The sequence below is a fragment of the Stenotrophomonas lacuserhaii genome (assembly GCF_039674585.1).
Lineage (GTDB): Bacteria > Pseudomonadota > Gammaproteobacteria > Xanthomonadales > Xanthomonadaceae > Stenotrophomonas > Stenotrophomonas pennii_A.
Genome location: NZ_JBDJNU010000026.1, coordinates 1 through 55,740 on the forward strand (window position 1 = coordinate 1; position 55,740 = coordinate 55,740).

Sequence of the window (55,740 nt, forward strand, 5' to 3'; positions counted from 1 at the left end):
CACCGGAACCTGTCATGGGTCGGGCGGGGAGGCTATGCGGGGCCTTGAGCGGCAGGAGCCGCGAAGAGCTACATGGACGTACTTGCGCGTGCCCCGCATAGCCTCCCCGCCCGATCCACCCGCAGCTCCAGCTCTCAAGCCAGCCGCGAGGGGGTCTCACCCGTTCGACTACCCGCAGACACGATGTAACCGATTACGGCCCAACGGCAGAAGCTGCAGGGCTGCTTGTTGGCGGTGGGCTTGGTAGCGCCGACCCGTGGTCGGCGGATTCTGCGGGGAATGGGATCTGATGGTTTCCGCCGACCATGGGTCGGCGCTACCGCTTTTGTTCTTTTATAACGCGGCTGGCGGCCCCCGGGACCTGTCAGAGGGGCCGGGCGGTGGGGCTGGGCGGGGGCGTTGAGCGCCATGGATGGCGCGAAACGAGGCCCGCAGGAGCGGCTCTTGCCGTCCCCCGACCAGCCCCACCGCCCGGCCCCAACCACACGTAGCCAGCTGTAAGCAGCCCGCCGCGAGGGGGTTTCACCCGTTCGACCGCTGACAAACAAGATGTAACCGATTACGGCCCAACGGCAGATAATTTCATTCGTTATCATGTCCGGCTGATACGAAACGGAGCCATCGCCCATGCGCCGCAAGATCGTCGCCGGAAACTGGAAACTGCACGGAACCCGTGAGTTCGCCACCACCCTGGTCACCGACATCGCCAACGGGGCGCCGGAACAGGGGGTCGAACTGGTGATCCTGCCGCCGCTGCCGTACCTCGGCGAGCTCGCCGATGATTTCGCCGATACCGCCGTTTCCTTCGGCGCCCAGGACGTCAGCAGCAACGAGAAGGGCGCCTACACCGGCGAAGTCTCGGCCAGCATGCTGCACGAAGTGGGCGCCCGCTACGGGCTGGTCGGCCATTCCGAGCGCCGCCAGTACCACCACGAAAGCAGTGAGCTGGTGGCGCGCAAGTTCGCCGCCGCGCTGCACGCCGGCCTGGTGCCGGTGCTGTGCGTAGGCGAAACCCTGGAGCAGCGCGAGGCCGGACAGACCGAGGCGGTGATCGCCAGCCAGCTGGCGCCGGTGCTGGCGCTGGTGGGCGGGCAGGGCTTCGAGAACGCCGTGGTGGCCTACGAGCCGGTCTGGGCGATTGGTACCGGGCGTACCGCCAGCAAGGAGCAGGCGCAGCAGGTGCATGCCTTCATCCGTGGCGAAGTGGCCAAGGTGGATGCTAGAATCGCCGATTCCCTGACCATCCTTTACGGTGGCAGCGTGAAGCCCGACAATGCCGCCGAGCTGTTCGCACAGCCCGACGTCGATGGCGGGCTGGTGGGCGGCGCCTCGTTGGTGGCCGCCGATTATCTGGCCATCGCCCAGGCGGCGGCTGCAACCTGATTAGAAGTAGTCCGAGGACGGATTCCAGATGCTGATGTTGATCCTCAATGTCGTTTACGTGCTGGTCGCAGTGGCCATGATCGCGCTGATCCTGATGCAGCGTGGTTCCGGTGCCGCCGCGGGTTCGGGCTTTGGTGCCGGCGCCTCGGGCACGGTGTTCGGCGCGCGTGGTGCGTCCAATTTCATGTCCAAGTCCACCAAGTGGCTGGCCGTGGTGTTCTTCGGCATCAGCCTGTTCATGGCCTGGTACGCCGGCCACGGCAGCCGCCCGGCCGCCCAGCAGGACCTCGGCCTGATGGCCGCGCCGGCGGCCAGCGTCCCGGTTGCTCCGGCCGGTGAACGTCCGGCCAGCGTGCCGGCCGCCGATCCGGTGCCGGTGCAGCAGCCTGCCCAGCAGCCGGTTCCGGCCGCGACTGTGCCGGCTCAGGCGGAATCTTCGAATTCTGGTGAAGAAAAGCAGCCGGAAGGCTCCCAGAAAGACTGAAGACGGTTACAATACGCCGCGCACTGGATAGATAGTCCAGCGTGATCGTAAGCCCAGGTGGCGGAATTGGTAGACGCACTACCTTGAGGTGGTAGCGACTTAGGTCGTAGGGGTTCGAGTCCCCTCTTGGGCACCATTTAGTAAGTAAGCGGGTACGTCCGGCGCGCCCTGCGCCGGGGAGCGTCATCCCGTCCACTCCCCCATGCCAAAGCGCCTGCAGGCGCGGCGGCAGAGGCAAGAGAGAATCGCTGTGCTGGCCGAATATTTGCCGTCTCTGCTGTTTCTGATCGTCGCTACCGGTATCGGCATTACGCTGATGCTGATCGGACGATTCCTCGGCCCACGCCGTCCCGATCTGCAGAAGCTCTCGCCGTACGAATGCGGCTTCGAGGCTTTTGAAGACGCGCGCATGAAGTTCGACGTGCGCTATTACCTGATCGCGATCCAGTTCATCGTCTTCGATCTGGAAATCATCTTCATCGTGCCCTGGACCCAGGTCTTCATGGAGCTCGGCGCGCGTTCGCTGGTCACCATGGGCCTGTTCGTCGGCATGCTGTTCCTCGGCTTCATTTACGTGTGGAAGAAGGGAGCGCTGGAATGGGAGTGATCCAAACTCTCGACGGCCTGATGAACAACCCCACCCCGGAAGGGCGGGTTGACGACATCCTGCGACCGGCCGGCGATAATCCGCTGCTGGAAAAGGGCTATGTCACCACCAGCGTCGATGCCCTGTTGAACTGGGCACGTACCGGTTCGATGTGGCCGATGACCTTCGGCCTGGCCTGCTGTGCAGTGGAAATGATGCACGCCGGCGCCGCGCGCCTGGACCTGGACCGTTACGGCGTGGTGTTCCGCCCGTCGCCGCGCCAGTCCGACGTGATGATCGTGGCCGGTACGCTGGTCAACAAGATGGCCCCGGCGCTGCGCAAGGTCTACGACCAGATGCCGGACCCGAAGTGGGTCATCTCGATGGGCAGCTGCGCCAACGGTGGCGGCTACTACCATTACTCCTATTCGGTTGTTCGCGGTTGCGATCGCGTGGTGCCGGTGGACATCTATGTCCCGGGCTGCCCGCCAACCGCCGAAGCGCTGGTGTACGGGATCCTGCAGCTGCAGAAGAAGATCTGGCGTACGCAGACCATCGCCCGCTGACCCTTCCACCCTACAAGAGCGCGCCAAGCCCCCATGGCAGAGCAAGCATCCTTCATCGACCGACTTTCCGCCCGCTTCACCGGCGGCAAGGTCATCGTGGTCGAACCCCGCGGCGAAGTGACGCTGGAAGTGCCTGCCTCGGATTGGCACGCCACCGCGCTCGCGCTGCGTGACGAATTTGGTTTCGAGCAGTCCGTGGACCTGTGCGGCGTCGATTACCTCGGTTACGGTTCCGACGAATGGGACACCGCTGACGTGTCCTCGCAGGGCTTCAGCCGCGGTGTCGAAGGCAAGGGCGCCGGCCGCTTCGCCTGGGGTGAATTCCCCAGCGAGGAAGATGCCGGTGGCGCGCAGCCGCAGCACATGCCGGTCCAGCGCTTTGCCGTGGTCGCGCAGCTGCGTTCGTACCAGCACAACCTGATGCTGCACCTGCGCTGTTTCGCACCGAACGAGGGCCTGCCGGTCGTGCGTTCGCTGACCGACGTATGGCCGGGCCTGAACTGGTTCGAACGCGAAGCGTTCGATCTGTTCGGCGTGATCTTCGAAGGCCATCCGGACCTGCGCCGCATCCTGACCGACTACGGATTCGTCGGCCATCCGTTCCGCAAGGACTTCCCGCTGATCGGCAACGTCGAAGTGCGTTACGACGAAGAGAAGAAGCGCGTGGTCTATGAGCCGGTCACCTCGGTGGAGCCGCGCGTCGGCGTGCCGCGCGTGATCCGTGACGACGCCCGCCTGCAGACCGCAGCCGGCGAGCGTTCGCAGGAGGCAATGAAGTGAGTGCACAGGTGATCAAGCCGGTCGAACAGGCGCACGCCGCCTTCGCCAGCAACGCTGCCGAGAACCGGCAGGAAATCCGCAATTACACGATGAATTTCGGCCCGCAGCATCCGGCCGCGCACGGTGTGCTGCGCCTGATCCTGGAAATGGACGGCGAAACCATCATGCGTGCCGACCCGCACGTCGGCCTGCTGCACCGTGGCACCGAAAAGCTGGCCGAGTCCAAGCCGTTCAACCAGTCCATCGGTTACATGGACCGCCTGGACTACGTGTCGATGATGTGCAACGAGCACGCTTACGTGCGTGCCATCGAGACCCTGATGGGGATCGAAGCGCCGGAGCGTGCGCAGTACATCCGCACCATGTTCGACGAAATCACCCGCATCCTGAACCACCTGATGTGGCTGGGTTCCAACGCGCTCGACCTGGGTGCGATGGCGGTGATGCTGTACGCCTTCCGTGAGCGCGAAGAGCTGATGGACTGCTACGAAGCCGTGTCCGGCGCCCGCATGCACGCGGCGTACTACCGTCCGGGTGGCGTCTACCGCGACCTGCCGGACCACATGCCGAAGTACAAGGAATCGCGCTGGCACAAGGGCAACGCCCTGAAGCAGCTGAACGCATCGCGCGAAGGCTCGCTGCTCGATTTCATCGAAAACTTCACCAACGAATTCCCGGGTCGCGTCGACGAGTACGAAACCCTGCTCACCGACAACCGCATCTGGAAGCAGCGTACCGTCGGCATCGGCGTGGTCACCCCGGAACTGGCCCACCAGTGGGGCATGACCGGCGTGATGCTGCGGGGTTCGGGCGTTGCCTGGGACCTGCGCAAGAAGCGTCCGTACGCCAAGTACGATGCCGTCGATTTCGACATCCCGCTGGGCAAGGAAGGCGACTGCTACGACCGCTACCTGTGCCGCGTGGCCGAAATGCGCGAGTCCAACCGCATCATCAAGCAGTGCGTGGCGTGGCTGAAGGCCAACCCGGGTCCGGTGATCGTCAACAACTTCAAGGTTGCTCCGCCGAGCCGTGAAGCGATGAAGGACGACATGGAAGCGCTGATCCACCACTTCAAGTTGTTCAGTGAAGGCTACTGCGTGCCGGCCGGTGAAACCTATGCCGCCGTCGAAGCGCCGAAGGGTGAGTTTGGCTGCTACCTGATGTCCGACGGCGCCAACAAGCCGTTCCGCGTGCACCTGCGTGCGCCGGGCTTCGCCCACCTGTCCTCGATCGATTCGATCGTGCGCGGCCACATGCTGGCCGACGTGGTGGCGATGATCGGCACCTACGACCTGGTGTTCGGCGAGGTCGACCGGTGAATCCGGCTGACCTGACCCTCTTTCCTGCAGGCAGCCGGCGCAAGCCGGCGCCGCAGCATATGGAATTCCAAGACATGCATTTCGCTGAGGTCGGCCGATGAAGGCGACAGGTAATTTCGAGGCGGCGCGCGACGTCGATCCGATGGTGGTGCTGAGCGACAAGACCCGTGCTCACATCGATCACTGGCTGTCCAAGTTCCCGCCGGACCGCAAGCGCTCGGCCGTGCTGCAGGGCCTGCACGCTGCGCAGGAACAGAACGCCGGTTGGTTGACCGACGAGCTGATCGCCGGCGTGGCCAAGTACCTGGACCTGCCGCCGGTGTGGGCCTACGAGGTCGCCAGCTTCTACTCGATGTTCGAGCTGGAGAAGGTCGGCCGCCACAACGTGGCGTTCTGCACCAACATCAGCTGCTGGTTGAACGGGGCCGAAGACCTGGTCGCGCATGCCGAGAAGAAGCTCGGTTGCCGCACCGGCCAGTCCACGGCGGACGGTCGTATCTATCTCAAGCGCGAAGAAGAGTGCCTGGCCGGTTGTGCCGGTGCACCGATGATGGTCATCAACGGCCATTACCACGAGCGCCTGACCGTCGAGAAAGTCGACGAGCTGCTGGACGGGTTGGAGTAAGCCATGGCACATCATCACGCACCCAGTGGTCCGGTCGGTCCCGCACCGTTGCCGCACCAGGTGGTCTACACCACCCTGCATTACGACACTCCGTGGTCGTACGAAAGCTACCTCAAGACCGGTGGCTATGCCGCCCTGCGCAAGATCCTCGAAGAGAAGATCCCGCCGGAGCAGGTCATCGAGATGGTCAAGCAGTCCAACCTGCGCGGCCGTGGCGGCGCCGGTTTCCCGACCGGCCTGAAGTGGTCCTTCATGCCCAAGGGCACGATGCAGAAGTACATCCTGTGCAATTCGGATGAGTCCGAGCCGGGTACCTGCAAGGACCGCGACATCCTGCGCTACAACCCGCATTCGGTGGTGGAAGGCATGGCGATCGCCTGCTACGCCACCGGCAGCACCGTGGGCTACAACTACCTGCGTGGCGAGTTCCACCACGAGCCGTTCGAGAACTTCGAGCAGGCCCTGGCCGACGCGTACGCGAACGGCTGGCTGGGCAAGGACATCCTCGGCAGCGGCGTGGACATCGACATCTACGGTGCGCTGGGCGCCGGCGCCTACATCTGCGGCGAAGAAACCGCGCTGATGGAATCGCTGGAAGGCAAGAAGGGCCAGCCGCGCTACAAGCCGCCGTTCCCGGCGAACTTCGGCCTGTACGGCAAGCCCAGCACCATCAACAACACCGAGACCTATGCCTCGGTGCCGGCGATCATCCGCAATGGACCGGAATGGTTCCAGGGCCTGTCGCTGACCAAGAACGGCGGGCCGAAGATCTTCTCGGTGTCCGGCTGCGTGCAGAAGGGCGGCAACTTCGAAGTGCCGCTGGGCACCACCTTCGACGAACTGCTGGAAATGGCCGGCGGCCTGAAGCCGGGCCGCACGCTGAAGGGCGCGGTCCCGGGCGGCGTGTCGATGCCGGTGCTGAAAGCCGACGAGCTGAAGGGCCTGCAGATGGACTACGACACCCTGCGTGCCCTCGGCACCGGGTTGGGGTCGGGTGCCATCGTGGTGCTGGATGACAGCGTGTGCTGCGTCAAGTTCGCCTGCCGCATCAGCCAGTTCTTCCACAAGGAATCCTGTGGCCAGTGCACCCCGTGCCGTGAAGGTACCGGCTGGATGCACCGGGTGCTGGAGCGCATCGTCGCCGGCAAGGCCACGATGGAAGACCTGCACCAGCTGAAGGCCGTGGCCGGCCAGATCGAAGGCCACACCATCTGTGCGTTCGGTGAAGCGGCGGCATGGCCCATCCAGGGGTTCCTGCGCCAGTTCTGGGACGAATTCGAGTACTACATCGTCAACGGTCATTCGATGGTTGACGGCAAGAAGGTGGAGGCTGCTGCCGCATGAGCGCGCAACCCGTAACGCCCAACGTGCCACCGGACCACGTGACCGTCGAAATCGACGGCCAGTCGCTGGTGGTGCCCAAGGGTTCGATGATCATCCAGGCCGCCGACAAGGCCGGCATCCCGATCCCGCGCTTCTGCTACCACGAGAAGCTGCCGATCGCCGCCAACTGCCGGATGTGCCTGGTGGACGTGGAGAAGTCGCCGAAGCCGGCGCCTGCCTGCGCCACGCCGGTGATGGATGGCATGAAGGTCGCCACCCGCAGCGAAAAAGCGCTGAAGTTCCAGCGCTCGGTGATGGAGTTCCTGCTCATCAACCATCCGCTGGACTGCCCGGTCTGCGACCAGGGCGGTGAGTGCGAACTGCAGGACGTGTCGCTGGGCTATGGCCGTTCGGTCAGCCGCTTCAACGAGCGCAAGCGCGTGGTGGTGGACGAGGACATGGGGCCGCTGGTGGCCACCGAAATGACCCGTTGCATCCAGTGCACCCGCTGCGTCCGCTTCACCGCCGACGTGGCCGGCACCTATGAACTGGGCGGCATGTACCGCGGTGAGAACCTGCAGATCGGTACCTACGACGGCAAGCCGTTGACCACCGAACTGTCGGGCAACGTGGTGGATGTGTGCCCGGTGGGCGCGCTGACCAACAAGGTGTTCCAGTTCCGTGCGCGTCCGTGGGAACTGACCGCGCGCGAATCGCTGGGCTACCACGATGCGATGGGCTCGAACCTGTTCCTGCACGTGCGTCGCGGCGAAGTGCTGCGCACCGTGCCGCGCGACAACGAGCTGGTCAACGAATGCTGGCTGTCCGATCGTGACCGCTACTCGCACCAGGGCCTGTACAGCGAAGACCGTGCGGTCAAGCCGCTGCGCAAGGTCAACGGCGAGTGGAAGGAAGTGAGCTGGGCCGAAGGCCTGGGTGCCGCCGCCGACATCCTGAAGGCCAACCAGGGCGACGCCCTCGGCGTGCTGGTACACCCGTCGACCTCGAACGAGGAGGGCGCGCTGCTGGCCCGCCTGGCATCGGGCCTGGGTACGACCCACATCGACCACCGCATCAACAACCGCGACTTCTCCGACGCGGCGACCGCCGAAGTGTTCGGGCTCCCGCTGGCCGAAATCGAAGGCGCCGACCAGATCGTGGTGCTGGGCAGCAACATCCGCCATGAACTTCCGCTGCTGCATGCCCGCCTGCGCAAGGCGCAGACCAGCAACGGCGCGAAGATCCACGTGGTCAACCCGGTCGACTTCGACTTCGCCTTCAGCATCGCCAGCAAGCAGATCGTCGCTCCGTCGGCCTTCGCCGGCGCGCTGGAAAACGCAGACCTGCGTTCGGCGGTGCAGGGCGGTCGCAACACCGTGCTGATCGTCGGTGGCATCGCCGAAAACCACCCGCAGGCCGCCGCGATCCGCGCCGCTGCGCGTGATTTCGCTGCCGCAACCGGTGCCAGGCTGTGCCGTATCCCGCAGGGCGCCAATGCCATCGGCCTGACCCGCGCCGGCGTGCTGCCGGCCGGCAAGGATGTGGCGGGCATGCTGGCACAGCCGCGCCAGGCCTACGTGGTCTACGGCCTGGAGCCGGGCCTGGATTTCGCCGACGCCCCCGCCGCCCGCAAGGCGCTGGCCGGTGCCCAGGTGGTGGCCTTCAGCCAGTTCGCCTGCGCCTCGACCCGCGATGTCGCCGACGTGATCCTGCCGATCGGCGCACTGCCGGAAATCGACGCCACGCTGACCAATCTCGATGGTCGCTCGCAGTCGGCACGCGCCGGCGGCAAGCTGCCGGGTGAGGCCCGCGAGGGCTGGCGCGTGCTGCGCGCCCTGGGTGGCGAAATGGCACTGGCCGGTTTCGAGTTCATCGACCTGGCCGGCCTGCGCGCCAGCCTGGCACCGGTGAGCGTGACCGTCGCCGCTTCGTCGGCCGCTCCCGTGGCCAGCGAAGGCCTGGAAGTGGCTTCGACCGCGGCGATCTATCGCACCGACGCGGTGGTCCGTCGTGCACCGGCGCTGCAGTCGCATCCGCTCAACACCGCCCCGCGCATCGTGCTCAATGCCACCGATGCCGCCCGCCTGCAGCTGCAGGAAGGCCAGATGGCCAAGGTCGGCACCGATGCCGGCCGCGCCACGCTGCCGGTGGTGGTCGACGCCCGCGTTGCCGCGGGTTCGGTCTGGATTGAATCGGGCCACGGTGCAACCGCACCGCTGGGCGCCGCACGCGTAACGGTGGTGGCTGCATGAACGAATTGCTGTTGAACGCAGTGGACCCGCTGCACCAGTGGCTGCTTGGCCTTGGTGAGATCGGCGCCCTGCTGTGGATCATCCTGAAGATCCTGGTGATCACCATGCCGGTGATCATTTCGGTGGCTTTCTACGTGGTCTGGGAACGCAAGCTGATCGGCTGGATGCACGTCCGCCACGGCCCGATGTACGTGGGCATGGGCATCTTCCAGGCCTTCGCCGACGTCTTCAAGCTGCTGTTCAAGGAAGTGCTGCAGCCGGCCAACGCGCACAAGGTGCTGTTCCTGCTGGCGCCGTTGATCACCCTGGCACCGGCCTTCGCGGCCTGGTCGGTGGTGCCCTTCGATGCGCAGCTGGTGCTGTCCAACGCCAACGCCGGCCTGCTGTACCTGCTGGCGATGACCTCGCTGGGCGTGTACGGCATCATCCTGGCCGGTTGGGCATCCAACTCCAAGTACGCGTTCCTGGGCGCGATGCGCGCCTCGGCGCAGATGATCAGCTACGAAATCGCCATGGGCTTCGCCCTGGTCGGCGTGATGATCGCCTCGGGCAGCCTCAACCTGACCGGCATCGTGATGGCGCAGGCCGGCAACTCCGGCTTCCTGGACTGGTTCCTGCTGCCGCTGTTCCCGCTGTTCGTCGTGTACTGGGTGTCCGGCGTGGCCGAAACCAACCGCGCGCCGTTCGACGTGGTGGAAGGCGAATCGGAAATCGTCGCCGGCCACATGGTGGAATACTCCGGCGGTGCCTTCGCGCTGTTCTTCCTCGCCGAATACGCGAACATGATCCTGATCAGCTTCCTGATCGCGATCTTCTTCCTCGGTGGCTGGTTGAGCCCGATCCAGGGCTGGGTGAACCCGGGCGCGATCTCGCCGTTCATCGACTGGATCTGGACCGGTGGCTGGCCGTGGCTGTTCATCAAGGTGTTCTTCTTCGCCAGCGCCTACATCTGGTTCCGTGCCAGCTTCCCGCGCTTCCGCTATGACCAGATCATGCGGCTGGGCTGGAAGGTCTTCATCCCGCTGACCATTTTCTGGATCGCGGTCACCGCCTTGATGGTGTTCTTCGGCGTGATTCAAAAGGGTGTCTAACGTAATGAACAGGATTACCCATTACTTCAAGAGCCTGCTGCTGCTGGAGCTGTTGGCCGGTCTGTGGCTGACGCTGAAGTACAGCTTCAAGCCGAAGTACACCATGATGTACCCGATGGAGAAGTTCCCGCAGTCCCCGCGCTTCCGCGGCCTGCACGCCCTGCGCCGTTATCCCAACGGTGAAGAGCGCTGCATCGCCTGCAAGCTGTGCGAAGCGGTCTGCCCGGCACTGGCCATCACCATCGATTCGGCCAAGCGCGAGGACGGCACCCGCCGCACCACGCGTTACGACATCGATCTGTTCAAGTGCATCTTCTGTGGCTTCTGCGAAGAAAGCTGCCCGGTGGACTCGATCGTGGAGACCCACATCCTCGAGTACCACTTCGAGAATCGTGGCGAAAACATCGTTACCAAGCCGCAGCTGCTGGCCCTGGGTGATCGGCTTGAAACCGAAATCGCCGAGCGCCGTGCCGCCGACGCCGCTTACCGCTGAGGTCGAGACATGGATTGGGTAAATATCGCTTTCTGGGTTTTCGCCATCGCAGCCGGTGTTTCGGCCGCGGCGGTGATCAGTGCGCGCAGCCCGGTCAACGCCGTGCTCTGCCTGGTGCTGACCTTCTTCTCCGTGGCCTGCATCTGGATCCTGGTCGGCGCTGAGTTCCTCGGCGTGGCCCTGGTGCTGGTGTATGTCGGCGCGGTGATGGTGCTGTTCCTGTTCGTGGTGATGATGCTGGACATCGACACCGACAACCTGCGCGAAGGCTGGGTACGTTACCTGCCGGTCGGGCTGGTGGTCGCGGTGGTGATGCTGGTGCAGATCGTCACCCTGATCGGCGTGCGGGGCAGGGCGGTCAACCCGTTCCCGGCCGACAACGCCGCCGCGCTGGCCGCAGACACGTCCAACATCATCTGGCTGGCCCGCAGCCTGTTCACCGAGTACCTGCTGCCGTTCGAGTTCGCCGCGGTCATCCTGACCGTCGCAGTGGTCGCCGCCGTGATGCTGACCCTGCGTCACCGCACCGGCATCAAGACGCAGAACCCCGGCGAGCAGACCATGGTCAAGTCGCGTGACCGTCTCACCGTGGTCAAGATGGACGTCGACCAGCCGTTCGTGCACAGCAACACCAAGGCCGCCGTCGATATGCCGGCAGCAGGCGAGGAGACCAAGCCATGATCACGTTGGGCCATATCCTGGCGCTGGGTGCGGTGCTGTTCTGCATCAGCCTGGCCGGCATCTTCCTCAACCGGAAGAACGTCATCGTCCTGCTGATGTCCATCGAACTGATGCTGCTGTCGGTGAACATCAATTTCGTCGGGTTCTCGCGCGAACTGGGTGACACGGCCGGCCAGCTGTTCGTGTTCTTCATCCTGACCGTCGCAGCTGCCGAGGCCGCCATCGGCCTGGCAATCCTGGTGACCCTGTTCCGTACACGTCGAACGATCAATGTCGGCGAAGTCGATTCGTTGAAGGGCTGATTAACAGATGGAAATCACACTCGCCAAGAGTCTGTTGATCGCAGTGGTGCTTGCACCGCTGTTCGGCAGCATCATCGCCGGCCTGTTCGGTCGCCAGGTCGGGCGCCTCGGCGCGCAGACCATCACCATCCTCGGCGTGGCGGTCAGCTGCGCCCTGTCGATGTACGTGTTCTACCAGCTGCTGTGGGGCGGCGCGCAGCCGTTCAACGAGAACCTCTATACCTTCTTCGAAGTGGGCCAGTACTCGGCGCACGTCGGTTTCATGGTCGACAAGCTCACCGCCATGATGATGGTGGTGGTGACTTTCGTGTCGCTGCTGGTGCACATCTACACCATCGGCTACATGGAAGAAGACCCGGGTTACCAGCGCTTCTTCAGCTACATCTCGTTGTTCACCTTCTCCATGCTGACGCTGGTGATGAGCAACAACTTCCTGCAGCTGTTCTTCGGCTGGGAAGCGGTGGGCCTGGTGTCCTACCTGCTGATCGGTTTCTGGTTCAAGCGCCCGACCGCGATCTTCGCCAACATGAAGGCCTTCCTGGTCAACCGTGTCGGTGACTTCGGCTTCCTGCTCGGCATCGGCGGCGTGTTGTGGGTATTCGGCACCCTCGACTACGCCACCGTGTTCGCCAAGATCATGGATCCGGAACTGGCCAACGGTGCCATCCAGGTGTGGTCCGGTTCGATCAGCCTGTTCGGCCTGCACACCATCCAGGTACTGGAACAGCCGGTCGTCTGGGCCAGCGCCACGGTGATCTGCATCTGCCTGTTCATCGGCGCGATGGGCAAGTCGGCGCAGGTGCCGCTGCACGTCTGGCTGCCGGACTCGATGGAAGGCCCGACCCCGATCTCGGCCCTGATCCACGCCGCGACGATGGTCACCGCCGGCATCTTCATGGTGACCCGCATGTCGCCGCTGTTCGAGCTGTCGCCGACCGCGCTGAACTTCGTGCTGTTCATCGGTGCCACCACGGCGTTCTTCACCGGCCTGATCGGTATCGTGCAGAACGACATCAAGCGCGTCGTCGCGTACTCCACGCTGTCCCAGCTGGGCTACATGACCGTGGCGCTGGGCGTCTCGGCGTACTCGGCTGCGGTGTTCCACCTGATGACCCACGCCTTCTTCAAGGCGCTGCTGTTCCTCGGTGCGGGTTCGGTGATCATCGCCATGCACCACGAGCAGGACATGCGCAGGATGGGCGGCCTGCGCAAGTACATGCCGATCACCTTCATCACCATGTGGATCGGTACGCTGGCCCTGGTCGGCACCCCGTTCTTCTCCGGCTTCTACTCGAAGGACACCATCATCGAGGCGGCCGAGATCCACGCGCACATGTCCAGCAGCTGGGTGGCGACCTATGCCTACTGGGCGGTGCTGGGCGGCGTGCTGGTGACCAGCTTCTACAGCTTCCGCCTGCTGTTCCTGACCTTCCATGGCAAGGAACGCTTCCGCGACGTGGCCCACGACGACCACGGCCATGGCCACGATGCGCATGACGACCATGCCCATGCCGCCGATGCGCATGCCGTCGACGGACATGCAGCTGATGCGCATGCCGACCACGGCCACGACGACCATGGTCATGGCCATGGCCCGCACGAGCCGCATGAAACCCCGTGGGTGGTCACGCTGCCGCTGATCCTGCTGGCGATCCCGTCGATCATCATCGGCTTCTTCAGCATCGGTCCGATGCTGCATGGCACCGACTGGGCGGGCCACCACGCCCATGAAGGCATCAAGGGCCAGGCCACCAACTTCTTCACCGGCATCGTGGACTTCTACGACCCGGCCAAGAACACCGTGGGCTTCCTCGGCGAGCACTTCCATGGCCCGGTGGCGTTCGCGCTGCATGGCATGACCGCCTGGCCGTTCTTCCTGACCGTGGCAGGCTTCCTGCTTGCCGTGATCTTCTACCTGTGGAAGCCGGACCTGTCGGGCCGGGCGCGCAGGACCTTCGCGCCGATCGTGTCGGTGCTGGAAAACAAGTACGGCATGGACACGCTGTGGATCGACGGCTTTGCCGGCGGCAGCGTCAAGCTGGGCAGGGTGGCGCGCTGGCTCGACACGAACATCGTCGACGGCACCGTCAACCTGGTCGCACGTGGGGCGGACGTGGCAGCCAATGTGCTGCGTCGTACCCAATCCGGTTTCCTCTATCACTACGCCTTCGCGATGATCATCGGCCTGATTGCCCTCCTGGGCCTGCTGATGCATTACCTGCGTTGATGACCTGTACGGAATAAGAAAACGTGTCGAACTGGCCCCTACTTAGTGTCCTCATCTGGCTGCCGATCATCGGTGGCGCCCTGGTCCTTGCCATCCGTGATGCGCAGACCGCCCGCTGGGCGTCGCTGGGTGTCGCGCTGCTGACCTTCGCCCTGAGCATCCCGCTGCTCACCGGTTACGACCCGGGCATCGACGCGCTGCAGTTCGTCGAAACCCGCGCCTGGATCCCGGCCTACGACATCGGCTACAACCTGGGCGTGGACGGCATCGCCATCGCGCTGATCGCACTGACCACGCTGGTCAGCGTGCTCGCGCTGATCGGCGCCTGGAGTGCCATCGACAAGCGCGTGAACCAGTACGTGGCGGCCTTCCTGATCCTGGAAGGCGTCACCGTCGGCATCTTCGCTGCCACCGACGCGATGCTGTTCTACGTGTTCTTCGAAGCGATGCTGATCCCGATGTTCCTGATCATCGGTGTGTGGGGCGGCCCGCGCCGCATCTACGCCGCGCTGAAGTTCTTCCTGTACACCTTCCTCGGCTCGGTGCTGATGCTGGTGGCCCTGGTCTACCTGTACCTGAAGGGCGGCAGCTTCCAGTTGGCCGACCTGTACGCGCTGCAGCTGACCGCCACCGAGCAGACCTGGATCTTCTTCGCCTTCCTGATCGCCTTCGCGGTCAAGGTGCCGATGTTCCCGGTGCACACCTGGCTGCCAGACGCCCACGTGGAAGCCCCGACCGCCGGTTCGGTGATCCTGGCCGCCATCGCGCTGAAGATCGGTGGCTACGGCTTCCTGCGCTTCAACCTGCCGATCGTCCCGGACGCCTCGATGGAATGGGCCTGGCTGGTGATCGCGCTGTCGCTGATCGCGGTGATCTACGTCGGCCTGGTCGCCCTGGTGCAGGACGACATGAAGAAGCTGATCGCCTATTCGTCGATCGCGCACATGGGCTTCGTCACCCTGGGTACGTTCATCGCCCTGTGGCTGGTGCGTGAGGCCGGCAATGCCGACGCCGCCCGCCTGGGCCTGCAGGGTGCGATGGTGCAGATGATCTCGCACGGCTTTGTTTCCGGTGCGATGTTCTCCTGCGTCGGCGTGTTGTACGACCGCATGCACAGCCGCCGCATCGCCGATTACGGCGGCGTGGTCAACGTGATGCCGTGGTTCGCCACCTTCGCGATGCTGTTCTTCATGGCCAACGCCGGCCTGCCGGGTACCTCCGGTTTCGCAGGCGAGTTCATGGTCATCATGGCCGCCTTCCAGCGTAATCCGTGGATCGCACTGGGCGCTGCCACCACCCTGATCATCGGCGCCGCCTACACGCTGTGGCTGTACAAGCGCATCTTCTTCGGTGAGGTGGCCAACGCCCACGTCGCCGAACTGAAGGACATCAACGGCCGCGAGTGGCTGGTGCTGGGCGTGTTCGCCATTGGCGTACTGGCCCTGGGAATCTACCCCAAGCCGCTGACCGACCTGATGGAGCCGTCGATCGCCAAGCTGGCGATGCAGATTGCTTCCAGCAAATTGCTCTGATCGGCCTGCCGAGCGAACTGATTCCAGGATTTGATAATGACCACCTCGCCGTTGCTGCCACTGACCGCTGCTGACCTGCCCCCGCTCGCTCCCGAGCTGGTGCTGGTCGCGAGCGCCTTCGCCCTGATGATCCTCGATCTGTTCGTCAGCAAGCAGAACAAGCTGATCACCCACCTGTTCTCGCTCGCCGCACTGGCGGTTGTGCTGGTCATGCTGGCCACCGGCACGGGCGGGCAGGGGGAGGTCTTCCACGGCATGTTCGTGCGTGACACCGCTGCCGACGTGATGAAGGTGGTGATCGTGCTGTGCAGCGGGCTGAGCCTGGTGTACGGCTGGAGCTACCTGCGCGAACGCGACCTGTTCCAGGGCGAGATTCCGGTGCTGGTGCTGTTCGCCACCGCCGGCATGATGATCCTGGTCTCCGCCGGCAGCCTGCTGATGGTCTACCTGGGCCTGGAACTGCTGGCGCTGTGCTCCTACGCGCTGGTGGCCAGCAACCGTGACAACGGCCTGGCCTCGGAAGCGGCGATGAAGTACATCGTGCTCGGTTCGCTGGCCTCGGGCCTGCTGCTGTATGGCATGTCGCTGATCTACGGTGCCACCGGCTCGCTGCATCTGGACGTGATCAATGCGGCCATCCCGCATTCCGACGAGCGGATGCTGCTGCTGACCGGCGCGGTGTTCATGATCGCCGGCGTCGCCTTCAAGCTGGGTGCGGCGCCGTTCCACATGTGGCTGCCCGACGTCTACCAGGGTGCCCCGGCACCGGTCGCGCTGTTCATCAGCTCGGCGCCGAAGCTGGCTGCGTTCGGCATGGCCTACCGCCTGCTGGAAGTCGGCGTGGGTCCGCTGTCGGATGAGTGGAAGCTCCTGATTGGTGGCCTGGCCGCGCTGTCGCTGGTGATCGGCAACCTGATGGCGATCGCCCAGCACAACCTGAAGCGCATGCTGGCCTTCTCCACCGTGTCGCACATCGGCTTCCTGCTGATGGGCATCGCCGGTGGTGGTTCGCAGGGCTATGCCGCCGCGCTGTTCTATGCGGTGAGCTACGCGATCATGTCGACCGCCGGCTTCGGCGCGATCATCGCGATGTCGCGCAATGGCTTCGAAGCCGAGAACATCAACGACTACAAGGGCCTGAACGCCCGCAACCCGTGGATGGCGGCGCTGATCCTGTGCATCATGGCGTCGATGGCGGGTATTCCGCCGTTCCTGGGCTTCTGGACCAAGCTGGCCGTGCTGGGCGCGGCGGTCAACGGTGGCATGCTGTGGCTGGCGCTGCTGGGTGTGATCTGCGCGGTGATCGGTGCGTTCTACTACCTGCGCGTGATCAAGGTCATGTACTTCGATGAGCCGGTGGGCGAGCCGCTGCCGCGCAACAACGACCGCGTGCTGGGCGTGGTGCTGGGCGTGAACGCACTGGCGCTGCTGGCCCTGGGCCTGGCCTGGAACCCGATCATGGTGTGGTGCCAGCAGGCATTTGCACATATTTCCTGAAAAACGATACAAAGCTGCGCAATTAGTGTAATATTCGTTTCCTGAGTTGTGACTGCAGCGGTTCTGCCAGAACATCGTTGCAAGAGGCCTCCCTCGCGGGGCAGCAATTCAACCACTTCTGATGCGGGGTGGAGCAGTCTGGCAGCTCGTCGGGCTCATAACCCGAAGGTCGCAGGTTCAAATCCTGCCCCCGCTACCAACTAGGCATCAGACGAGGGCGATTCCGGAAACGGAGTCGCTTTTCTCGTTTCAGGGGTCTCAAAGGCGCGCGCAGCTTGCACCAACCCGGTGCAAGGTCTATCATCAGCGGGCTGGCGGTATATCTGATGGTTGGCTCTGCATGGAGCGCGATCATCCCGCCACCGGCTTCGACCAGAAGCTGGGCTTCGCAGGGGATCGCGTCAGCGCGCCCTGCGGCCGGAATCCAATGACCGGATTTCACCGGACAAAGGGCCCAGTGGGCCCTTTTGCATTTCCGGGACGGGCCCATCGCGGTCCGGATCTCTTCCACATTCAACAACAAGGCAGGCTGTGAGCGACAAGGCAACCGAAATCGCGAATCTGCTCGGCCCCACCGTCGATGCGCTGGGCCTGGAACTGCTGGGCGTCGAGTATCTGCCCGCACCCGGCGGGGCCACGCTGCGTCTGTACATCGACGTGCTGATCGCCGAGCAGGACGAGCGCACCATCAACGTCGAGGACTGCGAGCGCGTCAGTCGCGAAGTGTCCGCGCAGATGGACGTCGAAGACCCGATCAGCGGCAATTACACGCTGGAAGTGTCTTCGCCGGGCGTGGACCGCCCGCTGTTCAACCTGGCGCAGTTCGGCCAGCACCTGGGACAGAACGCCAAGGTGCAGCTGAAGCTGCCGCAGGACAACCGTCGCCGCCTGCAGGGCCGGATCGATTCGGTCGATGCGGAGCAGGGCACGATCAGCTTCACCGTCGACAAGACCACCCTGGTGGTGTCGGCCGACAACATCGACAAGGCACGCATCATGCCCGACTGGGTGGCGCTGGGGCTGGCCCCGAGCAAGCCGACCGGTCCGGCCAAGCGTCCGAAGCCGACCAAAAATCCATCCAACGAGCCTGCGGCCAAGAAGCCGCGCGCGGAGTGAGCCAATGAGCAAGGAACTTCTGCTGGTAGTTGACGCGGTCGCCAATGAAAAAGGCGTGCCGCGTGAAGTGATCTTCGACGCGATCGAGGCCGCCCTGGCTTCGGCGGCGAAGAAGCGCTACCCCGACGAGGAAGTGCTGGCGCGCGTGGTCATCGACCACAAGGACGGCACCTACCAGACCTTCCGCCGCTGGGAAGTGGTGGCAGACGACGTGGTCATGGAGTCCCCGGACCGCCAGATCCGCCTGATGGATGCCATCGACGAGGCCGAAGGCGTCGACGTGGGTGACTACGTCGAAGAACAGATCGAAAACCCGGACTTCGGCCGTATCGCCGCCCAGGCCGCCAAGCAGGTCATCGTGCAGCGGGTGCGCGAAGCCGAGCGGCAGCAGGTCGTCGATGCCTGGAAGGATCGCGTCGGCGAGCTGATCACCGGTGTGGTCAAGCGCGCCGAGCGCGGCAACATCTTCGTCGATCTGGGCGGCAACGCCGAGGGCTTCATCCCGAAGGACAAGGGCATCCCGCGCGACGTGCTGCGTGCCGGTGACCGCGTGCGCGGCTACCTGGCTGAAGTGCGCTCCGAACCGCGTGGCCCGCAGCTGTTCATCAGCCGTGCCGCGCCGGAGTTCATGATCGAGCTGTTCAAGCTGGAAGTGCCGGAAGTCGGCCAGGGCCTGGTGGAAATCATGGCCTGCGCACGTGATCCGGGCGACCGCGCCAAGATCGCCGTGCTGGCCCACGACACCCGTACCGATCCGATCGGTGCGTGCATCGGCATGCGCGGTTCGCGCGTGCAGGCCGTGTCCAACGAGCTCAATGGCGAGCGCGTGGACATCGTGCTGTGGAACGAGAACCCGGCCAACTTCGTCATCAATGCGATGGCGCCGGCTGAAGTGCAGTCGATCATCGTCGATGAAGACAAGCACTCGATGGACCTGGCTGTCGCCGAAGACCGGCTGGCCCAGGCGATCGGCAAGGGCGGCCAGAACGTGCGCCTGGCCAGCCGCCTGACCGGTTGGCAGTTGAACGTGATGACCCAGGACCAGGTCACCGCCAAGTCCGAAGCCGAGCAGACCTCGGCCCGCCAGCTGTTCATGGACAAGCTGGAAGTGGACGAGGAAATCGCTGGCATCCTGGTCAGCGAAGGCTTCGGTACCGTGGAAGAGATCGCTTATGTACCCGTCGGCGAACTGCTGGCGGTGGAAGGCTTCGACGAGGACATCGTCGAAGAACTGCGCGCACGTGCCCGTGACGCGCTGCTCAACGAGGCGCTGGCCGTTGAAGAAGGCCTGGAAGACGGCGTTCCTGCCGACGACCTGCTGGCCCTGGAAGGCATGGACGAGGTCACCGCCTACGCCCTGGCCAGCCATGGCGTGCGCACCGGTGAGGACCTGTCGGACCTGGCTGCCGACGAGGTGGTTGAATTCGGCATCGAGGGGTTGGACCAGGAGCGCGCCGCGGCGCTGATCCTGTCTGCCCGCGCCGAGGAGATCGCCCGACTGGAACGCGGCGAATGAGCCGGCAATGAACAGGGCCCTGAGCCGATCAGGGCGTAGAATCCGCGCTACCTCCACAAACGGGGGGGCGCCCTCAAGATCATAGGATCCGAATGTCGCAGCAAACCACCATCCGCAAGCTTGCCGAACTGGTCAATACACCGGTTGAAAAACTGCTGGAACAGCTGGCGGGTGCCGGCATGAAGTTCAGCGGTCCCGAACAGGTCGTGACCAGCACCGAGAAGGTGAAGCTCCTGGGCTTCCTTCGTCGTGCCCACGGCAAGCCCGAGCAGGCCGTCGAAGAAGCCACCGAGGCTTCCAAGAAAATCACCCTGAACCGCCGCAAGCACCAGGAAGTGACGGTGAACGCGGGTCGCAGCAAGACCACCGTGAACGTGGAAGTGCGCCAGAAGCGCACCTACGACAAGGCGGCCGCGCGCATGACCCCGGATGAGGAGCGCGCCGACATCCTGCGCAAGCTGGAGGAATCCCGCCAGCGCAATCTTGATGAACAGGCAGCGCTGGCGGAAAAGGACCGCCTGCGCGATGAAGCCATCGTGCGCAAGCGCGAGGAAGAAGTTGCCGCCAAGGAACGTGCCGAGGCCGAGAAGAAGGCTGCTGAAGAAGCTGCCATCGCCGCCAAGGCCGCCGAAGCCGCTGCCGCCAGCCGTCCGGCTGCTGCGCGTCCGGCTGCCGATGCCGCGCCGGCCGCCCCGCGCGCCGCACGTCCGCCGGCCGGTGGCCCGTCCGCGCCGCCGCGTGGTGCCGCACCGCCGCGTTCGGATGACCGCAACAACCGCGGCCCGGCCCGTACCGATCGCCCGGGTGGTGATCGTTTCGCCGGCCAGATGCATCTGTCCGCCGCCGACCGTGCGCGCCGTGGCAACAGCAACAGCAACAACCGTGGCCGTCCGGGCAGCCGCCCGCAGCCGGGCCGTCGCGACATGCGCGGCAGCCAGAACAGTGGTCCGCACGCGTTCGAGCGGCCGACGGCTCCGGTCGTGCGTGAAGTGGCGATCGGCGACAGCATCACCGTCGCCGACCTGGCCCAGAAGCTGGCCCTGAAGGGCGGCGAAGTGGTCAAGGCGTTGTTCAAGATGGGCGTCATGGCGACCATCACCATGAGCATCGACCACGACACCGCGGCACTGGTGACCGAAGAACTCGGCCACGTGGTGGTCCGCGCCGGCAACGACGACGTCGAAGAGGCACTGCTGGCCGCCACCGGTGAAGAGCGCGGCGAAGCCGTGTCGCGTCCGCCGGTGGTCACCATCATGGGCCACGTCGACCACGGCAAGACCTCGCTGCTGGATTACATCCGCCGCACCAAGGTCGCCACCGGCGAAGCGGGTGGCATCACCCAGCACATCGGTGCGTACCACGTGGAAACGCCGAAGGGCGTGATCAGCTTCCTGGATACCCCGGGCCATGCGGCCTTCACCTCGATGCGTGCCCGCGGCGCCAAGCTGACCGACATCGTGGTGCTGGTGGTGGCTGCCGATGACGGCGTCATGCCGCAGACCAAGGAAGCGATCCAGCACGCGCGTTCGGCGAACGTGCCGCTGATCGTGGCGATCAACAAGATCGACAAGTCCGGTGCCGACCCGATGCGCGTGAAGAACGAACTGCTCACCGAGCAGGTCGTGTCCGAAGACTTCGGTGGTGACATCCAGATGGTCGAGATCTCGGCCAAGGCCGGTCTCGGCATCGACGACCTGCTGGAAGCCATTTCCGTGCAGGCCGAACTGCTGGAACTGAAGGCCGTGGCCGACGGCCGCGCCAGCGGCGTGGTCATCGAATCGTCGCTGGACAAGGGCCGCGGCCCGGTCGCGACGGTGCTGGTGCAGCAGGGTTCGCTGAAGAAGGGCGACTACCTGGTGTGCGGCATCCAGTACGGCCGCGTGCGTGCGCTGTTCGACGAAACCGGCAAGCAGCCTGACCAGGCCGGTCCGTCGATCCCGGTGCAGGTGCTGGGTCTGTCCGGCGTGCCGGAAGCGGGCGATGATTTCGTGGTGGTCGAAGACGAGCGCCTGGCCAAGGACGTGGCGCAGCAGCGCGAAACCAAGCGCCGTGAATCGCGCCTGGTGCAGTCTGCCGGCAGCCGCATGGAAGACATCATGGCCACGCTCGGCAAGGGCGAGGGCCAGCAGGTACTCAACCTGGTCATCAAGGCCGACGTGCAGGGTTCGGTGCAGGCGCTCAGCCAGGCGCTGGTCGGTCTGTCCAACGACGACATCCGCATCAACGTGATCCACTCCGGTGTGGGCGGCATCACCGAATCGGACGCCAACTCGGCGGTCGCTTCGAAGGCCACCGTGATCGGCTTCAACGTGCGTGCGGATGCCTCCGCCCGTCGCATCATTGAATCCAACGGCGTGGACCTGCGTTACTTCTCGATCATCTATGACGTGATCGACCAGGTGAAGCAGGTGGCTTCCGGTCTGCTGGGCGTGGAGATCCGCGAAGAGATCATCGGTATCGCCGATGTCCGCGACGTCTTCCGCAGCTCGAAGTTCGGCGCTGTCGCCGGCTGCATGATCGTGGAAGGCATCGTCAAGCGGAACAAGCCGATCCGCGTGCTCCGCGACAGTGTCGTGGTGTTCGAGGGCGAGCTGGAATCGCTGCGTCGCTTCAAGGAAAACGTCGACGAAGTCCGCAATGGTACCGAGTGCGGTATCGGCGTGAAGGCGTACAACGACGTCAAGCCGGGTGACCAGATCGAGTGCTTCGAGCGTATCGAAGTGCCGCGCACCCTGTAATGCTGCAAGGGACCGGGCCGAAAGGCCCGGTCCTGCTTCAATGCATCACCGTTTACCGTGCCACCCCCCAAATAGAAGAGCCCTGCCGCGTGCCCAAGACTTTCCATCGAACCGACCGTGTTTCCGCCCAGATCCGCCGCGAACTTGGCACCCTGGTGCACAACGCCGTGCGCGAACACGGGCTGCCCTCGGTCAGTGTGTCCGATGTGGAAATCACCCGCGACATGTCCCACGCCAAGATCTTCGTGACCGCGCTGATGGCCGAGCGCTCCGAAGAAGCGATGAAGGGCCTGAAGGAACTGGCCTGGCACCTGCGCATGGAGCTGGCGCGCGCGATGAAGCTGCGCCACGTGCCCGAGCTGCATTTCCATTACGACGATTCGGTCGATCGCGGCGAACGCATCGACAACCTGCTGCGTGAACTGCCCGACACCGTCGCGGCGGAAAAGAAGCGCGAAGGCAACGAAGAGTAAGGATCCGCTGGCGCCGGATGAAGCCCGGCGACTGCCTGCATCACGGATCCTGCCCGCCGGGGACTGCCCGGCGCTACGATGAACATCCATGACACGTATCCAATTCCGTCGCCTGGACGGCATCCTGCTGCTCGACAAGTCCAGCGGCATGAGCTCCAATGCGGCCCTGCAGGTCGCCCGCCGCCTGTTCCGTGCCGAGAAGGGCGGCCACACCGGCAGCCTGGACCCGCTGGCCACCGGCCTGCTGCCGCTGTGTTTCGGCGAGGCCACCAAGATCGCCGGCCTGCTGCTCGGCTCGGCCAAGGCCTACGATGCGGAAGTCGTGCTCGGCCAGACCACCGATACCGATGATGCTGAAGGGCAGGTGCTGCTGCAGCGCCCGGTGCCGGAGATCAGTGCCGATGCCCTGCAGGCCGCACTGGCGGCGCTGACCGGCCACATCCGCCAGCGTGCCCCGATCTATTCCGCGCTCAAGCAGGGTGGGGAACCGCTGTATATGAAGGCCCGTCGTGGCGATGCCATCGAGGCGCCCGAACGCGACGTCGAAGTGCGCTCCATCGAGGTGCTGGAACAGCAGCCCGATCGCCTGCGGCTGCGCGTCACCTGTGGTTCGGGAACCTACATCCGCAGCATCGCCCGCGACCTCGGTGAGGCGCTGGGGTGCGGGGCGCACATCAGCGCGCTGCGCCGCTTGTGGGTGGAGCCGTTCGCCGAGCCGGCGATGGTCACCCTGGATCAGTTGCGCAGCATGGCCGATTCCGGAGATGAAACCGGCATGGATGCGCTGTTGTTGCCGCTTTCGGCCGGTCTGGTGGACTACCCCCGGGTCGACCTGGATGAACAGCAGGCGGCGCGCTTCTGCCTGGGCCAGCGCCAGCGCGATACCCGCTGGCCGCAAGGCCTGGTGGTGGTCCATGGCGCCGACGGCGCTGCCTGTGGGCTGGGACAGGTCGATGAAAGCGGGCTGCTGGCGTGCCAGCGACGCTTCAATCGGTGACATCCGCCGGGCCCATTCAGCCCCGGACCTTGTTCCGGGAGGGCGCTCCCGTTACAATTTTGCGGCCCTTTCACGGGCAACCTGCGTCGTGCAGGATCATCATCAGCCTACGGCGAGCCAAGCGGTGCGTGAACACGTTCCTGCTGGCCCCGCATCAGAAGAGAAAAGAAAATGTCGATCGACACCCAGAAGGTTATTGAAGACAACAAGCGCAGCGCCGCCGACACCGGTTCCCCGGAAGTCCAGGTCGCCCTGCTGACCGCCCGCATCGAACTGCTGACCGGCCACTTCAAGACCCACAAGAAGGATCACCACAGCCGTCGTGGCCTGCTGCAGATGGTCAACCGCCGTCGCAGCCTGCTCGACTACCTGAAGAAGAAAGACGTGACCCGTTACAAGGGTCTGATCGAAAAGCTTGGCCTGCGTCGCTAAGCAACGAATCCTCCGCGGCGCAGCGATGCGCCGCGGTTTTGTTTTGTAGCACCGTAATACCCATCGCATTCAGACCGGAACGACCGGTCACCCGCAGGCGGCACGGGTCGCCGACGGTCCATTCGCAGACAGCATCCCAAGGACACCCTCCGTGGCAAAAATCACCAAAACCTTCCAGTACGGCAAACACACCGTCACGCTTGAGACCGGCGAAATCGCCCGCCAGGCCGGCGGTGCCGTCATCGTCAAGTTCGACGATACCGTGCTGCTGGTCTCCGCCGTTGCCGCAAAGAGCGCGCGTGAGGGCCAGGACTTCTTCCCCCTGACCTGTGACTATCAGGAGAAGTTCTACGCCGGTGGCCGTATCCCGGGTGGCTTCTTCAAGCGTGAAGGCCGTGCGACCGAGAAAGAGACGCTGATTTCGCGCCTGATCGATCGCCCGATCCGTCCGCTGTTCCCGGAAGACTACAAGAACGAAGTGCAGATCATCGCCACGGTGATGTCGCTGAACCCGGACATCGACGGCGACATCGCCGCGCTGATCGGTGCCTCGGCCGCGCTGTCGCTGGCCGGCACCCCGTTCAAGGGTCCGATCGCCGCTGCCAAGGTCGGTTACAAGAACGGTGAGTACATCCTCAACCCGACCGTGACCGAGCTGAAGGATTCGGAGCTGGAACTGGTTGTCGCCGGTACCTCCAACGCCGTGCTGATGGTCGAATCCGAAGCCGCGCTGCTGTCCGAAGACGTGATGCTGGGCGCCGTGACCTTCGGTCACCGCGAAATGCAGAAGGTCATCAACGCCATCAACGAGCTGACCGTGGAAGCCGGCACCAAGCCGTCGACCTGGACCGCCCCGGCCAAGAACGAAGTGCTGATCAGCGCCCTGCAGGAAGCCATCGGCCCGCGCCTGGGCGAAGCCTTCCAGGTGCGCGACAAGCTGCAGCGCCGCGACGCCATCTCGGCGATCAAGAAGGACGTGTTCGAGTCGCTGGCCGGTCGCGTGGCCGCAGAAGGCTGGAACCCGGCCGAGCTGTCGAAGGAATTCGGCGAGCTGGAATACAGCACCATGCGCAACTCGGTGCTGGACACCAAGGTCCGCATCGACGGCCGTGCGCTGGACACCGTCCGCCCGATCTCCGTGAAGACCGGCATCCTGCCGCGCACCCATGGCTCCTCGCTGTTCACCCGCGGTGAAACGCAGGCGATCGTGACCATCACGCTGGGCACCGCCCGCGACGGTCAGGTGATCGACGCGGTGTCCGGTGAGTACAAGGACAACTTCCTGTTCCATTACAACTTCCCCCCGTACTCGGTGGGTGAGACCGGCCGCATGATGGGCCCGAAGCGTCGCGAAATCGGCCACGGCCGCCTCGCCAAGCGCGGCGTCCTCGCCGTGATGCCGTCGCTGGAAGCCTTCCCGTACACCATCCGCGTCGTGTCGGAAATCACCGAATCCAACGGCTCCTCGTCGATGGCCTCGGTCTGCGGTTCCTCGCTGGCCCTGATGGACGCCGGCGTGCCGGTCAAGTCGCCGGTGGCCGGTATCGCCATGGGCCTGGTCAAGGAAGGCGAGCGCTTCGTCGTCCTGTCCGACATCCTGGGTGACGAAGATCACCTGGGCGACATGGACTTCAAGGTGGCCGGTACCGCTGAGGGCATCTCCGCCCTGCAGATGGACATCAAGATCGAAGGCATCACCGAAGAGATCATGAAGCAGGCACTGCAGCAGGCCAAGGCCGGCCGCCTGCACATCCTGGGCGAGATGGCCCACGGCCTGACGGCACCGCGCCAGGAGCTGTCGGACTATGCGCCGCGCCTGCTGACCATCAAGATCCACCCGGACAAGATCCGCGAAGTGATCGGCAAGGGCGGTTCCACCATCCAGGCCATCACCAAGGAAACCGGCACCCAGATCGACATCCAGGATGACGGCACCATCATCATCGCCTCGGTCAACGCCATCGCTGCGCAGGCTGCCAAGGCCCGCATCGAGCAGATCACCTCGGACGTCGAGCCGGGTCGCATCTACGAAGGCAAGGTCGCCAAGATCATGGACTTCGGTGCCTTCGTCACCATCCTGCCGGGCAAGGATGGCCTGGTGCACGTGTCGCAGATCTCCAGCGACCGCGTCGAGAAGGTTGGCGACGTGCTGAAGGAAGGCGATGTGGTCAAGGTCAAGGTGCTGGAAGTCGACAAGCAGGGCCGTATCCGCCTGTCGATGAAGGCCGTCGAAGAAGGCGAGGGCGTGTCTGCCGAGTAATCGGTGGTGGGTGACGACCGTTGGTCGTCACGCTCTTGGCTGGAATGAAAAAGCGGGCTTCGGCCCGCTTTTTCTTTGCCTGTAATTCCGCGCGGAACGGGGTGCGTGCGGCAGGTGGGGGGGCGCCATCGGCATCGGCGGCTGCGTCCCGGACATCCGGATGAGGGGCAGCTGCGATGCAGGGTGCTGTACGTGGCAGGCGATGCAGCGGAATTGTGCGGGGTCGACCCTGGCTGACCAACAGTGGGTACGCCGGCACCATCGTGATTCTTCCGGGCAAGGGCCTGGTCCCCGTCGCGAAGAATCCCTCTGGTGTTGGCGCATCCACGCAGCAGTCAGAGAGGTCCACGTCCATGTCGTCAGAATTCCGTAATTCCCATCTCCGTAACCCGGTCGCTCCGATCGAGGATCCCGGCAGGCGCCGCCTGATGCAGTCCGCGCTGGCCGGTTCAGCCTGCCTCGTAGCGGCGCCGCTGCTGGCCCACCAAGGCCTGGTGGATTCATGGGGTGAACCCATTGACAGCGAAACCGATGCCCGCGCCGATGACGATGCGCTCAAGGTCCTGCGCGAGTCACTGCTGGCAGGGCTGAATCTGGTGCCGGTAGTGGGTGGCTTCCTTTCCTACCTGGGCGCGCTGTTCATTCCTGCCGTCGGAAAGTCCGCCGAGCAGCTATGGCGTGAGATTGTCGACGCGCGGATTTCCGAGGCGCTGTTCCAATTGGTGAAGGCTGACCTGATCGGCCTCACCGGGGTAGCGCAGCTGTACGCCAATGCGGTGCGCTCCGGGGACCTGAGCGCGATCAGCACGCAGAGCGTTGCCGCCAATACCCAGTTCGTGGCCGCTGTGCCCCGCTTCGCCCAGGTGGGACAGGAAGTATCGTTGCTTCCCCTTTATGTCATTGCCGCCTCGCTGCATCTTGCATTGCTGCGCGACATGGCATTGAAGGCGGTCGAGCTGGGTTACGCCCCGGCCTATCGCAGCACGTTGGAAACACAGGCCAAGGACTGCATTGCCCGTTACACCGCGCATGTTGACCGGCACGTCGCCGCCGCCCTCCAGGCGGCCAGGGTGGACAATCCCTACGATTGGCGTAAGGACGGCTATTACGAGAGCAACAAGCCGTTGACGCAGATGCTGCAGGCAAAGGCGGCACTGCAGATCGCCGTCATCGACATGCGGGATACCTGGTATGCGTTCGACCCGGTACGTTTCCCCGCGCCGGTCGCGGTCCGGCTGGATCGTGAAGTTTTCTCTCCGATCATTGGCAAGTGGGACAGGAAGAATATTTCGCCGGACGTCCTGCCCACATGGCAGCGGCCGGCGTCGCGGCTGTCCGAGCTTGCGCTGAGCACGGTCGGATCACCCGGCGGTGCGCTATGGATCCAGGGAGTCCATGTCGTGTACCAGGATGGATCCGAGGTGGAAACCGGAATGCGTGCGAAATCCTCAGGCAAGCGACTGGCGCTACCGAACCCTTCGTACTATTTGAGGACAATCAGGGCGAGATACGCGCAGGGCATTTCCCGTCTGGAGGCCGACTATAATACTGGAACGTTCTGGCAGGGTAGCGGTCCCCGCTCCAGTGACAAGACGACATCCATCAGCTACGCGGGGCATCGCGTGTCATCCATGAGGTCGGTGGGTTATGGCCGGTCGCCCGCGCTGTTATCAGTGGGCAGCCTTATCGCGGGCTTTCAGTTGCTCAACCAGGAGGCCGTCCCGATCAGTCTGGAAACCTATGACCGGGTGGCGCCGAATATCGCTCCGCAGCTGCTCCACTGGATTGCTGGCTGAGGCCAGTCGGTCTTCGCCTGTCGATCGGGTAGTCTGCCTGCGTAATGGTCGATGGAGGCCCCCTCATCGCGCGTCGCAGACGCGCCGGAGGTAGTTCTCCGAAAGAAGAAGCGGGCGCCAGGCCCGCTTTTTCCTGGTTGAACACGCGGTGGAGTTTGCTGTCAGCGCACCGGTCTGCGTATCCAATCGATCAGGTGGGGGGCAATGACGGGAGCAATCCGTGCATCGGTCTCCGGGTGGATGCTCATGACGCTGGGTTGTTCCAAGCCAAAGCCGTAGACGAGTCCGCTGATCGCGTCATGCGCCGCACCACCGCTGCTGCCCTTACCGATGCTGCGGATTGATTGAAGCTTGTGCTTCGCGTATCCGCTGCTCGCTTTTATCTCGTTGCCCTGAAGCTCGCGACCCACGGCCACGAACCCGCCACGATTCGTGGTTAGGCCGATCCGGGCGACTCCGGCAGTGTACGACGTCTCTGCGTGTTCAATCCAAGTTTTATCGATTACAAGGTTATGACGATCCCCAACGATATCGCCAGTCTGCAATGTCTCGTCCGTCTGGTCGTAGTACAGCTTTACTGCAGACAACCACTGGGTGCGCCACTGCGAACGAACCCAGAATTCCATCCGGTTGATGCGTGTCCCAGGGGTCTTCCAGTCCGGAATTTCGTCGGGTGCGCGTGAATCCAGGTCCCACCACCCCGCGATCGGGGAGAAAATCTCCCGCAGCAGCCATACGCGTTTCTTGTCGGGATACTTTGCCGCATCGAATGCGTACCAGGTGTCACGCTGGTCGATGACTTCAAGCTGCAGCCGCGCCTTCTCGGCCAGCATCGCCGATAGTGGCTGGTTGCGTCGGGCGGGCGCGCCGTCGTTCGGGTTGTCCCTGCGCGCTTTGGCGATGGCCGCTTCCACGGTAGCGTCGACGTGGCGTGTATAGGCTTCGATCCGGTTGCTGAGCTCGCTTTTGTAGTTCTGCACCGATTCGACGCTGAAACCGATCTCCAGTCCGGTCAGGGCGATATCCCTCAGCAGCGTCAGATGCAGCGTCGCAGCGACGACGAAGAGGGGTAGCAACGCTATCTGCTCAGCCTGCAGCTGGAAGCGTGGAATGAGCGCCGAGAACTGAGTATTACTCGCTATGCTCTGTGAATGGATTGTCGGGAGGTCCTGCGCAGTTACCGCATCCCGGTACAGTCTTGAGACGCTGGTCAATCCTTCAAGATCGGCCTTCACCAGATTGAATACGGTTTCAGAAATGCGCTTGTCGGTGTATTCGCGCCACATCTGCTCAGGCGTTTTGCCTTGTCTGGGAAGAAACAGGGCTCCCACGTAGGAGAGCAGCCCACCCACCACGGGAGCTTGATAAAGGGCGCCAAGCGTTGACTCGCGCATCAGGTCGTAGAGCTCGCCGGTTGGCTCGCTGGGCGCCGTGATGGTGGGTAGCCGGGAATCTATCCAGAGCGTCGTCTGCCGGGTTGGCGAGGCCCGCAGGGAACCGGCTGCCAGAGACGTGCATCCCAGTGCGGCGGCGGCCATCAGTTTTCTGCGGACGGGGTCGCGGGGGACCGCCTGAGCCGTGTCGGTGGCGGGAAAATCATGACGCTTCATTGGCTGACCTCGCTTTGACGGACCGGTTGGTGCGTCAAGCTTCAGCTCACCAGCTCGCTGGCGGCAGCGGAAAATGCACCAGGAAAAGGCGGGTCAAAAGCGCAATGATGGCTAGGGCATTACCGGTAGTGCGTGGGCAATGTCGATAGCACGCGACGGGTCCATCCGTACCTGGGCGCCTGCGCGTGCAGTGGGTGATCCCGCGCATGCGTCGATCATCAATCCGCCCACACGCTGTGCGGATCGCCATGCCGAGCCCTTTGCGTCGTCGCACGCGCCAGCACGGCAAACCCGGCCGCCATCGCCAGGGCCACCGCATCCACCCAGAACAACGCCCAGTGGCCATGGCCGGCGCTGGTCCACCACCACCATCCACTCAGTGCGCCATGTGCCAGCGGCACCAGCGCGGTGACCACGGCGGCGGCCCACAGCAGTTCGCGCGCGGCCTGCGCCGGGCGACGCAGCGCGGCCCACAGCGCGCACGCACCCCAGGTCAGGAAACATACCCAGCGGATGCCCGCATCCACCGCATGCGGTGCGACGCGTTCGAGCACCTGTGCGGCGACGAAGGCTGCCGAGATCGCCACCACCAGGCCGATGCAGACCCCGACCGTGGCCCGCGCCATGTTGACCTGCGCGCGGCCCTGCTCGACCTGTCGCCGCTTGCGCCGCGATTCGATCCACAGCAGGTTGCCGGAGTAGAACAGGAAGGCGCCGCCCAGGCCCAGCAGGAAATACAGCCAGGCCACCACGCCATTGCCGAACTCACCGAAGTGCAGCGCATAGGCCGCGCTCAGGGTGGCGTGGTTGGCATCGCGGCGTCCGGGCAACTGGCTGGCCAGCAGGCGGCCGCTGGCGACGTCGAAGGCGACCGCGCCGGCCGGGCCCAGTGTGCCTTCGGATTCGCCGGTGATCTCGATCGTGGCACTGACGTCGCCGGCGTTGGCCAGCTTCAGGTAGGCCGGTTCGAAGCCCTGCACGCCTTGGTCGCGGGCCACCTGCAGCGAACGCGCATGCAGGTCGGCCAGGTTGACCGCCTCGCCTGCGGTGCCGCTGGCGGGGCGGATCGGCGCGGTATCCATCGCCGACGGTACCGCCTGCATCAGCTTGCCGTCGTAGATCAGTGGGTTGAGCAGGGCCATCTGCAGGAACACCAGGCACAGCAGTGCCCCGGTGACGGCGAACATCAGGTGGAAGGGCAGGCTGAGCACGCCGATGATGTTGTGCGCGTCCTGCCAGAACTGTTTCAGGTTGCGGCCCGGACGCAGCGCGAACAGGTCGCCGGCCAGCTTCGGCAGGTGGATCACCAGCCCGCTGAGCAGCGCCACGCCGTACAGCAGGCTGACGATGCCCATCAGGTACATGCCGGCCACCGGCAGGCCCAGCGTGTAATGCAGTTCGTTGACCAGCTCGGCCAGCCCGGCCTGCGGCGGGGTGACGCTGCCGTCGTAATGGTCCAGCCAGGCGTATTGCCAGATGCCCTTGGCGTCCTGCCAGTAGGCGATCGGCTGCGGATGGTCGCCGCCGGGGAAGGTCATGCCCATGTGCGTACGCGCGGCCGGATGGCGTTCCAGCACGCCGTCCAGCAGGCGTTGCGCGTCGGCCAGGGTGGCCGCGGGCTGGTCCACCGATGCCGGGGTCTGCCACAGCGGGATGTCGTGGTGGAACACGGTCAGCGCGCCGGCGTAGAAGGCCACGAACAACGCGAAGCCAGCCACCAGGCCGGCCCAGGTATGCAGCGTGGTGAAGGTGCGCAGGGTCTGCGAGCTGAACTTCATTCGATCGTTCTCATTGCACCGCGCCGGATACGCGCAGCAGCCACAACAGGAGGAAGCCGCCGGCGGCGCAGGCGCTCATCACCGTCCATGCGCGGGCAGCGCTGCGGAAGCTGAAGGCCCACACTGCCGCCAGCATCCACAGCGGGATGAAGGCGATCAGGCTGGGCACCAGCGAGGCTGCCCACGGGCCCGGTGGCAACCAGGCCGCCAGCCCGGTGACGGCGGCGGCAACGAACAGTCCAGCGATCAGTCCGGCAAAGGCGCGCGACCACATCAGTGCGGCTTCCGGGCCGGCACCGCGGCAGGACGGTGCCAGGCGGAGAGGGCAGGCAGCAGCATGGCGACGGCCATCCATGCGCACAGGGCGACCACCAGCCCCGCGCCGACGCCCAGGTCGGCCATCCACAGCCACAGACCGGCAACAGCGGCCACGGTGCCGATCTCGCGGCCCAGCCGGCCGGCACGGCGCAGGCGTGGCCAGCGGCAGTGCGGAGAAGCGGCGTAGAACGCCAGCGCGGACAGCGCGGTGGTCAGCATCGCCAGCGAGCAGAAGCCCAGCGAGGACAATCCGATGGTGGGCACCTGCATCAGCGTGTTTTTCCCGCCGGATACAACGTGGGAGGACGATCAGCAAGCGGGGTCATCGGGAATCCGGGGAGGGGGCGGGGGAAGCCGGAGCGGCGCACGCGTATGGTAATCATTGACTTTTACGCGATCCAGTGTCCTCTATTCAGTAAGCCGCAGGCGCTGCGCTTGGGCTTTATGCCGCGCTGGTTTAAGATCAACCACAGCCCTCCCACTGGATTCAGGTGGCCCGCGCCAAGCGCCGGCCGAGCGTGTGACATGAGCACTACCATCGCCCACCGCTGACCGGCACCCGAAGGCCCCCATCCAGGCGCCGTCGTGGCGCTTTTTTATTGCCCGGGACCGCCCCGGATCCGCATTCCAGCCCGCCGCGCGGGCACAGCATGAAGCCATCTCGATGATCACGATCACCCTTCCCGACGGCAGCCGCCGCGAATTCGAACATCCCGTCAGCGTCATGGAGGTGGCCCAGTCGATCGGCGCCGGCCTGGCCAAGGCCACCATCGCCGGTTCGGTCGATGGCGTGCTGGTCGATGCCAGTGACGTGATCGCCAAGGACGCGACCCTGCGCATCATCACCGCCAAGGACGAGGAGGGCGTGGAGATCATCCGCCACTCCAGCGCGCACCTGGTCGGTCATGCAGTCAAGCAGTTGTACCCGGACGCCAAGATGGTGATCGGTCCGGTCATCGCCGAAGGCTTCTATTACGACATCCAGTCCGAGCGTCCGTTCACCCCGGATGACCTGGCCGCGATCGAAAAGCGCATGGGCGAGCTGATCGCCCAGGACTACGACGTGGTCAAGAAGGTGACCCCGCGCGCGGAAGTCGTGGAAATCTTCAAGGCGCGTGGCGAGGACTACAAGCTGCGCCTGATTGAAGACATGTCGCCGGACATCCAGGCCATGGGCATGTATTACCACCAGGAATACGTGGACATGTGCCGAGGCCCGCACGTGCCCAACACGCGCTTCCTGAAGGCCTTCAAGCTGACCCGTATTTCCGGCGCGTACTGGCGTGGTGATGCGCAGAACGAGCAGCTGCAGCGCATCTACGGCACCGCCTGGGCGGACAAGAAGCAGCTCGATGCGTACATCAAGCGCATCGAAGAAGCAGAAATGCGCGACCACCGTCGCATCGGCAAACAGCAGGACCTGTTCCACCTGCAGGAAGAGGCACCGGGCCTGGTGTTCTGGCACCCCAAGGGCTGGGCACTGTGGCAGGTGGTCGAGCAGTACATGCGCCGCGTTTACCGCAACAGCGGCTATGGCGAAGTGCGCTGCCCGCAGATTCTGGACGTGTCGCTGTGGAAGCAGTCCGGCCACTGGGACAACTACAAGGAGAACATGTTCTTCACCGAATCGGAGAAGCGCACCTATGCGGTGAAGCCGATGAACTGCCCGGGCCACATCCAGGTGTTCAACCAGGGCCTGCACAGCTACCGCGACCTGCCGATCCGTTACGGTGAATTCGGTTCCTGCCATCGCAACGAGCCGTCCGGCGCGCTGCACGGCATCCTGCGCGTGCGCGGCTTCACCCAGGACGACGGCCATGTGTTCTGCACCGAATCGCAGATCGAAGACGAAGTGACCGCGTTCCACCAGCAGGCGCTGGCGGTGTACCAGCACTTCGGTTTCGAGGACATCCAGATCAAGATCGCGCTGCGTCCGGAATCGCGCCTGGGCGACGACGCCACCTGGGACAAGGCCGAAGGCGCGCTGCGCTCGGCGCTGTCCAGCTGCGGCGTGGAATGGCAGGAACTGCCGGGCGAAGGCGCCTTCTACGGTCCGAAGATCGAGTACCACCTGAAGGACGCCATCGGCCGTACCTGGCAGCTGGGCACCATGCAGGTCGATTTCATGATGCCCGGCCGCCTCGGCGCCGAGTACGTGGACGAGAACAGCCAGAAGAAGCATCCGGTCATGCTGCACCGGGCGATCGTCGGTTCGATGGAGCGCTTCATCGGCATCCTGATCGAGCACCACGCCGGCCAGTTCCCGGCCTGGCTGGCGCCGACCCAGGTGGTGGTGGCCAACATTACCGATGCCCAGGCTGAATACGTGAGCGAGGTTCGCAAATCCCTTGCGGATCAAGGCTTCCGGGTAGTCGCCGATTTGCGTAATGAGAAGATCGGTTATAAGATTCGCGAGCACACGCTTCAGCGCGTGCCGTACCTGCTGGTCATTGGTGACCGCGAAAAGGAAAACGGCGCCGTGGCGGTGCGTACGCGTTCCGGCGAGGACCTGGGCAGCATGAGTCTCCAGGCCTTCATTGAACGGCTGCAGGCCGAGGGCGCGTAATCAAAGGTCCGGTCCGTGTGCAATGGCGCGCGGACCGGTTCGATACCCTTGGGAGATTGCAATATTAGTACCCCTGACAATAAACAGAATCGAAAGAATCAGGAAATCCGCGTGCCGCGCGTACGCGTGATCGGCAGCGACGGCGAAATGATCGGCGTGCTCACGCGCGACGAAGCCTTGGCCATGGCCGAGGAAGAAGGCCTGGACCTGGTTGAAATCCAGCCGCAGGCCGATCCGCCGGTGTGCAAGGTGATGGACTTCGGCAAGTTCAAGTTCGAAGCCCAGAAGAAAGCCAGCGAAGCCAAGAAGAAGAGCAAGCAGGTCGAGATCAAGGAAGTGAAGTTCCGTCCGGTCACGGACGAGGGCGACTACCAGATCAAGCTGCGCAAGATGCGCGGTTTCCTCGAAGAGGGCGACAAGATCAAGGTCAACATCCGCTTCCGTGGCCGTGAAATGAGCCATCAGGAACTGGGTCGCGAGATGGCCAACCGGATCGAGACCGATCTGGGCGAGGACATCGTGATCGAATCCCGTCCGCGCCTGGAAGGCCGCCAGATGGTGATGATGATTGCTCCGAAGAAGAAGACATAAGGCGTGACGGGCTGCCCTTCGCGGGCGCCTGGCAGCTGAATGCAACGGGAGGAGGGCGCCGCTGGCGCCTTTCTGCTTTTCCGGGCCCCGGTTGCCGTCATGGGGTCCCGGGGCGTTGCCCGAGGCCCATTTCCCCTGTATGATTGCCGGCTCGACCCATCAGGAGGGGTCGTACGCGGATCATGGCAGGACGGAAAGAGTGGCCCAGGCCACCGCCAGATCAGTCAGAAACCAGGGTCAAATCCCATCAAGGACATAGCAATGCCCAAGATCAAGACCAACCGGGCGGCGGCCAAGCGTTTCCGCAAGACCGCCTCGGGCAAGTACAAGTGCGGCCACGCCAACCGTAGCCACATCCTCACGAAGAAAGCGACCAAGCGTAAGCGTAACCTGCGTCAGACGAATCACGTCCGCGCAGAAGACGCCGGCCGTCTGGACCGCATGCTCCCTTACCTCTGAGGAACTGACACATGGCACGAGTAAAGCGTGGCGTACAGGCGCGTCGCCGCCACAAGAAAATCCTGACTCTGGCGAAGGGCTACTACAATGCCCGTCGCAAGGTCTTCCGCGTTGCCAAGCAGGCCGTCATCAAGGCCCAGCAGTACGCGTACATCGGTCGTAAGCAGAAGAAGCGTAATTTCCGCTCGCTGTGGATCACCCGTATCAATGCCGCGGCCCGCATCAATGGCCTGAGCTACAGCCGTTTCATGAACGGCCTGCTGAAGGCTGGCATCACCCTGGACCGCAAGGTGCTGGCAGACATCGCCGTGCACGACGCGGCCGGTTTTGCCGCGCTGGCTGAAAAGGCCAAGGGCGCTCTGGCGGCATAAGTCCTCCTCGGTCGTTGCGGTTGACGCAGCGCCCGCAGGCAAGGCAATGCATGGGGAAGGGCGCAAGTCCTTCCCCATTCTTTTTTGTGCGGTGGCCAGCGCAACGCGCGGCGGCCGGACAGCGGTGGCGACGGGGGTCGGCCCTTCGCGCATCGCGAGGGCATATCCGACCCGAGGTTCCGGCACCCCATGAGTGACATCCAATCCCTGACCGCCCAGGCACTGGCCGATGTGGCTGCCGCCCAGAGCCCCGATGCGCTGGAACAGCTGCGCGTGGCCCTGCTGGGCAAGAGTGGCAGCATCACCTCGCAGCTGAAGCAGCTTGGCGCCTTGCCGGCCGACGAGCGCAAGGCCGCCGGCGAAGCGATCAACCGCGCGCGCGACACGCTGACCACGGCGCTGGCCGAGCGCAAGGCGGTACTCGAAGACGCCGCCCTGGATGCGCGCCTGTCCGCTGAAGCCATCGACATCACCCTGCCGGGCCGTCGCGGTGGCCGTGGTGGGTTGCACCCGGTGACCCGCACGCTGGAGCGCATCACCGAGATCTTCGGCCGCCTGGGCTACGAGTTGTCCGAAGGCCCGGAAATCGAGGACGACTGGCACAACTTCGAAGCGCTGAACTTCCCGCCGCATCATCCGGCGCGTGCGATGCACGACACCTTCTACTTTGGCGATGGCCGCCTGCTGCGCACGCATACCTCCGGGGTGCAGGTGCGCTACATGGGCGAGCACGCGCCACCACTGCGCATGATCGCCGCCGGCAAGGTCTACCGCAGCGACAGCGACCAGACCCATTCGCCGATGTTCCACCAGGTCGAAGGCCTGCTGGTGGACGAGCACTCCAACTTCGCCGATCTCAAGGGCACGCTGTCCGAGTTCGTGCGCGCGTTCTTCGAGCGCGATTTCGAGATGCGTTTCCGTCCCAGCTACTTCCCCTTCGTCGAACCGGGTGCGGAAGTGGACATCGCCTGGCAACAGCCCGATGGCAGCACCCGCTGGCTGGAAGTGCTGGGCTGCGGCATGGTGCATCCGAACGTATTGCGCAGCGTCGGCATCGATCCGGAGCGCTACACCGGCTTCGCCTTCGGCCTGGGCGTAGAGCGGTTCGCGATGCTGCGCTACGGCGTCAACGACCTGCGCGCGTTCTTCGAGAACGACGTGCGCTTCCTGAAGCAGTTCGCGTAACGGCTGTCCGTAGCGTCGAGCCATGCTCGGCGGCACATCATCAAGGTCCAGGCGCATGCGCCGGACCCACCAGGGTGACACCATGAAATTCTCCGAAAACTGGCTCCGCAGCCACGTCCCCACCAGCGCCTCGCGCGATGAGCTCAGCGCCGTGCTGACCGCCATCGGTCTGGAAGTGGAAGAGGTCGATGCGCTCGGCGGTGGCCTGGATCACGTGGTCGTGGCGCGCATCGTGGAGGCCGTGCGCCACCCGGAAGCCGACCGCCTGCAGATCTGCCAGGTCGATGCCGGCCGCGGCGAACTGCTGCAGATCGTCTGCGGCGCGCCGAACGCGCGCCCGGGCCTGGTCGCGCCGCTGGCGATGGTCGGCGCACAGATCGGTGCGTTGAAGATCGGCGCAGCGAAGCTGCGTGGCGTGGACTCCAACGGCATGCTGTGTTCGGCCAAGGAACTGGGCCTGGACAGCGACGCGTCGGGCCTGTTCGAACTGCCCGATGACGCACCGGTGGGGCAGGGGCTGGTCGAGTATCTCGGCCTGCCCGACAGCAGCATCGAGATCAAGCTGACCCCCAATCGCGCCGACTGCTTCAGCGTGCGTGGCATTGCCTTCGACGTGGCGGCGGCCACCCGCAGCGAGGTGGTGCCGTTCGCCGCCGACGCGGTACCGGCGACCGGCTCGCGCGAGCTGGCGATCGAACTCAATGCCGGCGCCGAAGCGCCGCGCTACCTCGGTCGAGTCATCGAAGGGGTAAATGCCGCCGCCCAGACCCCGCTGTGGATGGCCGAGCGCCTGCGCCGCAGCGGCGTGCGTCCGGTGTCGCTGCTGGTGGACATCACCCAGTACGTGATGCTGGATCTCGGCCAGCCGATGCATGCCTACGACCTCGGCACGCTGAGCGGGCCGATCGGCGTGCGCCGTTCGCGCGCAGGCGAAACCCTGAAGCTGCTGGATGGCCGCGACGCCGCGCTGGACGACAGCTTCCTGGTGGTCACCGATGCCGACCGTCCGGTCGGCCTGGCCGGCCTGATGGGTGGCTTCGACACCCGCGTGACGGACGCGACCACCGATGTCTTCCTGGAAGCGGCGCACTTCGCGCCGGCGGCGATCATGGGCCGCGGCCGCAAGCTGGGCCTGCACACCGATGCCGGCCATCGCTTCGAACGCGGCGTGGACCCGGCGCTGCCGCGTGCGGCCATCGAACACGCCACCGCGCTGGTGCTGGAACTGGCTGGCGGCACCGCTTCTGTGGTGACCGAAGCGCTGCGCGCAGACGACCTGCCGTCGCCGACGCCGATCACGCTGCGCCGCGCACGCATCACCCGCGTGCTGGGCATCACCATCGAAGACGCCGAAGTGGAGCGTATCCTGCGCGCGCTGGGCATGGAGGTGGTGGCCGTGGGCGAGGGGTGGCAGGTCACCGCACCGAGCCGTCGTTTCGACATCGCCATTGAAGAAGACCTGATCGAAGAGCTGGCCCGTATCCACGGTTACGAGCAGATCCCGACCACGCTGCCCGGCGGTGCCGCGCGCGTGGCGATGCCCAGCGAAACCCGCCTGGAAGAGCTCAGCGTACGGCGCCAGCTGCTGGCGCGCGAGCTGCAGGAAACCATCAACTTCGCCTTCGTCGATGCGCAGCTGCTGCAGCAGTGGCAGCTGGTCGACAACCTCGTGCCGCTGGCCAATCCGCTGTCGGCCGAACTGGCGGTGATGCGTCCGGCGCTGCTGCCGGGGCTGGTCGCCACGCTGGGCCGCAACGTGGCCCGCCAGGCCGGCCGGGTGCGCCTGTTCGAGATCGGCCGCGCGTTCGCCGCCCAGGCCGGTGAAGGCGCGCCGGCACCGCTGGAAACCCAGCGCGTGGCCGCCGTGGTATGTGGTGACGCCGACGCCGAGCAGTGGGGCCTGTCCGCACGCAAGGTCGACTTCCACGACCTGAAGGGCGACCTGGAAGCGCTGGCCGCCGCCAGTGGCGCCGAGCTGAGCTTCAAGCCCTCGGCCCAGCCCTACGGGCACCCGGCGCGTTCGGCCGATGTCTACCGCGGCGATGTCCGCCTGGGCTGGATCGGGCAGATCCACCCGCGCCTGGCCAAGGCGATGGACATCGATGTGGACGTCTACGCCCTGGAGCTGGACCTGGCGCCGTTGGCCGCCCGCGAACTGCCGCGTGCCAGCGAGCTTTCGCGTTTCCCGGCGGTGCGTCGCGACCTGGCCGTGCTGGCCCCCGATGCGGTCGCCTGGACCGATCTGGCGGCTACGGTGCGACGGGCCGCCGGGCCCCTGCTGCGCGAGCTGAACCTGTTCGACCGATATGTCGGGCAGGGGGTCGAGCCGGGCTTCAAGAGTCTCGCTATGGGCTTGATTTTGCAGGACAAGTCGCGCACTCTGACGGACCGCGACGTGGACGCGGTGGTGACCGAGGTGGTCGCTGCCATCGAGCGTGAACACCACGCCCGGATCCGCGGTTGAGCGGGCAGCACCCAGGGGTAAGCAGGCGATGGCACTGACCAAGGCTGAAATGGCCGAAAAACTGTTCGACGAAGTCGGCCTGAACAAGCGTGAAGCCAAGGAATTCGTCGACGCGTTCTTCGATGTGCTGCGTGAAGCGTTGCAACATGGACGTCAGGTAAAGCTGTCCGGCTTTGGCAACTTCGACCTGCGGCGCAAGAACCAGCGCCCGGGTCGCAACCCGAAGACCGGTGAGGAAATTCCGATTTCCGCCCGCACGGTAGTCACCTTCCGTCCGGGCCAGAAGCTCAAGGAAAGGGTGGAAGCGTATGCTGGATCCGGGCAGTAACAGAGAGCTTCCGCCGATACCGGCCAAGCGCTACTTCACCATCGGTGAGGTCAGTGAGCTGTGCGACGTCAAGCCGCACGTGCTGCGCTACTGGGAAACGGAGTTTCCCAGCCTGGAGCCGGCCAAACGCCGCGGCAACCGTCGCTATTACCAGCGCCATGACGTGCTGATGATCCGGCAGATCCGCAGCCTGCTGTACGAACAGGGCTATACGATCGGCGGGGCGCGGTTGCGGCTGGATGGCGCCGATGCGCGTGGCGAAGCCGCGCTCAGCCAGCAGATCATCAAGCAGGTCCGCGTGGAATTGGAAGAAGTGCTGCAACTGCTTCGCCGCTGATTCTTTTTTCGCGTTGATCCGCTATACTTCACGGCCCGCTTCAACGGCGGGGCAACATCGCAGATATTCGGGGCGTAGCGCAGCCTGGTAGCGCATCTGCCTGGGGGGCAGAGGGTCGTCGGTTCGAATCCGGCCGTCCCGACCACTGTGATGAAAGAAGAGGCTCGTGCAGCAATGCGCGGGCCTTTTTCGTTTTGTGGGTAGCGCCGAGCCATGCTCGGCGAGCGCAGCGGCAAGCCAGGAGCGTGACGACCAACGGTCGTCACCTACAGAAGGCGGGTGCTATGACGGCCAGCGGCCGTCCCTACGGGGCCGCCATCGCCGCCAGTTCGTGCGCCGCCAGCGGGGCGGCGAACAGATACCCCTGCAGCTGGTCACAGCCCAGTTCGGTCAGCACCTGCCGCTGCTCCAAGCTTTCCACGCCTTCGGCCACGGTGGTGTAGCCCAGGCCCCTGGCCAGTTCGATGATGGCTTTCGCTTTCAGCCGCGCGCCCGGATCATCGGCCACGTGGTCCACCAGCGATTTATCCATCTTGATGGTGGAAATCGGCAGTCGCGAGAGGTAGCCGAAATTGCTGTAGCCACTGCCGAAGTCATCGATCGCCACCCGTACGCCCGCTGCGGCCAGGCGTGCCAATTGGTCGCCGGCCACCGTATTGGCGCGCAGCCATTCGCCCTCGGTGATCTCGATTTCCAGCAGCGACGGGCGCAGGTCGCGTGCGGCCAGCTTCTGCAGCAGGCGCTCGGCCATGCCGTCGGTGGACAGGTCCGACGCGGTCAGGTTGATCGACATGCCCAGTGGCACGCCGTCACGCTGCCAGAGCGCCAACTGGTCCAGTGCCGCATCCACCACCCAGCCGCTGACCGCGGGCATCAGCGCAGTGCGTTCGAACACCGGAATGAACTCGGCCGGCCCGACGGGACCCAGCCGCGGATGGTTCCAGCGGATCAGCGCCTCGGCCGACACCACCGCGCCACTCAGCGTATCCACGCGCGGCTGGAACAGCAGGTAGAACTCTTCGCGCCGCAGCCCGCGTTCGGCATCGGCCGCCAACCGGTAGCCGCGCCGCAGCAACTCGTCGCGGCGTTCGGAATACCAGCAGAAATCGCGGCGGCTGCTGATCGCCGCCTGCACGCCGACCAGCAGTTTGCGCAGCACGTCATTGCTGCTGTCGGCGGCGGGGTCGAACGCGCAGATGCCCGCGTGGAACTGCGGCGACATCGGCACCGCGGCGGCCATGACCGGCCGTGTGATGCGTTGTTTCAGTTCCAGCAGCAGCGCTTCCACGTCACCGGGCGAGGGAAGGTCGACCAGGAAAGCGAAGCGGCTGACGCCGACGTGGTAGATGTCGGTGATGTCTTCAAGGGCCACCCGCAGACGAACGCCGGACCGGTGGATCATCGCCTCCAGCGGGGGCAGGCCCAGTGCCTGGCCGGCTTCGTCCAGGCGTGGCACGTCCAGCACGTCCACCATCACCGCATGCAGGCAGTTGCCGGTGGCGCGGGCCACCAGACCGTCGTAATCGATGTGGAACTGGTGACGGTTGGGCAGGCCACTCACCGGGTCCTGCCGACCGGACAGGCGCCGCAGCTCGAGCTGGCCCATGGCCATCGCCGCCAGTGTTTTCAGATGCTGGCGATCCTGCTGGTCCAGCTCGCGCGGGGCCGTGCCCATGACGCAGATCGCGCCGATCGCCACCCCATTCTTGGCGATCAACGGTGCGCCGGCGTAGAAGCGCAGGTGCGGGGGACCGCAGACCAGCGCGTTTTCCACGAACCGCGGATCCGCGCCGAGGTCTTCAACGACCATGACATCGGGCGAGGTGATGGTGTAGGAGCAGATGGAGGAGCGGATATCGGTCCCGGTGATCTCAAGTCCCACCCGCGAGATGAAGCGCTGGGTGTCCACGCCGACGATCGACACGAAGGCGACCGGCGCATCGAAGGCGAAGGCGGCCAGCCGGGTGATGCGGTCCAACGAAGCGCCCGCTGCCGCATCCAGCACCTGCAGGGCGCCTACGACGGTCATCCGTTCCTGGACTTTCAGTTCCTCGGACAGCTGCGGCATGGGGAGAGGGCTCGGCGCACTCACGCGCTGGTAACGAACGACAGAATGCGCCCGCCCGCATCAACGTGGCGTCCACGATCTGCGCCTTCGCGCATTCAGCGGAAAGCGGCAGGTCGCGGGCGCAGGCGACCGCTAAATGCCATAGCCCGAAGGTGTAACGGTGTTTCACGTCGTCCTCAGGTAAGGTACTTGCCTCGGCAACCCAGCTGACGGCGGCATTGCGCGTCGTCGGCAGCGCCGGATCCAATGCCCCCCTCCCGAGGGGGCTCAACCTGAGGGCCGTTTTCCCCCATGAGCATTTCCCAATCCACGGCGGCATCGCCCGTTTCGGAGCGCGCCGCGCTGAAACGTTCGGTGTCCAACACGCTGAAAGGCTCGGCCGGCAACCTGGTCGAGTGGTACGACGTCTACGTCTATTCGGTATTCGCAAAGTACTTCGAATCGCAGTTCTTCTCGGCCGACGACAAGAACTCCACCATGTACATCTGGGGCATCTTCGCCGCCACGTTCCTGATGCGTCCGATCGGCGCCTGGTACTTCGGACGGTTCGCCGACCGCTACGGCCGCCGCCTGGCGCTCACCGTGTCGGTCAGCGTGATGGCCGCCTGCTCCTTCCTTATCGCCATCGCCCCCACCGCAGCGTCCATCGGCATCTGGGCGGCGGTCATCCTGCTGTTCGCGCGGTTGCTGCAGGGCTTCGCCACCGGTGGCGAGTATGGCGCCAGTGCGACCTACATGTCCGAAGCGGCCGTGCCCGGCTGGCGCGGTTTCCTGTCCTCTTTCCATTACGTCACCCTGGTGGGTGGGCACGTCCTGGCGCAGGCCGTGCTGCTGGTGATGCTGCTGTCCTGGGATACGTCGCATGTTTCCGAATGGGGCTGGCGCGTGGCCTTCGGCATCGGTGGCATCGGGGCGCTGGTGGTGTTCTGGCTGCGTCGTACGATGGATGAATCGCTGAGCGCGGAATCGATCGAAGCAGCGAAGGATGGCAAGGCCAAGGCCAGCGGGTCGATGCGCGAACTGTTCGTCAACCAGTGGCGCCCGCTGCTGCTGTGCTTCCTGATCACCGCCGGCGGTACGGTCGCGTTCTACACCTACACCATCAACGGCCCGAAGATGATCCAGACCGCCTTCGCCGGCGACGACGTGATCACCGGCACGCTGATCAACCTGGGCGTATTGACCTTCCTGATGCTGCTGCAGCCACTGGGCGGCCTGTTGTCCGACCGCATCGGCCGCAAGAGCCTGCTGGTGTTCTTCGGTGTGGGTGGCGTGCTCTACACCTGGTACCTGGTCACCGCATTGCCGCAGCAGACCTCGGCGCTGTCGGCGTTCCTGATCCTGGCCACCGGTTTCGTGATCCTGACCGGGTACACGTCGATCAACGCGGTGGTGAAGGCCGAACTGTTCCCCGCGCACATCCGTGCACTGGGCGTCGGCCTGGGCTACGCGCTGGCCAACTCGCTGTTCGGCGGCACCGCGCCGCTGCTGTACCAGGGCGCGCTGAAGGCCGGCCGGGTCAATGAGTTCGTCATCTACATCACCGCAGTCATCGCGGTGTCGCTGGTGGTCTACATCTTCTTCCTGAAGAACAAGGGACCGAACTGGCTGGACGGCACCCGCAAGTAATGCGGTAGTGAGCTGGTGATTCGAAGGCCCGCGCCGCAATGCGCGGGCCTTTCTCATGGCTGCGGGGGAACGCACGATGCTGACGCGGCCTGCACGCGGCGTGCACTGCGCCGATGCCGGCGTTACCGCACTCTGGTGACGTAAGCCAACGCACCGGAGCAACACCATGAACACCCCTGGAAAACAGAAACCGTCGTGGCGCCAGAGCCATTACCTGATGATCGCGTTGGCCGTGGTGCTGGTGATCGTAGGGATCACCCTGTTCGCACCGTGGTAAAGCCTGCCCACCCGTAGGTGCCGACCCGTAGGTGCCGACCTTGGTCGGCACATCCTTCGCCTCTATTCGAAATACGCGGAAATCCCGACCCCGGCCTGCATGTCCGGGCTGTCGGCATCCAGCCCCGCATCAAACGATGCATCCAACTGGACCCTGTCGGTCCACATCCAGGTCAGACCGGCGCCGGCCACCGTTTGCCGTGGCTCGCCGCGCGCCTTGGTCACCCCGGCCTCCACGAATGCAGACAGGCGGGGCGTGAGGGCCAGCGACACGCTGGGCGACCACACCGTGCTGCGCTCGCCGTCACCGCGGCTGTGGCTGGCATACAGCGCACCGGTCCAGCGGTCGCTGAGGTCATGCTCGTAGCTGCCCGCCAGCGCGTACTGGCGCCCCTCGCTGAACGCCGCATCGCCGCGCGCCACCGTGGCCGACGCAAGGAGTGCCCAACGGTCGGATTCGCGACCGGTCGGCGGTGCCCACTTCAGGGCGAGCCGGGCATCGCCGCCGCCGCGCGTACGCGTGCTGGCCATGCCGGGCAGGCGGCTGCGTTGGTGCTGCCACGGTGATCCGGCGAACTGTACTTCCCAGTGTTCGAACAGGCCGGTGCGCAGGGTGACATCGCCGGAAAGCTGCTCGGTGCGAAGCCCGTCGGCATCGCGATCGCGTTCATGGGACGGCAGTCCCAGCTCGATTGCCAGCGCGCCGCGCGGCACGATGCCGGTGCCGAGGCCGATACCGGGCCGGTCGAACGACGGCGGTTGCTCTGCCTGCTCGGCCTTCAAGGGACCGCTCAGGAAGAGGGCACAAGAAACCACTACGGCCTGGTGCGCGCTTCGCATCGGAACAATCCCCCGGGAGATGGGGCATCATGCGGTTGCGCCGGCCGACCGGTCAATCGACCAGGCGGGCGAAGCGCGGCTGGCTGCCATCGGCGCCTTCCACGTGCTCGACGAACATCGCGTAGGGGCGTACCCACAGGCCGCCTTCGCCGTACAGCGCGCGGTACAACACCATCGGCTGCAGCGTCTCGCTGCTGCGGACCACGTCGACGACCTCGTACAGGCCGCCCTTGAAGTGGCGGTAGCGTCCGGGTTGCAGGACGGGCAGGGCAGGCAGCTCGGACACGGGACACTCACGCAGGCAGGATGGCCGCTGATTGTTCAATGCCGCGGGCGCGGCGTCCACCGCCGTGTCAGAACAGCGTCGCGCGGATCAGCTCCTCGACGAGGATCACATAGCTGGCGGCGAAGTAGAACTTGAGCAGGGAAGGACGTTGGTACAGAAAGGTGCGCATGTGGAAGGGCCCCCTAAGGTGTACGTAGTGTGAAATGGGTAACGCTTCGTGACAAGCATCACGGAAGCGGTGTCATGAACAGCGTCAGTCATGTGAGGGATTGGAATTCAGACCAGACCGATGGGGCCGCAGGCGTCTGCCACCTAGTCTGGATTCCAGCGTCACGTTGTCGTGGATGCCCTGCGTCCTGGGCTGGAATTTCAGAAAACCCTGATGCCGTCGGTGTCAGATATGCCCTAGCCTCCTTACTGGCGGGGGCCATTGGTGTCATGGGCGAGGCCAAGCACAGCGGCGGCAAGGTAGCTGCCCGCCAGCGTCGGCCTTCATGGCAACCGTCCGATCATGGAGAGAGACCTTATGTTGATCCGCATCCAGAACGAGCAGCGCCAGTGGCGCGTGCTGCATCCGCAGAAGCCGGAGTCCGTTTCGTTCCACGACGGGAGCGCGGCATTCGACTTCGCCGATGCCCTGGCCCGTGAGCTGCATACCCGTACCGGGCAGTCCTGCTCGGTGCGCGTGGAGGTCAGCGACGCCTTCGTTGATACCGTCCGTTACGGGTGAACCAGGGAGCGAACGCGGCTTCAAGTGAACCTATTCAGCTTCCGCTCGGCTACTTGAATGGGCGGCGACCGGCGCATTGCCGGACATCTTTGCTGCGACCCGCTCTTGCGCCATGCTCGGTCCACACCGCCCTACCAGGACGCACCACGATGACCCAGGAACTGTCTGTTTCGCGCCGCCCTTCGATGCTGTGGGCCGTCTGTCTCCCCTTGCTGGTCGGCGCGGGCATTGCCGGCTCCGCGCAGGCGCAGTATCGCGACAACGATCGCTATGGCAGCAGCGGTGGCGACACGATCCGCTGTGAGTCCGTGAAGAACCGCAACCAGGAATGCCGTCTTGAGGGGCGCGCACGCCTGGTCCGCCAGCTGTCCGGCGCTGCCTGCGTGGAGGGCCGCAGCTGGGGCCAGTCGCGCGGTGGCGTGTGGGTCAGCAATGGCTGCCGCGCCGAATTCGTCGGCGAACGTGGACGGCCGTCGCGTCCCGGCCACGGCGGCGGCAACTGGGGCGGCGGCAATGGCAATGGCAATGGCAATGGCTGGGGATCGGCCGGGCAGGTGATCGACTGCGATTCCAATGATCGTCGCCAGCGCCGCTGCAACGTCACCATCCGCCAGGATGCGCGCCTGGTGAAGCAGAAGTCCGGCACGGCCTGCATCGAAGGCCAGAGCTGGGGCTGGGACCGTAACGGCGTATGGGTCAGCAACGGTTGCCGCGGGCAGTTCATGGTGCGCTGAGCGCGCGGGTTATCTGGCCGTGGGTAGCGCCGAGCCATGCTCGGCGAGCGCTGCGGCAACAGCGTGACGACCAACGGTCGTCACCCACCACTACCCGCCGAGTAGCGCCGAGCCATGCTCGGCGAGGGCAGCGGCGACAGCGTGACGACCAACGGTCGTCACCCATCACGGCGGTAGCATGACGGCCAGCGGCCGTCGCTAGCTCGGTCAGCCCGCCGCGCTCAGCGGCGCGCTGCCGGCGTTCAGGGTCGGCCAGCGCTTCAGCACGGCTGCACGGATACCCGCCGCGTCGATGCCCGCTTCGCCCAGCAGGTCTTCGCGGCTGGCGTGATGCTGGAAGCCATCGGGCAACCCCAGATGCAGGATCGACTTCAGCACGTCTTCGGCGCTCAGCAGTTCGGCCACGGCCGAGCCGGCACCGCCAGCCACCACGTTGTCTTCGATGGTCACGAAGCCTTCGTGGCGTGCGGCCAGCTGCAGCACCAGCTCGCGATCCAGCGGTTTGATGAAGCGCATGTTGACCACGGTCAGGCCGAGTGCACGACCCACTTCCTCGGCCGCCGGCACGGTGCTGCCAAAGGCCAGCAGGGCCACGCGGCTGCCTTCCACGCGGATCTCGCCCTTGCCGATCGGCAGGGTCGACAGGTCGGTGCCAGCGTCCACGCCGGTGCCGCTGCCGCGCGGATAGCGCACCGCGGCCGGGCCGGCATGCTGCAGGCCGGTGCTGAGCATCTGGCGGCATTCGGCTTCGTTGGATGGCGCCATCACCACCATGTTCGGCACGCAGCGCAGGAAGCTCAGGTCCAGGTTGCCGGCGTGGGTGGCGCCGTCGGGGCCGACCACCCCGGCGCGGTCGATGGCGAACAGCACGTCCAGGTTCTGGATCGCCACGTCGTGCACCAGCTGGTCGTAGGCGCGCTGCAGGAAGGTCGAATAGATCGCCACCACCGGCTTGGCACCCTGCGTGGCCATGCCGGCGGCCAGGGTCACCGCGTGCTGTTCGGCAATGGCCACGTCGAAGTAGCGCTCGGGGTATTCGCGGCTGAAGCGCACCAGCCCGGAGCCTTCGCGCATCGCCGGCGTGATCCCGTGCAGGCGCGGTTCGGCGGCGGCGGCGTCGCACAGCCAGTCACTGAAGACGTCGGTGTAGGTCGGCTTCTTGGCGCCACCCTTGGCCACCAGGCCTTTGACCGGATCGAACGGACCCACCGCGTGGTAGCCGATCTGGTCACCTTCGGCGGGCTCGTAGCCTTTGCCCTTGGTGGTCAGCACGTGCAGCAGCTTCGGGCCTTTCAGCGTCCGCAGCGTCTTCAGCGTGGACAGCAGGGCCGGCATGTCATGGCCGTCGATGGGGCCGGTGTAGTGGAAGCCCATCTCTTCGAACATGGTGGAGGGCACGAACATGCCCTTCCAGTGTTCTTCCCAGCGCTTGACGAAGCGCGCCGGGTTGTTGCGCTTGTCACCGAGGATCTTCTTGCCGCCTTCGCGCAGCGCATTGAGCGTGCGGCTGCCGGTGGCGCGGCCGAGCACCTTGGTCAGTCCGCCGACGGCCTCGGAGATCGACATGTTGTTGTCGTTGAGGATCACCAGCAGGTTCGGCTCCGGTTCCATGCCACCGGCGTGCATCAGCGCTTCGAAGGCCATGCCGGCGGTCATCGCGCCATCGCCGATGACCGCCACCACGCGGCGGTCATCGCCTTCGCGCTGGCGTGCGATCGCCATGCCCAGCGCGGCGGAAATGGAGGTGGACGAATGGCCGACGCCGAAGGTGTCGAACTCGCTTTCCTCGCGCTTGGGGAACGGGGCCACGCCGTCCTTCTGCTTGACCGTGTGGATCTGGTCGCGTCGGCCGGTGAGGATCTTGTGCGGATAGGTCTGGTGGCCTACGTCCCAGACCAGCTGGTCGTGTGGCGTCTGGTACAGGTAGTGCAGCGCCACGGTGAGTTCGATGACGCCCAGGCCGGCAGCAAAGTGCCCCCCGCTGCGGCCGACCGATTCGATCAGGTAGGCGCGCAGTTCGTCGGCGATGGCCCTCAGTTCGGATTCTTCGAACGTGCGCAGTTCATCCGGTGTCTGGATGCGCGAGAGGCGGGGATAGCGGGCAGAGTCGATCATCATGTTCGTACTTGTGCTGACCGGCTATTTTCGCGCTCAAACCGGGGTGGAGCAAGCAGACCCCGACACGCGTGATCGCGCAGTGAGTTTGTCCACTGCAATGGTCAGGCGGAAAGCTTGGACTTCTTCGGCAACTGCGCCTTCAGGAAGGCCATCTGGTCGGCCAGGATATTGCGGTTGGAGAGGATCAGGTGTTCGATCCAGCTCGGCCGGAAAGGCACGGCCAGCAAGGGCATGCCCGCCTGCTGCGGGGTCCGGTTGCTCTTCCGGGAGTTGCAGTGGAAGCACGCGGTAACCACGTTTTCCCATACGTCCAGTCCGCCTTTGGACAGCGGCATCACATGGTCGCGGGTGAGAACCGGTCGCGAATGCTGTTGGCCGCAGTACAGGCACAGATGCGCGTCGCGCGCGAACAGCGCCGCATTGGTGAGGGTCGGGGTGGGGTCTGGCGCGCGCGAGCGGGCATGGCCACGGGTGGCGATGATCGGATGCAGGTCCAGTCCGCTACGCAGTCCGCTGAGCCGGTTGGTGCCGCCATGGATGTGCAGGCAAGGGTCGCCCAGGGTCCACGCCACCGCGCCGCGCGCATACAGGCACGAAGCATCCTGCCAGTTGATCCAGTCAAGGACCCGGCCATGCGCGTCCAGCGAAAGCAGGCGGACGCTGCCGGGGCGGTGCAGGGGGCTGGCTTCGGGCGATGACCCGGCGTCCGGAGCGGGGAAGGCAGCTCCGGTAGTGATCAGACCTAAGCGTGTAGTGTCTGTCTCCATCGGGATAACAGCTTATACCCGAATGTTTGCATTTTGTGTATGCCCCGAACCGAACCCGGTAGTGACGGCCGCTGGCCGTCATGCTCCTGCCCTGGTGGGTGACGACCGTTGGTCGTCACGCCCTTGCCCGGCTCAGGCGCCGAAGCGCGCGTCGTCCATCGCCATCAGCGAATCCGCACCGGCCTGGATGGCGGCGGCGTGGCCCAGCGTGCGCGGCAGTACGCGCGCGAAGTAGAACCGCGCGGTCTCCCGCTTGGCCTGCTTGAACGCTTCGGTCTGGCTGCTGGCATCAGCCGCGGCAACGCTGCGTGCCCACCAGTACGCCAGTACCACATACCCGGAATAGAACAGGTAATCGTGGCTGGCGGCACCCAGCTCATCCGGGTTGGCCGCCGCGCGCTGCAGCACGTCCATCGTCAGTCCACCCCATTCGGCGGCCTTCGCCCGCAGCGGTGCGATGAACTCCGCCAGCGCCTCATCACTTTCGTGCGCCTTGGCGAACGTCTCGATTTCGGCCAGGAACAGCTTCAGCCCCGCGCCCTGGCTGGACGCAGTCTTGCGGCCGATCAGGTCCAGCGCCTGGATGCCGGTGGTGCCTTCATACAGCGTGGTGATGCGCGCATCCCGGGCCAGCTGTTCCATGCCGTGTTCGCGGATGTAGCCATGGCCCCCAAAGCACTGCAGGGCGTTGTAGGTATTCTCGATGCCCCATTCGGTCTGGCACGCCTTGGAAATCGGGGTCAGGAAGCTCACCAGGGTATCGGCGCGTTCGCGCTCGGCCGCATCCTGCGCGCTGTGCGCCACGTCGATCAGGGTCGCCGCGTGCAGGGCCAGCAGGCGGCTGCCTTCCACCAAAGACTTGATCGTCAGCAGCATGCGGCGCACGTCCGGGTGCACCAGGATCGGGTCGGCCGGCTTGTCCGGGAACTTGGCTCCACTCAGCGAACGCGACTGCAGGCGCTCACGCGAATATTTCAGCGCGTTCTGGTACGCACGTTCGGACAGGCCGATGCCCTGCAGGCCCACCCCCAGGCGCGCGGTGTTCATCATTGTGAACATCGCCTGCAGGCCCTTGTGCGGCTGGCCGACCAGGTAACCTTCGGCGCCGTCGAAGTTCATCACACAGGTGACCGACCCCTTGATGCCCATCTTGTGTTCGATCGAACCGCAGCGCAGTGCGTTGCGCTCGCCGACATTGCCTTCGCGGTCGACCTTGAACTTCGGGGTGACGAACAGCGAAATGCCCTTCGCACCCGGGGGCGCATCGGGCAGCTTGGCCAGCACCAGGTGCACGATGTTGTCGGTCAGGTCGTGCTCGCCGGCGGTAATGAAGATCTTGGTACCGGTGATGCGGTAGCTGCCGTCCGGGTTCGGCTCGGCCTTGGTCTTCAGCAGGCCCAGGTCGGTGCCGCAATGCGGTTCGGTCAGGCACATGGTGCCGGTCCAGCGGCCTTCGATCAGCGGCTTCAGGAAGGCGTCGTGCTGCCACGCTTCGCCATGCTGCTTCAGCGCTTCGATCGCGCCATGCGACAGCAGCGGGAAGTTGCCCCAGGCCAGGTTGGCGCCGTTGATCATCTCGTTGAGCGGCACGCCCAGGGTGTGCGGCAGGCCTTGGCCACCGACCTCCGGCGAGGCGGTCAGGCCGGTCCAGCCGCCTTCCACGAACTGGTCGTAGGCCGCCTTGAAACCGGGCGGGGTGGTGACCTCGCCGCTGGCCTGGTCGAGCACGCAGCCCACTTCATCGCCCACGCTGTTCAGCGGTGCCAGCACCGAGGCGCTGAAGCGGCCGGCCTCTTCCAGCACGGCATCGACCACATCGGCGGTGGCGTCGGTGAAGCCCAGGCGGGCGAACAGCGGCTCGACCTTGAGCACGTCATGCAGGGCGAAACGCAGATCGGAAAGCGGGGCGGTATAGCTGCTCATCGTTGAAGCATCTCGATCAGGGGGCAGGGGCGTGGCGCGGCGACGACGGTGCGATCGCCTCAGCGCAGCACGCCGGGCAGGCCCGGGGCGTGGTTGAGGGTGCTGCGGTTGTTGATCTGGAACGTGCGTTGCTTCTTTTCTTCCGGCGTGGCCGAGACCGATCCTTCCAGCGCGTAGGCCAGGGTGTGGTTGCTGGCCAGCGCGTCGGCCACTATCAAGCGGGCCTGGGCGGCCGGCTGCAGCTGCAGCTCGATCACATCGGCCGATGCGCCGCCGATCGATACGCCCGGCTTGGCGCTGAGCGTGCCGGCCTCGGCATCGCCAACCGATAGCTTCAGGGCGATGTCATCGAAGCGCATCGGCATGGAGCTGAAGTTCTGCAGGCGCAGCGCGACCTTCCAGCTGCCATCGGCGTTGACGGTCAGCTGCTGCAGGCTGCTGGCCGGTTCGGAAACGCGTTTGACCACCTTTTCGCCGCAGGCGGCAAGGGCGAGGACGGACAGGGCGATCAGGGGGATTCGGAAGCGGCGGAGCATGGCGCAGGTCCTCGCGGAAGGGGTGCGTGGAGAGAAAGATACTACGGCGTATGGTGGCGTGCACAGGCATTCGCCTGAACGCCAAGATTAACGCGCTCCGCTGCCAGGGGCAGCGGTCACGCGCAGGCGTGTCAGGCGGGGTTCGGCGGTGTGCGGCGCGGCCGGCGGTTCAGCGCAGTGGCGCGAGCACCTTCAACGGGGCCAGGTCATAGCCCATCGCTTCGGCACGTGCCTTGAGCGCTTCGAACTGCCCGCGCTCCATGCTCGGCGAGCGCGACAGGATCCACAGGTACTTGCGATCCGGCTCGCCGACCACCGCCCATTGGTAGTCCGGGTCCAGCGCGATCACCCAGTAATCGGCCCATACCAGCGGCACCCAGGACAGCCAGTCCGGGGCGAAGCGCACCTCCAGCTGACCCGGTTCGCCCTTGACCGGGCGGGCGACGCCTTCGGCCTGGATGCGCGTGCCGTCTTCCACGCGGCAGCCGTTGAGCACCGAGATCCGGCCATCGCTGCGCAGCCCATAGGTGGCGGTGATGTCGCCGACGCATTTCTTCTGGAAGGACACCGGAAGATGGGCGATTTCGTGCCACTGCCCGGCATAGCGGTCGATATCCAGCGCGGCGACCGCGCGCACCGGTTCGGCGGCGTGGGCGAGGCCGGCCAGGGGCAGCAGCAGGGCAAGCGCACAGGCGCGGCGAAGGGCGGAGAAGGTTGGCATCGGCGTGTGGCTCGTGTGGCGATGGGGCGAGCTTAGCGGTTGCCGCGCCGAGGGTGACGTGAAGCACCCGGCCGTTCGCGCCCGGGCGCCTTGGCAGCTGGCAGATGTGGCATGCTCGCGCCGTCGCTACCGACAAAAGGAATGCCGCAATGAGCAAGGGTCTGGACAAGAAGAAAGAGCAGAAGAAGAAACCTGCCAAGACCGCCAAGGAAAAGAAGGCGGACAAGAACGAGAAGAAGACCACCCGCGGGTTCGGTCCGGCCTGATCCAAAGGCTGCTGCGTGTCGTCGCCTTGGGCGGGGACACGCGGGAAACCGGTGCGGAAGGGTTGCCTCTTTAAGCAGTTACTTCGGCGCGCCCTCGCCCTTGCGCAACGTCAGTACGCGCACGCCGCTGGAAGTAACCGCTACGGTGTGTTCGAACTGCGCCGACAATTTGCCGTCGCGGGTATGCACCGGCCACGCGTCGGGCTGGTGGCGGATCGCCGCCTTGCCCTGGTTGAGCATCGGTTCGATGGTGAACACCATGCCTTCCTGCAGCTCCACGCCGGTACCGCGGTGCCCGTAATGCAGGATCTGCGGATCTTCGTGCATCTCACGGCCGATGCCATGGCCGCAGTATTCCTTGACCACGGTATAGCCCTGTTCGCGGGCGAAACGGGCGATGGCATGGCCGATGTCGCCGGTATGCGCGCCGGGGCGCACCGCCGCGATGCCTTTCCACATGGCCTGGTACGTGGCCTGCACCAGCCGCTGGGCCGGGTAGGGCACCTCGCCGACCAGATAGGTGGTGCTGGAATCGGTGATGAATCCGTTCTTTTCCAGCGTGATGTCCAGGTTGACGATCTGCCCTTCGCGCAGCACGTCGTCGGCCGAGGGCACGCCATGGCAGACCACGTCGTCGATGGAGCTGTTGAGCACGAACGGGAAGTCGTACTGGCCCTTGCTGGCCGGACGCGCCTGCAGGTCGTCGACGATCATCCGCTCGACCAGGTCATTGATGTCCATCGTGCTGCGGCCGCGCAGGTCCAGCGTGTCCAGGTGGTCGAACACCTGGGCCAGCAGCGCGCCGGATTGCGCCATCCGTTCGATTTCCTGCGCGGACTTGATCATGTGTGCCGCTCGGCCAGCCGCGGTGTCTGCACGCCGGCGCTGCGCAACTGCTCGGCCACGATCTGCTGGTAGCTCAGTTCCGGATGCAGTTCGCAGAGCATGCCGATCTTGATCCAGAAGTTGGCCTGGGCATTGATCGAGCGATGGCTGACGGTGCAGGCGCGGCGGAGCTGGTCGTGCAGTTCGTCGTCGATGTTGACGATGCCCATGGGCGGGACTCTATGTGGAATATACGAATCGTATATGTTGCGTATATGCGCCGCAAGTGGCGCGGGACGCAGCCGATGGTTCGGCTGCCATTCGCGCATCGCGTCACTTTTGCAGGTTCGCCCATGTACGCGGGGGGGCTTGGCTGGTGCTATGGGCGTGCTGGCGACGAAGAGCGCCAGTCGGGATTAGCATCCTGCATTGAACTTGGGATTTTTGGCTCTGTTTTGCCCTTTGGGCACGGCGGAGAATGCACTGCATTGCTCGTTGGTTTCATGGCGGGCGATACGTGGGGATCCCTGATCTGAACTGACCCCTCCTAGTTGGACAGTTGAAAGATCAACTGCCGCTCGCTTGCAGCCGGTACTTCACCGGACTCAGCCCGCCCAACTTCATTTTTATTCGGTCGTGATTGTAGTAGTGGATGTAGTCTGCAATCTCGCGCTTAAGATGTTCTATATCTTCGAACTTGGTCAGATAGAAAAGCTCTGACTTGAGCGTTCCGAAAAAAATCTCCATGGCCGCATTGTCATGGCAGTTTCCTTTGCGCGACATGCTTTGGGTCAAACTACGGGACTGGAGCAGGTTGCGGTACTTGGAGTGTTGATACTGCCAGCCTTGGTCCGAATGCAACAGGGGTGTCTCATCCTTCCGCAAGCGCGTGAACGCCTTTTTCAACATCGATCCTACAAGCTCAAAATAGGCTCTCTCGCTGACCTCGTATGCTACGACTTCAGCATTGTAAAGATCCATCACTGGGGACAGATAAAGGCGCTTGTCTCCCACCTTGAACTCTGTGACATCAGTCACCCACTTTTCATTTGGCTGCTCGGCGCTGAACTGTCGCTCCAGCAGGTTCGGCGCGATCGCACCTTCGAGCCCTCGATAGGCACGGTACTTCTTAGGGCGCGCAAGCGATTTAAGACCCATTACACCCATCAAGCGCTGGACAGCCTTGTGGTTGACGGTCTCGCCTGCTTCGCGCAAAACAGCGGTAATTCGCCTGTATCCGTAGCGTCCCTTGTGCCGGTTGTAGATGTCAGCGATACGCGATTTAAGCGTCGCGCAGGCGTCACCGCGCTCCATCGCCTGAAGCTGGAAATAGAAGGTGCTGCGCGAAAGTTCGGCTGCCGTGAGCAAGAGATGTAACGGGTGCCTCTGCCTCAATCCTTGGACGATCTGCGCTTTGATTCGCGCTTTTTCGCTTGCTCTTCCTGGATCAAGGCATCGATTTTTTTTAAGAAATCGGTCTCCGCACGCAGGTACGCGACTTCTTCAATGAGCTCCGCATGAGTCAGGTCCTGAATCGGCTTTCGC

The 55,740-nt window shown here is 64.8% G+C and carries 49 protein-coding genes, 3 tRNA genes and 1 pseudogene; 38 read left to right on the top strand and 15 right to left on the bottom strand.

Annotated elements, in window-relative coordinates:
- Positions 1 to 627 precede the first annotated feature (627 nt).
- From tpiA to ABE522_RS11390, 26 genes are all read left to right on the top strand, one after another.
- Entirely contained in the window at positions 628 to 1,383 is a 756-nt protein-coding gene (gene tpiA, locus ABE522_RS11265) for a triose-phosphate isomerase (protein ID WP_346591771.1), read from the top strand.
- Between the two features lie 28 nt (positions 1,384 to 1,411).
- Positions 1,412 to 1,867 carry a preprotein translocase subunit SecG gene (gene secG / locus ABE522_RS11270; protein WP_057508449.1) on the top strand — a complete coding sequence of 152 codons (456 nt, stop codon included), beginning with the start codon at positions 1,412 to 1,414 and terminating at the stop codon, positions 1,865 to 1,867.
- A gap of 51 nt (positions 1,868 to 1,918) precedes the next feature.
- Positions 1,919 to 2,003 (top strand) — tRNA-Leu (locus ABE522_RS11275).
- 114 nt (positions 2,004 to 2,117) lie between these two features.
- Positions 2,118 to 2,474, top strand: coding sequence for an NADH-quinone oxidoreductase subunit A (locus ABE522_RS11280; protein WP_042614960.1), 357 nt, complete (start codon positions 2,118 to 2,120; stop codon positions 2,472 to 2,474).
- Complete coding sequence (locus ABE522_RS11285) at positions 2,465 to 3,019, top strand: NuoB/complex I 20 kDa subunit family protein (protein ID WP_042614961.1); 555 nt, start codon at positions 2,465 to 2,467, stop codon at positions 3,017 to 3,019. Before ABE522_RS11280 ends, ABE522_RS11285 begins: the two co-directional genes overlap by 10 nt.
- 33 nt (positions 3,020 to 3,052) lie before the next feature.
- A complete protein-coding gene (locus tag ABE522_RS11290; protein ID WP_346591772.1) occupies positions 3,053 to 3,799 on the top strand; it encodes an NADH-quinone oxidoreductase subunit C in 747 nt (248 codons plus the stop codon).
- 11 nt (positions 3,800 to 3,810) lie between these two features.
- Positions 3,811 to 5,118 carry an NADH-quinone oxidoreductase subunit D gene (locus tag ABE522_RS11295; protein ID WP_191770462.1) on the top strand — a complete coding sequence of 436 codons (1,308 nt, stop codon included), beginning with the start codon at positions 3,811 to 3,813 and terminating at the stop codon, positions 5,116 to 5,118.
- Positions 5,119 to 5,215: 97 nt separating this feature from the next.
- Positions 5,216 to 5,743 carry an NADH-quinone oxidoreductase subunit NuoE gene (nuoE, locus tag ABE522_RS11300; RefSeq protein ID WP_042614963.1) on the top strand — a complete coding sequence of 176 codons (528 nt, stop codon included), beginning with the start codon at positions 5,216 to 5,218 and terminating at the stop codon, positions 5,741 to 5,743.
- 3 nt (positions 5,744 to 5,746) lie between these two features.
- Complete coding sequence (gene nuoF / locus ABE522_RS11305; protein WP_101100729.1) at positions 5,747 to 7,087, top strand: NADH-quinone oxidoreductase subunit NuoF; 1,341 nt, start codon at positions 5,747 to 5,749, stop codon at positions 7,085 to 7,087.
- The gene (nuoG, locus tag ABE522_RS11310) at positions 7,084 to 9,318 is read left to right on the top strand and encodes an NADH-quinone oxidoreductase subunit NuoG (RefSeq protein WP_346591773.1); all 2,235 of its coding nucleotides are present in this window, start codon (positions 7,084 to 7,086) and stop codon (positions 9,316 to 9,318) included. Before nuoF ends, nuoG begins: the two co-directional genes overlap by 4 nt.
- Positions 9,315 to 10,409 (top strand): NADH-quinone oxidoreductase subunit NuoH, encoded by a 1,095-nt coding sequence (gene nuoH, locus ABE522_RS11315; RefSeq protein WP_042614966.1) that lies wholly within the window; start codon positions 9,315 to 9,317, stop codon positions 10,407 to 10,409. Before nuoG ends, nuoH begins: the two co-directional genes overlap by 4 nt.
- Positions 10,410 to 10,413: 4 nt before the next feature.
- The gene (gene nuoI / locus ABE522_RS11320; protein ID WP_042614967.1) at positions 10,414 to 10,902 is read left to right on the top strand and encodes an NADH-quinone oxidoreductase subunit NuoI; all 489 of its coding nucleotides are present in this window, start codon (positions 10,414 to 10,416) and stop codon (positions 10,900 to 10,902) included.
- 9 nt (positions 10,903 to 10,911) lie between these two features.
- The gene (locus tag ABE522_RS11325; protein ID WP_346591774.1) at positions 10,912 to 11,583 is read left to right on the top strand and encodes an NADH-quinone oxidoreductase subunit J; all 672 of its coding nucleotides are present in this window, start codon (positions 10,912 to 10,914) and stop codon (positions 11,581 to 11,583) included.
- A complete protein-coding gene (gene nuoK, locus ABE522_RS11330) occupies positions 11,580 to 11,885 on the top strand; it encodes an NADH-quinone oxidoreductase subunit NuoK (protein WP_042614969.1) in 306 nt (101 codons plus the stop codon). Before ABE522_RS11325 ends, nuoK begins: the two co-directional genes overlap by 4 nt.
- A gap of 7 nt (positions 11,886 to 11,892) precedes the next feature.
- Positions 11,893 to 14,112, top strand: a complete 2,220-nt coding sequence (gene nuoL, locus ABE522_RS11335) for an NADH-quinone oxidoreductase subunit L (RefSeq protein WP_346591775.1) — start codon at positions 11,893 to 11,895, stop codon at positions 14,110 to 14,112.
- Positions 14,113 to 14,135: 23 nt separating this feature from the next.
- Complete coding sequence (locus ABE522_RS11340) at positions 14,136 to 15,644, top strand: NADH-quinone oxidoreductase subunit M (protein ID WP_042614971.1); 1,509 nt, start codon at positions 14,136 to 14,138, stop codon at positions 15,642 to 15,644.
- A gap of 36 nt (positions 15,645 to 15,680) precedes the next feature.
- The gene (nuoN, locus tag ABE522_RS11345; protein WP_346591776.1) at positions 15,681 to 17,141 is read left to right on the top strand and encodes an NADH-quinone oxidoreductase subunit NuoN; all 1,461 of its coding nucleotides are present in this window, start codon (positions 15,681 to 15,683) and stop codon (positions 17,139 to 17,141) included.
- Between the two features lie 122 nt (positions 17,142 to 17,263).
- Positions 17,264 to 17,340 (top strand) — tRNA-Met (locus tag ABE522_RS11350).
- Between the two features lie 332 nt (positions 17,341 to 17,672).
- Positions 17,673 to 18,257, top strand: a complete 585-nt coding sequence (gene rimP, locus ABE522_RS11355) for a ribosome maturation factor RimP (RefSeq protein WP_042613003.1) — start codon at positions 17,673 to 17,675, stop codon at positions 18,255 to 18,257.
- Positions 18,258 to 18,261: 4 nt separating this feature from the next.
- Entirely contained in the window at positions 18,262 to 19,773 is a 1,512-nt protein-coding gene (gene nusA / locus ABE522_RS11360) for a transcription termination factor NusA (protein ID WP_042613002.1), read from the top strand.
- Positions 19,774 to 19,865: 92 nt separating this feature from the next.
- Positions 19,866 to 22,511, top strand: coding sequence for a translation initiation factor IF-2 (gene infB / locus ABE522_RS11365; protein ID WP_182656637.1), 2,646 nt, complete (start codon positions 19,866 to 19,868; stop codon positions 22,509 to 22,511).
- Between the two features lie 89 nt (positions 22,512 to 22,600).
- A complete protein-coding gene (rbfA, locus tag ABE522_RS11370; RefSeq protein ID WP_042613000.1) occupies positions 22,601 to 22,984 on the top strand; it encodes a 30S ribosome-binding factor RbfA in 384 nt (127 codons plus the stop codon).
- An 88-nt stretch (positions 22,985 to 23,072) separates the two neighbouring features.
- Positions 23,073 to 23,981, top strand: a complete 909-nt coding sequence (gene truB / locus ABE522_RS11375) for a tRNA pseudouridine(55) synthase TruB (RefSeq protein WP_346591777.1) — start codon at positions 23,073 to 23,075, stop codon at positions 23,979 to 23,981.
- Positions 23,982 to 24,152: 171 nt separating this feature from the next.
- Positions 24,153 to 24,413, top strand: coding sequence for a 30S ribosomal protein S15 (rpsO, locus tag ABE522_RS11380; protein WP_057507957.1), 261 nt, complete (start codon positions 24,153 to 24,155; stop codon positions 24,411 to 24,413).
- 151 nt (positions 24,414 to 24,564) lie between these two features.
- The gene (gene pnp, locus ABE522_RS11385) at positions 24,565 to 26,673 is read left to right on the top strand and encodes a polyribonucleotide nucleotidyltransferase (protein WP_346591778.1); all 2,109 of its coding nucleotides are present in this window, start codon (positions 24,565 to 24,567) and stop codon (positions 26,671 to 26,673) included.
- A gap of 353 nt (positions 26,674 to 27,026) precedes the next feature.
- The gene (locus ABE522_RS11390) at positions 27,027 to 28,469 is read left to right on the top strand and encodes an insecticidal delta-endotoxin Cry8Ea1 family protein (RefSeq protein WP_346591779.1); all 1,443 of its coding nucleotides are present in this window, start codon (positions 27,027 to 27,029) and stop codon (positions 28,467 to 28,469) included.
- Positions 28,470 to 28,630: 161 nt separating this feature from the next.
- Here ABE522_RS11390 and ABE522_RS11395 read toward each other — a convergent pair whose 3' ends face one another.
- The 4 genes from ABE522_RS11395 to ABE522_RS11410 form a co-directional block, all read right to left on the bottom strand.
- The gene (locus tag ABE522_RS11395; protein WP_346591780.1) at positions 28,631 to 30,079 is read right to left on the bottom strand and encodes an insecticidal delta-endotoxin Cry8Ea1 family protein; all 1,449 of its coding nucleotides are present in this window, start codon (positions 30,077 to 30,079) and stop codon (positions 28,631 to 28,633) included.
- 218 nt (positions 30,080 to 30,297) lie between these two features.
- Complete coding sequence (locus ABE522_RS11400) at positions 30,298 to 31,857, bottom strand: PepSY-associated TM helix domain-containing protein (protein ID WP_346591781.1); 1,560 nt, start codon at positions 31,855 to 31,857, stop codon at positions 30,298 to 30,300.
- Positions 31,858 to 31,867: 10 nt separating this feature from the next.
- Complete coding sequence (locus ABE522_RS11405) at positions 31,868 to 32,131, bottom strand: hypothetical protein (RefSeq protein ID WP_346591782.1); 264 nt, start codon at positions 32,129 to 32,131, stop codon at positions 31,868 to 31,870.
- Complete coding sequence (locus ABE522_RS11410) at positions 32,131 to 32,445, bottom strand: hypothetical protein (RefSeq protein WP_346591783.1); 315 nt, start codon at positions 32,443 to 32,445, stop codon at positions 32,131 to 32,133. The genes ABE522_RS11405 and ABE522_RS11410 overlap by 1 nt, the downstream gene beginning before the upstream one ends.
- A 394-nt stretch (positions 32,446 to 32,839) precedes the next feature.
- Between ABE522_RS11410 and thrS the strand changes: the two genes are divergently transcribed.
- The 9 genes from thrS to ABE522_RS11455 all read left to right on the top strand — a co-directional run bounded on the left by thrS (position 32,840) and on the right by ABE522_RS11455 (position 40,621).
- Positions 32,840 to 34,741: a threonine--tRNA ligase gene (thrS, locus tag ABE522_RS11415; protein WP_346591784.1), complete on the top strand. Its 1,902-nt coding sequence runs from the start codon at positions 32,840 to 32,842 to the stop codon at positions 34,739 to 34,741.
- Between the two features lie 48 nt (positions 34,742 to 34,789).
- Positions 34,790 to 35,332, top strand: a complete 543-nt coding sequence (gene infC / locus ABE522_RS11420) for a translation initiation factor IF-3 (RefSeq protein WP_080335080.1) — start codon at positions 34,790 to 34,792, stop codon at positions 35,330 to 35,332.
- Positions 35,333 to 35,593: 261 nt separating this feature from the next.
- Positions 35,594 to 35,791 (top strand): 50S ribosomal protein L35, encoded by a 198-nt coding sequence (gene rpmI, locus ABE522_RS11425; RefSeq protein ID WP_002811096.1) that lies wholly within the window; start codon positions 35,594 to 35,596, stop codon positions 35,789 to 35,791.
- An 11-nt stretch (positions 35,792 to 35,802) separates the two neighbouring features.
- Positions 35,803 to 36,162 carry a 50S ribosomal protein L20 gene (gene rplT, locus ABE522_RS11430; RefSeq protein ID WP_003484828.1) on the top strand — a complete coding sequence of 120 codons (360 nt, stop codon included), beginning with the start codon at positions 35,803 to 35,805 and terminating at the stop codon, positions 36,160 to 36,162.
- 189 nt (positions 36,163 to 36,351) lie between these two features.
- Complete coding sequence (locus ABE522_RS11435) at positions 36,352 to 37,347, top strand: phenylalanine--tRNA ligase subunit alpha (protein WP_042612989.1); 996 nt, start codon at positions 36,352 to 36,354, stop codon at positions 37,345 to 37,347.
- An 82-nt stretch (positions 37,348 to 37,429) separates the two neighbouring features.
- The gene (gene pheT, locus ABE522_RS11440) at positions 37,430 to 39,811 is read left to right on the top strand and encodes a phenylalanine--tRNA ligase subunit beta (protein ID WP_346591785.1); all 2,382 of its coding nucleotides are present in this window, start codon (positions 37,430 to 37,432) and stop codon (positions 39,809 to 39,811) included.
- A gap of 28 nt (positions 39,812 to 39,839) precedes the next feature.
- Positions 39,840 to 40,139: an integration host factor subunit alpha gene (locus ABE522_RS11445; protein ID WP_042612988.1), complete on the top strand. Its 300-nt coding sequence runs from the start codon at positions 39,840 to 39,842 to the stop codon at positions 40,137 to 40,139.
- Positions 40,120 to 40,476, top strand: coding sequence for a MerR family transcriptional regulator (locus tag ABE522_RS11450; RefSeq protein WP_042612987.1), 357 nt, complete (start codon positions 40,120 to 40,122; stop codon positions 40,474 to 40,476). Before ABE522_RS11445 ends, ABE522_RS11450 begins: the two co-directional genes overlap by 20 nt.
- A gap of 68 nt (positions 40,477 to 40,544) precedes the next feature.
- A tRNA-Pro gene (locus ABE522_RS11455) sits at positions 40,545 to 40,621 on the top strand.
- A gap of 159 nt (positions 40,622 to 40,780) precedes the next feature.
- Here ABE522_RS11455 and ABE522_RS11460 read toward each other — a convergent pair.
- On the bottom strand, positions 40,781 to 42,544 hold the full coding sequence (locus ABE522_RS11460; RefSeq protein ID WP_346591786.1) for a putative bifunctional diguanylate cyclase/phosphodiesterase: 1,764 nt from the start codon (positions 42,542 to 42,544) through the stop codon (positions 40,781 to 40,783).
- Positions 42,545 to 42,835: 291 nt separating this feature from the next.
- Here ABE522_RS11460 and ABE522_RS11465 point away from each other — a divergent pair, with 291 nt between their 5' ends.
- Positions 42,836 to 44,173 (top strand): MFS transporter, encoded by a 1,338-nt coding sequence (locus ABE522_RS11465; protein ID WP_346591787.1) that lies wholly within the window; start codon positions 42,836 to 42,838, stop codon positions 44,171 to 44,173.
- Positions 44,174 to 44,512: 339 nt separating this feature from the next.
- Here the strand turns inward: ABE522_RS11465 and ABE522_RS11470 are convergent, their stop codons facing one another.
- On the bottom strand, positions 44,513 to 45,232 hold the full coding sequence (locus tag ABE522_RS11470) for a transporter (protein WP_346591788.1): 720 nt from the start codon (positions 45,230 to 45,232) through the stop codon (positions 44,513 to 44,515).
- 109 nt (positions 45,233 to 45,341) lie between these two features.
- Positions 45,342 to 45,575 carry a DUF1653 domain-containing protein gene (locus ABE522_RS11475; RefSeq protein WP_346591789.1) on the bottom strand — a complete coding sequence of 78 codons (234 nt, stop codon included), beginning with the start codon at positions 45,573 to 45,575 and terminating at the stop codon, positions 45,342 to 45,344.
- Positions 45,576 to 46,101: 526 nt separating this feature from the next.
- On the opposite strand from ABE522_RS11475, the gene ABE522_RS11480 reads away from it, so the two are divergent.
- The gene (locus tag ABE522_RS11480; RefSeq protein WP_346591790.1) at positions 46,102 to 46,305 is read left to right on the top strand and encodes a hypothetical protein; all 204 of its coding nucleotides are present in this window, start codon (positions 46,102 to 46,104) and stop codon (positions 46,303 to 46,305) included.
- A 149-nt stretch (positions 46,306 to 46,454) separates the two neighbouring features.
- Entirely contained in the window at positions 46,455 to 47,039 is a 585-nt protein-coding gene (locus ABE522_RS11485; RefSeq protein WP_346591791.1) for a DUF3011 domain-containing protein, read from the top strand.
- Positions 47,040 to 47,246: 207 nt separating this feature from the next.
- On the opposite strand, the gene dxs is transcribed toward ABE522_RS11485, so the two are convergent.
- The 8 genes and pseudogenes from dxs to ABE522_RS11525 all read right to left on the bottom strand — a co-directional run.
- Positions 47,247 to 49,154, bottom strand: a complete 1,908-nt coding sequence (gene dxs / locus ABE522_RS11490; RefSeq protein WP_346591797.1) for a 1-deoxy-D-xylulose-5-phosphate synthase — start codon at positions 49,152 to 49,154, stop codon at positions 47,247 to 47,249.
- A 104-nt stretch (positions 49,155 to 49,258) separates the two neighbouring features.
- The gene (locus ABE522_RS11495; protein ID WP_346591792.1) at positions 49,259 to 49,924 is read right to left on the bottom strand and encodes an HNH endonuclease; all 666 of its coding nucleotides are present in this window, start codon (positions 49,922 to 49,924) and stop codon (positions 49,259 to 49,261) included.
- 132 nt (positions 49,925 to 50,056) lie between these two features.
- Positions 50,057 to 51,847, bottom strand: coding sequence for an acyl-CoA dehydrogenase C-terminal domain-containing protein (locus ABE522_RS11500; RefSeq protein WP_346591793.1), 1,791 nt, complete (start codon positions 51,845 to 51,847; stop codon positions 50,057 to 50,059).
- Positions 51,848 to 51,906: 59 nt separating this feature from the next.
- The gene (locus tag ABE522_RS11505; protein WP_346591794.1) at positions 51,907 to 52,383 is read right to left on the bottom strand and encodes an LEA/WHy family protein; all 477 of its coding nucleotides are present in this window, start codon (positions 52,381 to 52,383) and stop codon (positions 51,907 to 51,909) included.
- Positions 52,384 to 52,552: 169 nt separating this feature from the next.
- Complete coding sequence (locus ABE522_RS11510; RefSeq protein WP_346591795.1) at positions 52,553 to 53,104, bottom strand: lipocalin family protein; 552 nt, start codon at positions 53,102 to 53,104, stop codon at positions 52,553 to 52,555.
- A gap of 344 nt (positions 53,105 to 53,448) precedes the next feature.
- Positions 53,449 to 54,216, bottom strand: coding sequence for a type I methionyl aminopeptidase (gene map / locus ABE522_RS11515; RefSeq protein ID WP_346591796.1), 768 nt, complete (start codon positions 54,214 to 54,216; stop codon positions 53,449 to 53,451).
- The gene (locus tag ABE522_RS11520; protein ID WP_042612050.1) at positions 54,213 to 54,425 is read right to left on the bottom strand and encodes a ParD-like family protein; all 213 of its coding nucleotides are present in this window, start codon (positions 54,423 to 54,425) and stop codon (positions 54,213 to 54,215) included. The genes map and ABE522_RS11520 overlap by 4 nt, the downstream gene beginning before the upstream one ends.
- 337 nt (positions 54,426 to 54,762) lie before the next feature.
- Positions 54,763 to 55,740, bottom strand: a pseudogene (locus ABE522_RS11525) (IS3 family transposase); the annotation flags it as partial.

What these genes read in the sequence shown, in the direction of transcription:
- ABE522_RS11485 (WP_346591791.1), top strand. Translation starts at nt 46,455, where the DNA reads ATGACCCAGGAACTGTCTGTTTCGCGCCGCCCTTCGATGCTGTGGGCC.
- ABE522_RS11480 (WP_346591790.1), top strand. Translation starts at nt 46,102, where the DNA reads ATGTTGATCCGCATCCAGAACGAGCAGCGCCAGTGGCGCGTGCTGCAT.
- tpiA (WP_346591771.1), top strand. Translation starts at nt 628, where the DNA reads ATGCGCCGCAAGATCGTCGCCGGAAACTGGAAACTGCACGGAACCCGT.
- ABE522_RS11290 (WP_346591772.1), top strand. Translation starts at nt 3,053, where the DNA reads ATGGCAGAGCAAGCATCCTTCATCGACCGACTTTCCGCCCGCTTCACC.
- ABE522_RS11325 (WP_346591774.1), top strand. Translation starts at nt 10,912, where the DNA reads ATGGATTGGGTAAATATCGCTTTCTGGGTTTTCGCCATCGCAGCCGGT.
- dxs (WP_346591797.1), bottom strand. Translation starts at nt 49,154, where the DNA reads ATGATCGACTCTGCCCGCTATCCCCGCCTCTCGCGCATCCAGACACCG.
- ABE522_RS11435 (WP_042612989.1), top strand. Translation starts at nt 36,352, where the DNA reads ATGAGTGACATCCAATCCCTGACCGCCCAGGCACTGGCCGATGTGGCT.
- ABE522_RS11400 (WP_346591781.1), bottom strand. Translation starts at nt 31,857, where the DNA reads ATGAAGTTCAGCTCGCAGACCCTGCGCACCTTCACCACGCTGCATACC.
- nuoL (WP_346591775.1), top strand. Translation starts at nt 11,893, where the DNA reads ATGGAAATCACACTCGCCAAGAGTCTGTTGATCGCAGTGGTGCTTGCA.
- ABE522_RS11410 (WP_346591783.1), bottom strand. Translation starts at nt 32,445, where the DNA reads ATGCAGGTGCCCACCATCGGATTGTCCTCGCTGGGCTTCTGCTCGCTG.
- ABE522_RS11465 (WP_346591787.1), top strand. Translation starts at nt 42,836, where the DNA reads ATGAGCATTTCCCAATCCACGGCGGCATCGCCCGTTTCGGAGCGCGCC.
- nuoH (WP_042614966.1), top strand. Translation starts at nt 9,315, where the DNA reads ATGAACGAATTGCTGTTGAACGCAGTGGACCCGCTGCACCAGTGGCTG.
- ABE522_RS11495 (WP_346591792.1), bottom strand. Translation starts at nt 49,924, where the DNA reads ATGGAGACAGACACTACACGCTTAGGTCTGATCACTACCGGAGCTGCC.
- infB (WP_182656637.1), top strand. Translation starts at nt 19,866, where the DNA reads ATGTCGCAGCAAACCACCATCCGCAAGCTTGCCGAACTGGTCAATACA.
- ABE522_RS11445 (WP_042612988.1), top strand. Translation starts at nt 39,840, where the DNA reads ATGGCACTGACCAAGGCTGAAATGGCCGAAAAACTGTTCGACGAAGTC.
- nuoF (WP_101100729.1), top strand. Translation starts at nt 5,747, where the DNA reads ATGGCACATCATCACGCACCCAGTGGTCCGGTCGGTCCCGCACCGTTG.
- ABE522_RS11450 (WP_042612987.1), top strand. Translation starts at nt 40,120, where the DNA reads ATGCTGGATCCGGGCAGTAACAGAGAGCTTCCGCCGATACCGGCCAAG.
- nuoE (WP_042614963.1), top strand. Translation starts at nt 5,216, where the DNA reads ATGAAGGCGACAGGTAATTTCGAGGCGGCGCGCGACGTCGATCCGATG.
- nuoN (WP_346591776.1), top strand. Translation starts at nt 15,681, where the DNA reads ATGACCACCTCGCCGTTGCTGCCACTGACCGCTGCTGACCTGCCCCCG.
- ABE522_RS11405 (WP_346591782.1), bottom strand. Translation starts at nt 32,131, where the DNA reads ATGTGGTCGCGCGCCTTTGCCGGACTGATCGCTGGACTGTTCGTTGCC.
- ABE522_RS11460 (WP_346591786.1), bottom strand. Translation starts at nt 42,544, where the DNA reads ATGCCGCAGCTGTCCGAGGAACTGAAAGTCCAGGAACGGATGACCGTC.
- rplT (WP_003484828.1), top strand. Translation starts at nt 35,803, where the DNA reads ATGGCACGAGTAAAGCGTGGCGTACAGGCGCGTCGCCGCCACAAGAAA.
- nuoK (WP_042614969.1), top strand. Translation starts at nt 11,580, where the DNA reads ATGATCACGTTGGGCCATATCCTGGCGCTGGGTGCGGTGCTGTTCTGC.
- nuoG (WP_346591773.1), top strand. Translation starts at nt 7,084, where the DNA reads ATGAGCGCGCAACCCGTAACGCCCAACGTGCCACCGGACCACGTGACC.
- secG (WP_057508449.1), top strand. Translation starts at nt 1,412, where the DNA reads ATGCTGATGTTGATCCTCAATGTCGTTTACGTGCTGGTCGCAGTGGCC.
- ABE522_RS11520 (WP_042612050.1), bottom strand. Translation starts at nt 54,425, where the DNA reads ATGGGCATCGTCAACATCGACGACGAACTGCACGACCAGCTCCGCCGC.
- map (WP_346591796.1), bottom strand. Translation starts at nt 54,216, where the DNA reads ATGATCAAGTCCGCGCAGGAAATCGAACGGATGGCGCAATCCGGCGCG.
- pheT (WP_346591785.1), top strand. Translation starts at nt 37,430, where the DNA reads ATGAAATTCTCCGAAAACTGGCTCCGCAGCCACGTCCCCACCAGCGCC.
- nusA (WP_042613002.1), top strand. Translation starts at nt 18,262, where the DNA reads ATGAGCAAGGAACTTCTGCTGGTAGTTGACGCGGTCGCCAATGAAAAA.
- nuoI (WP_042614967.1), top strand. Translation starts at nt 10,414, where the DNA reads ATGAACAGGATTACCCATTACTTCAAGAGCCTGCTGCTGCTGGAGCTG.
- ABE522_RS11285 (WP_042614961.1), top strand. Translation starts at nt 2,465, where the DNA reads ATGGGAGTGATCCAAACTCTCGACGGCCTGATGAACAACCCCACCCCG.
- ABE522_RS11510 (WP_346591795.1), bottom strand. Translation starts at nt 53,104, where the DNA reads ATGCCAACCTTCTCCGCCCTTCGCCGCGCCTGTGCGCTTGCCCTGCTG.
- thrS (WP_346591784.1), top strand. Translation starts at nt 32,840, where the DNA reads ATGATCACGATCACCCTTCCCGACGGCAGCCGCCGCGAATTCGAACAT.
- ABE522_RS11500 (WP_346591793.1), bottom strand. Translation starts at nt 51,847, where the DNA reads ATGAGCAGCTATACCGCCCCGCTTTCCGATCTGCGTTTCGCCCTGCAT.
- rpsO (WP_057507957.1), top strand. Translation starts at nt 24,153, where the DNA reads ATGTCGATCGACACCCAGAAGGTTATTGAAGACAACAAGCGCAGCGCC.
- truB (WP_346591777.1), top strand. Translation starts at nt 23,073, where the DNA reads ATGACACGTATCCAATTCCGTCGCCTGGACGGCATCCTGCTGCTCGAC.
- ABE522_RS11395 (WP_346591780.1), bottom strand. Translation starts at nt 30,079, where the DNA reads ATGAAGCGTCATGATTTTCCCGCCACCGACACGGCTCAGGCGGTCCCC.
- ABE522_RS11390 (WP_346591779.1), top strand. Translation starts at nt 27,027, where the DNA reads ATGTCGTCAGAATTCCGTAATTCCCATCTCCGTAACCCGGTCGCTCCG.
- ABE522_RS11505 (WP_346591794.1), bottom strand. Translation starts at nt 52,383, where the DNA reads ATGCTCCGCCGCTTCCGAATCCCCCTGATCGCCCTGTCCGTCCTCGCC.
- rpmI (WP_002811096.1), top strand. Translation starts at nt 35,594, where the DNA reads ATGCCCAAGATCAAGACCAACCGGGCGGCGGCCAAGCGTTTCCGCAAG.